The following is a 57,671-nucleotide window of genomic DNA, read 5'->3' on the forward strand; positions in this document are numbered from 1 at the left end:
AACATCAAAAAATATAGATTTAAAAAAAGTTTCTGCTTTTTTATTACAAAAAACCTGTAAAGTCAATGGGAAGTTTAATACTATAAAAAACGAACCAAATTCTAATCTTATTTTTATGATTCAAAATATTCATCTTTCAAGTTGTAAAACTAACAATAATAACTTTACTGATATTTTAAATAAACATAAAGCATTGATTTACGAAAGAATGCAACAATGGAAAATAATTTCACCTGAAAAAACGATCGCATTTATAACAGGTGATACATCACTTATGAATAAAGATGAATTAGATAGAATAAAAGAAATTGGCATAGCGCATCTTCTGGCTATTAGCGGGACACATATTGCTATTATTATTACAATTATATGCTATATACTTAACAGATTAAAATGCCCATTGTTTTTAATTAAAATAATATTAATCATATTATTACCTATCTATTGCATGTATACAAACATGTCGGCAAGTGCCGTCAGAGCAATATTAATGAGTTTGATAATAATCATTTTTCCAAAATACATTATAAAGCATTCAATGAACGTTTTAGCTTTTTTATTTATTTGCTTAACAATTTTAACCCCCTCGTTAATTTATCATATCGGATTTCAACTTTCGTTTTTAATTACTTTTTCAATCCTTTTTGCCAGCCCATTACTAAAGAATTTAGGTATCTTTAAATCTTTATGCGCTATTACATGGATAGCACAATTAAGTTCATTTATTTTAAGTTGTATCCATTTTCACCAAATTCAATGGATTGGCTTGATATCTAATATCTTTTTTGTTCCATTTTATTCTTTCATACTATTTCCTTTTGTTATTTTTCTTACTTTTATAATACATTTACCATTCAAACCTATTATTATAACCAATTTATATAACTTATTAATTATTTTTCATGATAAAATGGTTGAACTTTTTGATAAACTCAACTTTTTTAAATGGTATATTCCTACATTAAATAATCTTCAAATAGCTATAATAACTATCGTTGCATTTTTGACCTTAGTTCTATTCGTTCATAAATGCTATAAACTAATGTCAATTACTTTAATTACTTTGTATGTTGTCTCTACAATGCTACCTCAAGTGCATGCATATCAACTTACTATGTTGGATGTAGGGCAAGGGGACTCACTTTTATTTGAAACTCAATACCACGAATCACTATTAATCGACACGGGTGGTAACTTTAATTCGAAACAAAAAGTTGCGAATCATAATATTTCTAGATATCATATCTTACCAACTTTAAAACGACATAATGTAAAAGAACTTGATTACGTTATAATTACTCATCCTCATCTAGATCATATGGGTGAACTAAGTTATTTAATTAAACAACTCAAAATTAAAAGTATCATTATCAATGCTAATAGTTTTAAAATGAAAGAATTAAATCTTTTAAAAGTGAAATGTATAAAAAAAGGCATAAAGTTAATAGATTTTAAAAATAAATCACAATTTTTTATGAATAAAGCGAAACTTAATCTGTTAGATGCTACTATTCCTAACTCTAATAATTTAAATGAACAATCAATTATAATATTGATACAGTACAATAGTTATAAAATATTACTGATGGGTGATGCTACAAATCATAACGAAGAGAAATTGATACATAAATATCATTTATCCAATGTTAATATTTTAAAAATTGGTCATCATGGTAGTCGTACGAGTACAAGTAACAGTTTATTGCAATCAATTAGACCAAAAATAGCTCTAATTTCGGTAGGAGAAAAAAATAAATATGGTCTTCCTAATCGTCAAATTATTGATAGATTAAGATATAATAATATTAAAGTTTTTCAAACAAATGTAAATGGAGAAGTGAACATTTTATTTAAAGATCAAATAGAAATAAAATCTCAATACCATTGAAATTTTTTAGTTAGTGAGAAACTATTAGGCGTGTTATAATTACAAAATGTGTAATAGAATTGAAAGGGTGCCGAGAATGAGTAGCAATATAATAACGATATATGGTGAAGTACCTGAATTAATTGAAAAAAAAGCTTCTGAAGTTATTGAACAATATTTAGATGCACCAAAAGATGAATTCAACTTCGTTAAATATAACTTATATGAAAATGATTTAGCTCCAATTATTGAAGAAACGCTTACCATGCCATTTTTCTCTAATAAAAAAGCTGTTCTAGTACAAAATGCATATGTTTTTACTGGTGAGAAACCGCCTAAAGAATTAAATCATAACATTGATCAACTGATAGAATTTATAGAAAAATATGATGGTGACACTTTAATATTGTTTGAAGTTAATCATTCTAAATTAGATGAGAGAAAAAAAGTTGTTAAATCATTGAAAAAACATGCGCAAATTAAAAAGATAGAACAAATGTCAGAAGAAGAAATAAAACATTGGATAAAAAGTCAACTGCATGAGAATTATAAAGATATTAAGCAAGATGCGCTTGATTTAGTTATTGAATTAACAGGAGTTAATTTTAATGTTGTTAAGCAAGAGATAGAAAAACTCATTTTATTTTTGGGTGATAGAACGACTATTAATAAAGATGATGTTCATCAAATTGTAAATAGAAGTCTAGAACAAAATGTTTTTTTGCTCACTGAATATATACAAAAAAATAAAAAATCAAAAGCCATTCAACTAGTTAAAGACTTAATAGCAATGAAAGAGGAGCCTATAAAATTATTAGCACTGATTACAAGTAATTATCGACTTTTTTATCAAAGTAAAATATTGGGACAAAAAGGCTATAGTGGCCAACAAATTGCTAAAACAATCAACGTTCATCCCTATAGGGTGAAGTTAGCTTTAAACCAAGCAAGGCATTATGAATTAGAAAGTTTATTAAATATTATTGATAATTGCGCAGAAACAGATTATAAATTAAAGTCATCTTATATGGATAAACACCTTATCCTCGAATTGTTTATTTTGTCCTTATAAATGTGAAGCTTTTTGTTTTCGTCTAGTCATTTCACTGGATAGATTTCTGTAGATGAATTATAAAGCATGTTGATAGTTATGATGCTAAAACTAATAAATATTAAAGTTGTAAAAAAGCCCAGAAATGATTTCTCTTATTATAAATCATTTCTGGGCTAATCTTATGTAGCAGGTCGCATGAAATATTGAAATAAAAAAAGTTCAAGCGTAGGCTTGAACTTTAGTTTATTTAGCAGCTGTCATTAAAGAAGATTTAATTCTAGCAGCTTTGTTAGAATGTATTAAGTTGCGTTGCGCAGCTTTATCTACTTTTTTCAATGCAAAGCTAATTAATTCAGCTTTGTTGTCAGCGTTAGTGTCAATTGCTGTATGAGCTCTTTTCACAGCTGTACGCATTGCATTTTTTTGTGAAATATTACGTTCCTCAGTTACACGAGTAGTATTAACACGTTTAATTGCAGATTTAATGTTTGGCATGTCTGTCACCTCCTAAAAGTGTGATCTTCGCTATCAAAAATTAATTTGATTACAACAAGAAATATTTTATCAAAACAACCAAGTTTCTGCAATCATTTATTTATAATAAGGCGCGTAAACTCGCGATAAATGATACAATAATAATTATAACAAGAAAAGATATTAGTAAAAATAGTAACATAAGCGACGAAAGATAAACATAAATTCAAATTTTACTATTAATTTTATCAAGTTTGCAATTAGTAGATAAAAACGTTATTATATCAAAGAATGTCATACATATTACGGGCTAGAATTATGAAAGTGAGACTGATAATACATGGATAAAGAAAATCGTTTAAACAAGCGTGAAAATATAAGAAACTTTTCTATTATTGCACATATTGATCATGGAAAATCTACATTAGCAGATAGAATTTTGGAAAATACTAAATCTGTTGAATCACGTGAAATGCAATCACAGTTATTGGATTCCATGGATTTAGAGAGAGAACGTGGTATAACAATAAAATTAAATGCGGTACGTTTAAAATATGATGCAAAAGATGGTGAGACTTATACGTTTCATTTAATTGATACACCTGGACACGTAGATTTTACATATGAAGTTTCAAGATCATTAGCTGCATGTGAAGGCGCTATATTAGTAGTAGATGCTGCACAAGGCATAGAGGCCCAAACATTAGCCAATGTTTATTTGGCATTAGACAACGATTTAGAGTTATTACCAGTTGTGAATAAAATAGATTTACCAGCAGCGGAACCTGAACGTGTAAAGCAAGAAGTAGAAGATGTCATAGGACTAGATAAAGATGATGTTGTATTAGCTAGTGCAAAATCAAATATTGGTATTGATGATATATTAGAAAAAATTGTAGAAGTCGTGCCACCACCACAAGGAGATCCAGACGAACCATTAAAAGCATTGATTTTCGATTCAGAATATGATCCCTACAGAGGGGTTATTTCATCAATTAGAATTGTTGAAGGTACTTTGAAAACGGGTGATGAAATAAAAATGATGGCTACAGGAAAATCTTTTGAAGTTACAGAAGTAGGCATCAATACACCAAAACAATTACCAGTTAGCGAGCTAACTGTTGGAGATGTTGGTTATGTCATTGCTAGTATCAAAAATGTAGATGATTCACGTGTCGGGGATACAATTACCCATCTACACCGTCCAGCAGCTGAGCCGTTAAAAGGATATAAGAAAATGAACCCAATGGTTTTCTGCGGTTTATTCCCTATAGACAATAAAGACTATAACGATTTACGTGAAGCATTAGAGAAGTTACAGTTGAATGATGCTTCATTAGAATTTGAACCTGAGTCTTCTCAAGCATTAGGTTTTGGATACAGAACAGGTTTTTTAGGCATGTTGCACATGGAAATTATCCAAGAACGTATTGAACGTGAATTTGGAATAGAATTAATCGCTACAGCCCCATCTGTAATTTATGAATGTATTCTTAAAAATGGTGATGAAATCTCAGTCGATAATCCAGCGCATATGCCTGAAAGAGATCAAATTGATACGATTTATGAACCTTTTGTAAGAGCGACAATGATGGTACCAAACGATTATGTGGGGGCAGTTATGGAATTGTGTCAACGTAAGCGTGGCCAATTTATTAATATGGAGTATTTAGATGATATACGCGTCAATATTATCTATGAACTGCCTTTATCTGAAGTAGTGTTTGATTTCTTTGATCAGCTAAAATCAAATACAAAAGGTTATGCTTCTTTTGACTATGAATTTATTGATAATAAAGAAAGCGACTTAGTTAAAATGGATATATTACTAAATGGAGAGAAAGTAGATGCACTTAGCTTTATAGTTCATAAAGACTTCGCATATGAAAGAGGGAAAGCGTTAGTTGAAAAGCTTAAAACGCTAATACCTAGACAACAGTTCGAAGTACCGGTACAAGCAGCAGTTGGACAAAAAATAGTTGCTCGTACAAATATAAAATCAATGGGTAAAAACGTTTTATCTAAGTGTTATGGTGGCGATATTAGTCGTAAAAGAAAATTATTAGAAAAGCAAAAAGCTGGTAAGGCAAAAATGAAAGCAGTGGGTAATGTTGAAATACCACAAGATGCTTTCCTTGCAGTGCTTAAGATGGACGAAGATTAATATGATTTTTTAAACATTGGGGCCTTAAATCCATTCGATTTATGGCCCAGTTTTTGTTATATGAATCTATTTTATTTAACGAAAGAAGGTCATTTCAAAAATGGAAGTGAAAAGTGCTTATATCCATATCCCTTTCTGTGTCAAAATTTGTACTTATTGCGATTTCAATAAATACTTTATACAAAATCAACCAGTGGATCAATATTTAGATTGCTTAATTAACGAAATGAAACAGAGCGAAGTTAGATCTTTAGAAACCGTTTTTGTGGGTGGTGGGACACCTACCGCTTTATCATATGAGCAACTGAAAAAACTATTAACTGCAATTACAGATATTTTTGAAATTAAAGGTGAATTTAGTTTTGAAGCCAATCCGGACGAACTAACTTTAGCCAAAGTACAACTTTTAAAAGATTATGGTGTAAATAGATTATCGATGGGCGTTCAAACATTCAAACCCGAATTACTAGCGATATTAGGACGTTCTCATAAGACAGAGGACATTTATAGAGCAGTGAACAATGCAAGGAAAGTTGGTATACCTTCTATAAGTTTAGATTTAATGTATCATCTACCCCAGCAAAGCCTAGAAGATTTTCAAGAAAGTTTAGAAAAAGCGTTAGCGATGGATATTGATCATATTTCAAGTTATGGATTGATTTTAGAGCCAAAAACTCAATTCTATAATATGTACCGTAAAGGTCAATTGAAAATTCCAAACGAAGATGTTGGTGAAGAAATGTACGAATATTTATTAAAGCGAATGCACGAGACTGAATTACACCAATATGAGATTTCAAATTTTGGTAAAAAAGGACATGAATCAGAGCATAATAAAGTATATTGGAAAAACGAAGGCTATTATGGATTTGGCGCAGGGGCAAGTGGTTATGTAAATGGCGAGCGATATAATAATGTAAACCCTGTGAATCATTATATAAATAAGATACAAAATAAGGAAAGGCCCGTTCTTGACTCAGTTTATCCAACAGAAAGTGAACAAATGGAAGAGGAAATGTTTCTAGGTTTAAGAATGAATCAAGGCGTTAGTAGAAAACGGTTCGAACAAAAATTTAATAAAACAATTGATGATGTTTATAACGACACAATCAAAGATTTAAAGCAACGAGAATTAATTAATGATACTGGCGGATATATTTCTTTAACAGAGAGAGGTAAAGTAATTGGAAATCTAGTATTTGAGTCGTTTTTACTAAATGTTTAATTTTTTTCAAAAACTAGGGCTTTAACATTGACTTACTTTGACCAATTTGATAAATTATAATTAGCACTTGAAACAAAAGAGTGCTAATGAGGTGAAAACATGATTAGTGATAGACAATTGAGCATTTTAAATGCAATTGTTGAAGATTATGTTGATTTAGGTCAACCGATTGGTTCCAAAACACTGATTGAAAGACATAATTTAAATGTTAGTCCTGCTACTATTAGAAATGAAATGAAACAACTAGAAGAACTACAGTTAATAGAGAAGACACATACTTCATCAGGACGTTCGCCGTCAGAGTCAGGCATCAGATATTATGTGAATCAATTATTGCAACAAACATCTCATCAACAACACAAAAAAATACAACGTTTAAGAGACTTACTGGTTGAAAATCATTATGATATCTCCTCAGCTTTGAGTGAGTTCGCAAATGAACTTTCAATCGCTTCTCAGTATACAACGTTGGTAATGCGTCCAAATCACAAAAAAGATATTATTAATAACATTCACTTGATTCGAGCGAATGCATATTTAGTAATCATGGTTGTTGTTTTTACTTCTGGCCATGTTGAGCATTTACATTTAGTATCCAAAGCACGTTTATCGAGTGATGAATTGACTAAAATAGCTAACTTTGTGACTGCAAGATACAATGCATTAAATCAACAACGCTTAGAAAATGAACTTAATGCTTTTGCGAAGTCGGATTTTGAAAAAGACTTTATAAAAGAAATGTTAGATACGATAGATGTTCATTTTGATAATCAAAGTAATGGCATTTACATGGGTGGAAAGGTTAAACTAATTGATGCACTTAATGAATCAAATGTTTCTTCTATTCAACCTATCTTGCAGTATATTGAATCAAACAAAATTACTCAGCTACTTGATGAAATGTCAAATTCATCAATTAATGTTAAGATTGGACAGGAAATCGAATCAAGCTTGAGCGATATTTCTATCGTCACTACAGAATATCATATTGATGATAGACTTAAAGGTCAAATTGCGGTTATCGGACCAACGGCAATGAACTATCAGAATGTAATACAATTACTAAATACGATTTGGTAATTAAGAATTGTATTGGAGGGCAGAAAATGACAGAAAAAAATGAATCAGTATTCGATGAAAACGAAAAAACTGAAGATATTAATCAAGAATCACAGAACGACCAAACTACTTCAGTTGAAGATGCTGATGAAATGAATAATGAATCACAAGATAATCTGCAAGAAGAAAATTCTGAAGATACTGAGGCAGATATCGATCCTAAAGATGAAGAAATTCAACAATTAAAAAATAATGTTCAAGAAGAAGAAGAAAAATATTTAAGATTATACGCAGAATTTGAAAATTATAAGCGTAGAATCCAAAAAGAAAATCAAACGATGAAAGCATATAAAGCTCAGGATGTTTTAAATGACATTTTACCGACTATAGACAATATAGAACGAGCTTTACAAATCGAAGGCGAAGATGAGCAATTTAAATCATTACAAAAAGGTGTGGAAATGGTTTATGAAAGCTTATTGAACGCATTGAAAAATAACGGTTTAGAAAAAATTGAGGCTGAAGGTCAACAGTTTGATCCAAATATACATCAAGCTGTAGTACAAGACGACAATCCTGATTATGAATCAGGTCAGGTCACTCAAGAACTACAAACTGGTTATAAATTGAAGGAACGTGTTTTAAGACCTTCAATGGTTAAAGTAAATCAATAGTTATATTGATGAAAATACCAAATTTTCAAAACAAACAGGAGGAATTTAGTTATGAGTAAAGTAATAGGTATTGACTTAGGTACAACAAATTCATGTGTAGCAATTTTAGAAGGTGACGAACCAAAAGTTGTTCAAAATCCAGAAGGTGCTAGAACAACACCATCTGTTGTTGCATTTAAAAATGGTGAAACTCAAGTAGGTGAAGTTGCTAAGCGTCAAGCAATTACTAACCCTAATACGATTCAATCTATCAAACGTCATATGGGTACTGAACATAAAGTAGATGTAGAAGGTAAATCATATACACCACAAGAAATATCTGCGATGGTATTACAAAACCTTAAAAGTACAGCAGAAGATTATTTAGGTGAAAAAGTAGAAAAAGCAGTTATCACTGTTCCTGCATACTTTAATGACAGTGAACGTCAAGCTACAAAAGATGCTGGTAAAATAGCTGGCTTAGAAGTTGAACGTATCATTAACGAACCAACAGCAGCAGCATTAGCTTATGGTTTAGATAAAACTGAACAAGACCAAAAAGTCCTAGTATTTGACTTAGGTGGCGGTACATTCGACGTATCTATTCTTGAATTAGGTGACGGTGTATTTGAAGTACTTTCTACTGCAGGTGATAATAAACTAGGTGGAGATGACTTTGACCAAGTTATTATCGATTATTTAGTAGCAGAATTTAAAAAAGAAAATGGCGTAGATTTATCACAAGACAAAATGGCATTACAACGTCTAAAAGATGCAGCTGAAAAAGCTAAAAAAGATTTATCAGGTGTTTCTCAAACACAAATCTCATTACCATTTATTTCTGCAGGTGAAAATGGTCCATTGCACTTAGAATTAAGTTTAACACGTTCAAAATTTGAAGAATTAGCTGATTCATTAATCAGAAGAACAATGGAACCAACGCGTCAAGCTATGAAAGATGCTGGTATTAGTAGTTCTGATATCGATGAAGTTATTTTAGTTGGTGGTTCAACAAGAATCCCTGCTGTTCAAGAAGCTGTGAAAAAAGAAGTGGGTAAAGATCCTCACAAAGGTGTTAACCCAGACGAAGTAGTAGCAATGGGTGCTGCTATCCAAGGTGGCGTTATCACTGGTGACGTTAAGGATGTAGTATTATTAGACGTAACACCTCTATCATTAGGTATTGAGATTATGGGTGGACGTATGAATACATTGATTGAAAGAAATACTACTATTCCGACATCTAAATCACAAGTGTATTCAACAGCAGCAGATAATCAACCAGCAGTTGATATTCACGTATTACAAGGTGAACGCCCAATGGCTTCTGACAACAAAACACTTGGCAGATTCCAATTGACTGATATTCCACCAGCTCCACGTGGCGTACCACAAATCGAAGTAACTTTTGATATCGATAAAAATGGTATCGTTAATGTTACTGCAAAAGATTTAGGTACTAATAAAGAGCAAAATATCACTATTCAATCAAGCTCTTCACTTTCTGACGAAGAAATCGATCGTATGGTTAAAGATGCTGAGGAAAATGCTGAAGCAGATAAACAACGTCGTGAAGAAAGTGATTTAAGAAACGAAGCAGATAGCTTAGTATTCCAAGTTGAAAAAACAATTACTGATTTAGGTGAAAACATCAGTGAAGATGATAAAAATAATGCAGAAGAGAAAAAAGAAGCTTTAAAATCTGCGCTTGAAGGCGAAGATATTGATGATATTAAAGCTAAAAAAGAAGAATTAGAAAAAGTAGTTCAAGACTTATCTGCTAAAGTTTACGAACAAGCTGCTCAAGCACAACAACAAGCACAAGGTGAACAAACAAATGGTTCAGATGATAGCAATGTTGAAGATGCTGATTTCACAGAAGTGAACGAAGACGATAACAAAGACGATAATAAATAAGTTTAGTTATTAATTGCTATTAAAAGCAAAATATGACACAATTGCTTAGCCAAATTAAGTCAAAGTCAATTGAACATTGGCTTTGACTTTTTCCTTTTTAATAAGTAATTTAATCCATCGTAAAAGGAGAGATAAAAGTGGCCAAAAGAGATTATTATGATATCTTAGGTGTCAGTAAAGACGCTTCTAAAGATGAAATAAAAAAGGCTTACCGTAAATTATCAAAAAAATATCATCCTGACATCAATAAAGAAGAAGGCGCAGACGAAAAATTTAAAGAAATCTCAGAAGCATATGAAACATTGAGTGATGAAAACAAACGTGCAAATTATGATCAATTTGGTCATGATGGACCACAAGGTGGTTTTGGCGGCCAAGGATTTGGTGGTCAAGACTTTAGCGGTTTCGGTGGTGGCTTCGAAGATATATTCAGTTCATTCTTTGGTGGTGGACGTCAAAGAGACCCAAATGCACCTAGAAAAGGTGATGACCTACAATATACAATGACTGTTACCTTTGAAGAAGCCGTATTCGGTACAAACAAAGAAATTTCAATTCGCAAAGATGTAACTTGTCATACCTGTGATGGCGAAGGTGCTAAACCGGGTACTAAGAAAAAAACGTGTCATTACTGTAATGGTTCAGGACATGTTGCAGTAGAACAAAATACGATTTTAGGTAGAGTTAGAACTGAAAAAGTTTGTCCAGTATGTAGTGGTTCTGGTCAAGAATTTGAAGAACCTTGTCCAACATGTCATGGTAAAGGTACTGAAAATAAAACAGTTAAAATTAATGTGACAGTACCTGAAGGTGTAGATAATGAACAACAAATAAGATTAGCAGGTGAAGGTGCACCAGGAGAAAACGGTGGACCACAAGGTGATTTATACGTTGTATTTAGAGTTAAACCATCTGAAACTTTTGAAAGAGACGGCGACGATATTTACTTTTCACAAGATATTAGTATTGCGCAAGCAACGCTTGGTGATGAAGTCAAGGTTCCAACCTTAAAAGGTCATGTAATGTTAACAATTCCTGGCGGAACACAATCAGGTAAACAATTCCGTCTTAAAGAAAAAGGCGTCAAAAATGTTCATGGATATGGTTATGGTGACTTGTTTATCAATGTAAAAGTTGTTACACCTACTAAGATAAATGAACGTCAAAAAGAATTGTTAAGAGAATTTGCTGATATTGATGGTGAATCATTAACTGAACAACCATCAAATTTTAAGGACAAAGCAAAAAGATTCTTTAAAGGAGAATAAAAAAATGAACTGGACTGAAATATCAATCACTGCAAATCATGATACGATACCTATTATTTCTAATATTTTAGAAGAATTCGGGTCAAACGGGGTTGTTATCGAAGATTCATTAGATCTTCAAAATGGTTTTGCTGATAAGTTTGGTGAAATTTATGAGTTAAACCCTGATGATTACCCAGTTAACGGCGTAAGGGTTAAAGCTTATTTTAATGAAATGAAGTATACTCAAGACTTTAAAAAAGATCTGATTCATGAAATTAAAAGCATTGAATCTTTGGATACAAACATATTTGAATATCAACAACAAACGATTCAAGAACATGACTGGGAAAATGAATGGAAAAATTATTTTCATCCTTTTAGAGCTTCTGAAAAATTTACGATTGTTCCAAGTTGGGAAACCTATCAAAAAGAAGACGAAGCAGAAATGTGTATTGAATTGGATCCGGGAATGGCTTTTGGTACAGGAGACCACCCAACCACTAGCATGTGTTTGAAAGCGATTGAACACTTTGTAAAGCCAGATGATTCAGTGATTGATGTTGGTACAGGTTCAGGTATACTTAGCATTGCATCATATTTATTAGGAGTAGAACGCATAAAAGCGATTGATGTAGATGAAATGGCTATTAAAGTTGCGAAGGAAAACTTCGAAAAAAATAATTGTGTTAAAGCAATTGAAGCTGTGCCAGGTAATTTACTAACAGAAGAAACTGAAAAATTTGATGTCGTTATTGCGAATATTTTAGCTCATATTATTGAAGAAATGATTGAAGATGCTTATAATACTTTAAATAAAGATGGTTATTTTATAACTTCTGGTATTATAACAGAAAAGCATGAAACAATTTTAGCACAGATGAAGCGTGTTGGGTTTAAAATCATTTCTATTAATCATGAAAACGGTTGGGTATGTATCGTTGGACAGAAAGTGAGAGATTAAGCAATGCAGAGATATTTTATTGACCAAAACGCTGATGTAAATCAGCGTTTTTTTATTACTGATCAAAGTGATATACATCACATTACAAATGTAATGCGATATCAATATGACGATCAAATTATTATTACTTTTTCAGATCAAAAAGTTTATAAATGTAAAATTGAAAATATAACTATGGATCAAATCGAAATTGTATTAATAGAAAAAATGGATATCAATACAGAGTTACCACAACATGTAACAATTTGCAGTGGTTTAATTAAAGCAGATAAGTATGAATGGATGATACAAAAATCAACAGAGTTAGGCGCAAGCCAATTTATTGCTGTTGGTATGCAAAGGTCAGTTGTAAAACTTAATGAAAATAAAGTAACTAAAAAATTAGAACGTTGGCAAAAGATTATAAAAGAAGCTGCTGAACAAAGTTATAGGCTAATTATTCCAGAGATAGAGTATAAGTCGAATTTAAAGGAAATCTATGATATTATTGATGAATATGATTATGTATTGATTGCTTATGAAGAATCTGCTAAGTGTGGGGAAAAAAGTACTTTTAAAGCAGTTGTTCAAAAATTTGAACCTGGTGATCGTGTGTTAATCATTTTTGGACCAGAAGGTGGTTTGTCTGAATCAGAAATTAAGTTATTTGGAAGTTCAGCATATCAAATCGGTCTAGGTCCTAGGATATTAAGAGCTGAAACTGCACCTTTATACACATTAAGTGCTGTAAGCTTTCAAAAAGATTTATTGGGGTGATATTTATGTCAACGGTTGCATTTCATACATTAGGATGTAAAGTGAATCATTATGAAACCGAAGCAATTTGGCAATTATTTAAAGAAGCAGAATACGAGCGTGTTGACTTTGAAACAAATGCTGATGTATTTGTTATCAATACATGTACGGTTACGAATACAGGTGATAAAAAAAGTAGACAAGTTATCAGACGTGCTATAAGACAAAATCCAGACGCAGTTGTATGTGTTACAGGTTGTTATGCACAAACATCTCCTGCTGAAATTATGGAAATACCTGGTGTAGATATAGTGGTCGGCACACAAGATCGAACGAAGTTAATCGGTTATATCAATGAGTTTAAAAAAGAAAGACAACCAATCAATGGTGTAGGAAACATCATGAAAAATCGTACATATGAAGAATTAGAGGTTCCATACTTTACAGACAGAACAAGAGCTTCATTGAAGATACAAGAAGGATGTAATAATTTTTGTACTTTCTGTATTATTCCTTGGGCACGTGGATTAATGCGTTCCAGAGATCCTGAAAAAGTGATAGAACAAGCAACAACACTTGTGAATTCAGGATATAAAGAAATTGTTTTAACTGGTATCCATACAGGTGGATATGGCCAGGATTTAAAGAATTATAATTTAGCACAATTACTACGTGATTTAGAAACGATAGATGGATTAGAACGTATCAGAATTTCATCAATTGAAGCCAGTCAATTAACGGATGAAGTCATTAGTGTAATTGAACAGTCAAACAAAGTTGTGCGTCATCTGCATATTCCTTTACAATCTGGATCTGATTCAGTATTGAAGAGAATGAGAAGAAAATATACTATGGCTCATTTTTCAGAGCGATTGACGCGTTTACATGAAGCGCTACCTGGATTGGCAGTTACAAGTGATGTCATTGTTGGCTTCCCAGGTGAAACAGAAGAAGAATTCCAAGAAACATATGATTTTATTGTTGAACATCAATTTTCAGAACTACATGTATTTCCGTATTCTTCTAGAATTGGTACACCAGCTGCAAGAATGGATGACCAAGTGGACGAAAATATTAAAAATGAACGTGTACATCGTTTAATTCATTTAAGTGATCAACTGGCTAAATCATATGCATCTAAATTTGACCAAGAGGTACTTGAAGTCATTCCAGAAGAAGTTGGCAGTGAGCAAGGGACTTTAATAGGTTTTGCGGATAATTATATGAAAGTTCAATTTGAAGGTGATGAATCACTGATTGGCGAGCTTGTAAATATTAAAATTACTCAACCTGATTACCCAATCAATCATGGGGAGTTACTAAGAGTAGTGGATCATGCTACCAATACAACTGAACATTCAATTACTGTTTAAATTTTAATGAACAATGATTTAACTGCAAACATCTTTTGATGGTGTAAAATGAATCATGAAATTAAAATTTTACTAATTGACCACATTAATCAGATATATTATACTAATTAATACATGGTAATTACCGTGTAATGATTATAAAGTTTCGTTGATATTTGGAGGGAGGGAAATACACATGTCTAAAACAGTAGTCAAAAAGAACGAATCACTTGAAGATGCGTTACGTCGTTTCAAACGTACAGTTTCTAAAAGCGGTACAATTCAAGAAGTACGTAAACGTGAATTTTACGAAAAACCTAGCGTTAAACGTAAAAAGAAATCAGAAGCTGCACGTAAACGTAAATTCAAATAATTAATTGTTTCGTTGACTCCCTCAACACCAACATTAATTATAAACCATAATAGCCTTAGTTGTTTATTCAGCTAAGGCTATTATTTTTATATGTTAAGAAAGTGACTATCTATAATCCTTCTCCTTATACAATGATGTCATAAACATTGAAATAACATGATACATATTTAAGAAAACAACCACGTTTACATTATGAACAAATATTAATGTTTACTTCTTTTACAGTAGATTGAAAAAGACTATATTTATATTTCTAGCATTTAATTAAAAATGAATAACATTATGAATTTTATTGTGTAAACGGTATAATCATATATTTATTTCATGTATAATTAAATTGAGAGTGAGGTGATATAGTGATTCCTTCGATAAGCAATATACATACAATCTTTTCAACTAGACTTGTTGAAAACGGAAACTGGATAGACAACGTTTCTAACTTTATTGTTAGTCCAATAGGTGCTTTGATATTAACTTGTATTATCTTCTTAGGCTTTTTGTATCAGTTATATTCAAATAGGATAAATATTATCGGAATTATATCAACATTAGCGTTATTCATCTTCTTTTTAGGATTTTTTATAAAAGGCGATGTTAACTTTTATTCAGTTGTCTTATTTGCTATTGGTGTGATATTCGTCATTATTGAATTATTTGTAGTAGGTGCAATTATAGGCATTATAGGTATGGCATTAATCGTTTTTAGTATTGTTACTTTAGGTGACAATTTAGTGTACATGATTGCTAATGTTGTCGTTGCCTTAATATTATCAATCATAGAGTGGGTGATACTTGTGAAATTTTTCAAACGTAAAATACCGTTTTTAGATAAAGTTGTATTGAAGGATTCTACAAATGCAGAAGCAGGTTATACATCACATGAAGATCGCTCTCATTTAGTTGGAGAAGTTGCAGTTACATCTACAGATTTAAGACCAGCAGGAATTATTATTTATAACGATGAACGTATCGATGCAGTTTCAGACGGTTCTTTTATATTACGCAATAAAAAAGTAACTATTCTTGAAGTTGAAGGTACCCGAGTTGTTGTGAGAGAAATAGAAACATAAAGGAGAATGAGTATGATTGGAATTTTAATTATAGCAGTTATAGTCGTAATTGCATTATTGTTATTATTTTCATTTGTACCTGTTGGATTGTGGATTTCAGCAATCGCAGCGGGTGTAAAAGTAGGCATTGGTACCCTAGTAGGAATGAGATTACGTAGAGTTTCTCCACGTAAAGTAATATCACCTTTAATTAAAGCGCATAAAGCAGGATTAAACTTGACAACAAATCAACTTGAATCACATTATTTAGCAGGTGGTAATGTTGATCGTGTTGTTGATGCAAATATCGCTGCACAAAGAGCAGATATTAATTTACCATTTGAGCGTGGTGCAGCTATAGACTTAGCTGGCCGTGATGTGTTAGAAGCTGTTCAAATGTCTGTAAACCCTAAAGTAATTGAGACACCATTTATCGCTGGTGTAGCTATGAATGGTATCGAAGTTAAAGCAAAAGCAAGAATTACAGTACGCGCAAATATTGCAAGATTGGTCGGTGGTGCTGGAGAAGAAACAATTATTGCACGTGTTGGTGAAGGTATTGTATCTACAATTGGTTCTAGTGAACATCACACACAAGTGCTTGAAAACCCTGATAATATTTCTAAAACAGTTTTAAGTAAAGGTTTAGATTCAGGCACAGCTTTCGAAATCCTATCGATTGATATTGCAGACGTAGACATTAGCAAAAACATCGGTGCAGACTTACAAACTGAGCAAGCGCTTGCTGATAAAAATATCGCACAAGCAAAAGCCGAAGAACGTCGTGCAATGGCAGTAGCACAAGAACAAGAAATGAAAGCAAAAGTACAAGAAATGCGCTCTAAAGTTGTTGAAGCGGAAGCAGAAGTTCCACTAGCTATGGCCGAAGCATTGCGTTCAGGAAATCTTGGTGTGAAAGATTATTATAATCTGAAAAATGTTGAAGCAGATACTGGTATGAGAAATTCTATTAACCAACGTACAAAAAAAGAAGATGATGAATCACCGGAATAATAAATAGGGGTGATTAAATGAATATAGGTATTATTATCTTTGTAGTATCTGTCATTTTTACAATAATTGGAGCTATTAACGATGATAGTCATAAAAAACGAAAAAAACAACAACCGCCATCTAACAAACAGCCAAATCAATCTGAAGCACCACCACAAAAACGTGGTTTCCTTGAAGAAATCGGTAAAACATTTTCTGAGTTAGAAAAACAATTTAATGATGGTCCTTTTTCTCAAGAAGAACATACACCAAAGCAGAATAAACCTGCTGAGACACGAGCTGAAAAGATGGAAACTGAGACACCTCAACAAGAATCATCATCAGCTCCTAAACATAATGAAACAGAAGCTGAAAAAGTAAAACGTGAGCAAAAGCAACAAGATGATAAACTTCAAAAAGAGCTTGAAGCTGATTTAATGGGTCAAATAGAAGACGTGCGTAATGAGATTGATCGTGAAACTGAGAAAAAAATACAAAGAACTGAGAAAAAAGCACGAGATATTATTTCTGATAAATATTTATCAGAGAGAACTAAGCGTTATCGTTTAAAACAGTTAATGAATGCGCATTCTGTTCAAAGCTCTGGCACAAATGCTCAATATAGATTTGCAGATGATGAAGTTGTTAATGGCATTATTTGGTCTGAAGTTTTAGAACGACCAAAACAATTATAAATTTATTTAAACTCAACTTATAAAGTTAGAATCTTGACTTTGTGAGTTGAGTTATTTTTAATTTCAAAGTATTTAATGCTTGATAAATTTCACGCAGTCTATCACAATGCTTTGCTTTACATAAAAATAACAATTAATGTCAATTTTTAATTCACTTTGAAATAATATGAGATTATTTCATGATATAATAATATTGAAGTTGCAGTATGATTTATTCAAATTATTATTTTTATAATAATGCTTATTTCATATCATGCATCATAATTATTTTTTGTAACTTAAAATCTAATAGGATAAAATAATAGAAACGAATATATTTGTAAAGGAGCAACTATATGCCTGGAATTATTCAAATAGATGACATCAATGAAGCACAAGCACTCATTGGTAACAATGATGAAAATCTAAAATCAATAGAAGAGGGATTTGATGTCATAATACATGCTCGAGGACAAGAAATAGCCGTTAAAGGTGAAAAAGTTGAGCATGTAGAACAAGCAGAATCAGTACTAATTAATTTATTGAAAGTCATACAGCAAGGCGTTACAATATCGCTCAAAGATGTAGAAGCTGCTGTTAAAATGGCAAAAAATGGTACGATTCATTACTTATTAGATTTATATGAGGACGAAATTACTAAAGATGCGTTTGGTAAAACAATAAGGGCTAAAACTATGGGGCAAAGACTTTACGTCAATGCTATGTATCATAATGACTTGGTATTTGGTGTTGGACCAGCAGGTACTGGGAAAACATTTTTAGCTGTTGTTTATGCTGCCAAGCAATTACGAAAGGGTAATGTTAAACGTATCGTCTTGACTAGACCTGCAGTAGAAGCTGGGGAATCATTAGGATTCTTACCTGGTGATTTGAAGGAGAAAGTTGATCCTTATTTACGTCCATTATATGATGGTTTAAATACCGTTTTAGGAAGAGAACAAACTGCTAGATTTATCGAGCGTGGTGTTATAGAAATAGCACCGTTAGCATATATGCGAGGGAGAACGCTTGATGATGCATTTGTTATTTTAGATGAAGCACAAAACACTACACATGCTCAAATGAAAATGTTCTTAACAAGGTTAGGTTTTGGATCGAAAATGGTTGTTACCGGTGATAAGACACAGATTGATTTACCTAAAGGTGTTAAAAGTGGTCTTAAAGAAGCAATAGCAAAGTTACACAATGTAAAAGGTCTAAGTATCCATCATTTAGACCAAAACGATGTTGTGCGTCATCCACTTGTAAGTAAAATAATTGATCGCTATGAGGGAGAAGAATAAATGTTCACAATAGATTTTAATGATCATACTGAATTAGTCGATAAAAAATGGTTTAAGCAAATAGACGACCTTCTTTCTTTTGCAAAAGAACAAGAAGGCATAGAAAATGATGCCGAATTATCTGTGACATTTGTAGATAAAGTGGAAATTCAACAAATTAATAAAATGTATCGAGATAAAGATAAGGCGACAGATGTAATATCCTTTGCATTAGAGGAAGATGAACCTGAAATCAGTGGGTTAGATATACCAAGAGTACTCGGAGATATTATCATATGCACTGAAGTTGCTCAATCACAAGCAGATGCATATGGGCACTCTTTTGAAAGAGAACTTGGTTTTCTCGCGCTTCATGGCTTTTTACATTTATTGGGTTATGATCATATAAATGAAGCTGATGAAAAGCTAATGTTTGGTCGACAAGATGAAATTTTAAATGCTTATGGATTGCCAAGAGATTAGAGATAGTTATGAAACGTTTTAAGTACGCTTTTCAAGGTTTACTGGTCCTCTTTAACAAAGATAAAAAGTTTTTAATCCACATTATTTTTGCATGTTTTGCAATTTTACTGAGTTTTTATTTTAAAATAAATATAGTTGAATGTTTTTTAATCATCATCGCTATAGGATTTGTGTTAACTTTTGAAGCCATGAATACAGCACTAGAATATGTAGTGGATTTGATTACAGATGAATATCATGAACTTGCAAAGAAAGCTAAAGACACTGCAGCTGCTAGTGTTATGCTTGCTTCGATAATTGCGTTGGTAATAGGACTTATTGTTTTTTTACCATATTTTATAAAATAGAAAATACGATTTTTAATCTATCTATATATTAAGCAACATTTAGTTTGGAAAAATACTATAATAATTAAAAATTGAATAGGAGTGTTAAATTATGGCTTACCAACCCGATTATTTCAAGGAAGTAAGAACAGCACAAAGCAAAGCTTATGCGCCATACAGTAATTTTAAAGTAGGTGCGTACTTAATTACGAAAGATGGTAAAACTTATCACGGCGCAAATGTAGAAAATGCCGCTTATCCATTAGGTATATGTGCAGAAAGATCAAGTCTGGTTGCAGCTATTGCTGATGGATATCGACCTGGCGATTTTGAATCAATCACTGTAACCGTTGATGCAGAAACACCTTCTTCGCCATGTGGTTCTTGTAGACAGGTTTTAAAAGAACTTTGTGATGACGAAATGCCTGTATATATGACTAATCACAAAGGTGACATGATTCAATCTACAGTTAGTGATTTATTACCTCTAGGATTTTCTGGAAAGGATTTAAAATAATGACAGCACATAAATCAGGATTTGTAACAATAATTGGTAGACCTAATGTAGGTAAATCTACCTTTGTTAATCGCGTCATCGGACATAAAATTGCTATTATGTCTGATAAAGCACAAACGACAAGAAATAAAATTCAAGGTGTCATGACTCAAGAAGATGCACAAATTATTTTTTTAGATACACCGGGTATACACAAACCTAAACATAAATTAGGCGACTATATGATGCGTGTTGCAACAAACACACTATCTGAAATTGATGCCATTATGTTTATGGTTAATGTTAATGAAGATATTGGTCGAGGCGATGAATACATAATGGAAATGTTGAAATCAGTCAAGACACCAGTGTTTTTAGTGTTAAATAAGATTGACCTCGTCCATCCGGATGAGCTCATGCCAAGAATAGAAAAATATAAAAAATATATGAATTTCACCGAAATTGTCCCTATATCTGCTTTAGAAGGATTAAATGTTGAGCATTTTATCAATGTTATTAAATCATATTTACCTGAAGGGCCAAAATACTATCCGGATAATCAAATTTCTGATCACCCAGAACAGTTTGTAGTGAGCGAACTCATTCGTGAAAAAATATTACACCTAACGAATGAAGAAATTCCACATGCGATAGGCGTCAATGTTGATCGTATGATTAAAGAAGATGAAGAACGTGTGAGGATTGAAGCAACGATTTTTGTAGAACGTGATTCACAAAAAGGAATAGTGATTGGTAAAGGTGGTAAAAAACTTAAAGAAGTAGGGAAAAGAGCACGTCAAGATATTGAAGGCTTGTTGGGGTCTAAAGTGTACTTAGAACTATGGGTAAAAGTTCAAAAAGATTGGCGAAATAAAGTAAACTTTATTCGTCAAATGGGCTATTTAGAAGATCAAGATTAAGTTGAGAGTCGGTGAGCTAAAATGTTAATCAAACAAAAAGGTATCATTATTAAAACGGTTGATTATGGCGAATCCGATAAAATTATTACAATTTTAAATGAATACGGTGCAAAAATTCCACTTATGGTTCGCCGTGCCAAAAAGAGCAAGAGTGGTTTGCAAGCTAATACGCAATTATTTGTTTATGGCTTGTTTATTTATTCTAAATGGAAAGGCATGGGAACTTTAAGTTCAGTAGATGTCATCGATCAAAATTATCATCTTCGATTAGATATTTATGAGAGTAGTTATGCTAGTTTATGTACTGAAACGATAGATCGATCTATTGATAATGATGAACTGTCACAGTTTAGCTACGAATTATTACATTTTGTATTAGATAAAATTAAAAGTGGTGTATCCGCACAGTTGATGTCGGTAATTGTATTAATTAAATCAATGTCAAAGTTTGGGTTTAGCGCAATTTTCAATCATTGTGTAGTCACTGGTGATGATGACCAAGCTAAACTCATTGGCTATAGTTTTAAATTTGATGGTGCAATTTCAAATCATGCAAAATCTCAAGATCCAAATGCTTTACTACTATCCAATAAAACACTTTACTTATTAGATGTGCTACAAAATTTACCTATAAGTAAAATGAACGCCTTGAGTATACATCAAGATATTATTAATGAAATGTCGCAATTAATGATAATGTTATATAGTGAATATGCAGGTATGTATTTCAAAAGTCAAAAGCTTATTAATCAATTACAAAGATTAGATCATTCAAATTAATATAGTAAAAATTAATGAGAAATAAAATTTTATAAGTAAAAAACGTCAATTTCTATAAATTATATAGAAATTGACGTTTTCATTTTGTACTATTATTTTCAAAGTATAACTGAAAAAGTAAAATTAAAATTTCACTTTTTCAGTTAAGAAACTTTCTAATTCAGCAATCGGCATACGTACTTGTTCCATCGTATCTCTGTCACGTACAGTTACTTGTTGATCTTCTAGTGAATCAAAGTCAAATGTTATACAGTATGGTGTACCGATTTCATCTTGACGGCGGTAACGTTTACCAATTGATTGTGATTCATCAAAATCAATTGCAAAGTTAGCACTTAATTGTTCAAATATTTTAATTGCATCACCAGATAATTTTTTACTTAATGGTAAAACAGCAGCTTTATAAGGTGCTAATGCAGGGTGGAAGTGTAATACAGTTCTTGAATCCTTACTACCTTCAACACCTTCTTCAGCATACGCATCACAAAGGAATGCTAATGTAACACGGTCTGCACCAAGTGATGGTTCAATACAATATGGAAGGTATTTTTCACCAGTTTCTTGATCATGATATTGGAAATCTTCACCAGAATGTTCGCTGTGTTGTTTTAAATCATAATCTGTTCTACTTGCAATACCCCATAATTCTCCCCAACCGAATGGGAAACGATATTCTATATCAGTTGTTGCATTTGAGTAGTGGGATAATTCATCTGCATCATGGTCACGTAAACGTGTTGCCGATTCACTTAAATTTAAATCTTTTAACCATTGGCTAGCAAAAGTTTTCCAATAATTTTGCCATTCTATTTCTTCACCAGGTTTACAGAAAAATTCTAATTCCATCTGTTCAAATTCACGTGTTCTAAAGATGAAGTTACCAGGTGTAATTTCATTACGGAATGATTTACCGATTTGACCAATCCCGAATGGCAATTTTTTACGCATTGTACGTTGAACATTTTTGTAATTGACAAAAATACCTTGCGCAGTTTCAGGACGTAGGAAAATTTCATTTGTAGAATCTTCCGTCACACCTTGGAATGTTTTGAACATTAAGTTAAATTGACGAATATCTGTCCAATTAGCAGTTCCACTTACAGGACAAACAATACCTTCTTCATCAATAATACGTTTCATTTCATCGAAACTTAAACCATCGGCTACGAAATTTTCGTCTCCTTTTTCATTCGCCATGTAGTCTTCTATTATTTTATCTGCACGATAACGAATTTTACTATCTTTATTGTCTATCATTGGATCGTTAAAGTTTCCTAAATGACCAGATGCTTCCCAAGTTTTTGGATTCATTAAAATAGCTGCATCAATCCCTACATTATATGGAGATTGCGTGATAAATTTTTGCCACCATGCTTTTTTAATATTATTTTTTAATTCTACACCTAATGGGCCATAGTCCCATGTATTTGATAAACCACCATAAATATCACTGCCAGGGAATACAAATCCTCTGTGTTTTGCTAACTGAACAATTGTTTCCATATCTTTTGCCAAAAAAAACACTCCTTTTAACATAAAAACGCCCCAAGACAAAGAAAAAGAAAAAAACTTAATCATTGCCTTGGGACGAGTTAATTATTTTTAATCACATATAATTATGTGTTTTTAATAAAATATTATTAACCCGCGGTTCCACCCAATTTAGTGAGTACACTCGCCTTTGAAACTTCTTTTTAAATTTTTAGCCAATTGTTATGTTAAGCTTTCACCACCCTTAACTCGCTTTAAATATAATTTTAATGTATTGGTTGATTATTAGCAAGTAAATATATGTATTTGTAGCAATTTATAATTCAATGTATAATTAAATGTAATGAGTAAAGGGGTGAAGTCTTATAGAACTGAATAAAAGACAACAACAAATTGTTGATATTGTCAAAAATAATGGACCTATTACTGGTGAACATATAGCAGAACATCTTAGTCTTACAAGAGCGACCTTGAGACCAGATTTAGCAATACTTACAATGTCTGGTATTTTAGAAGCACGCCCACGCGTAGGCTACTACTATTCTGGAAAACCCAAAAATAAATTAATTGCTGATCAATTAAAACAATATATTGTTAAAGATTATGCGTCACACCCTGTAGTAGTGAAAAGTGAAATGTCAGTTTACGATGCGATTTGTACTATATTTCTAGAGGATGTTAGTACGTTATTTGTTATAAATAATGAAGGAGATTTTATAGGCGTTTGTTCTCGGAAGGATTTATTACGTGCTTCGATGATAGGTAAGGATATACATACTATGCCTGTTAATATTATAATGACTCGTATGCCTAATTTAAGCTTTGTATTGGAAGACGAACGTGTCATATTTGCTGCAAACCTAATGATTGAAAAGGAAATTGATTCTTTACCAATTGTGAATAAAAAAGAAAATGGAAAATATGAAGTGAAGGGCCGTATTTCTAAAACAACAATTACTAAAATTTTTGTCTCTTTACTAAATGAATAGGTGGTATGTATTAAATGGAAAATATTAAAATTATTGTTGCTTCTGACTCAGTAGGTGAAACTGCTGAACTTGTAGCAAGAGCATGTATTTCACAATTTAACCCAAATCAATGTGAAAGTGAAATTAGTAGGTATCCGTATATAGAAGCTTTAGAAAACGTAGATGAGGTAATCTCAGTTGCTAAAGATACTGAAGCGATAGTTGTTTATACATTAGTTAAACCAGAAATAAGAAAGTATATGGAAGCAAAAATTAAAGAATTTCAAATTAAATCTGTAGATATTATGGGCCCATTGATGAATATATTATTAGATAAAATAGATGAGCAACCATATTTTGAACCCGGACTCGTGCACCAATTAGATGAAGCATATTTTAAAAAAATTGACGCTATAGAATTTGCAGTAAAATACGATGACGGTAAAGATCCAAAAGGTTTAGATAAAGCTGATATCGTTCTATTGGGCATATCTAGAACTTCAAAAACGCCTCTTTCACAGTATCTTGCACATAAAAGTTATAAGGTGATGAATATTCCTATTGTGCCAGAAGTCACACCCCCAGATAATTTATTTAATGTTGATACTTCAAAATGCATTGCCTTAAAGATAAGTGAGGATAAATTAAATCGCATCAGAAAAGAAAGATTAAAGCAATTAGGCTTAGGTGATAGTGCAAGATATGCTACGGAGCAACGTATTGAAGAAGAATTAAATTATTTCAATGAATTAGTTGAAAAAATTGGATGTCCTGTTATAGACGTAACTGATAAAGCGATTGAAGAAACTGCAAATGACATCATTAGTATTATTGAGCAAAACAGTTTCTTAAAATAAGAATTTCTATTATAATATTATAACTACTGTCTAATAGGTGATAATTTTGCGAATTGAACAAGCAACCATTAATGAAATAAAAGAGAAAACAGATATTCTCGATTTAGTAAGTGAATACGTTAAATTAGAAAAAAGAGGGCGCAATTATATTGGGTTGTGTCCTTTTCATGATGAAAAAACACCGTCATTTACTGTTTCTGAAGATAAACAAATTTGCCATTGCTTTGGTTGTAAAAAAGGAGGAAACGTCTTTCAATTCACTCAAGAAATTAAAGACGTTTCTTTTACTGAAGCTGTAAAGTTATTAGGTGAACGTGTAAATATTGAAGTGGAAACACCTCAAGCAACGTCAGAACAGCATACTAATCATCAAATTGCTTCTGAAGATTTGCAAATGATTGAGATGCATGAATTAATGCAAGATTACTATCATTATGCATTAAAAAAAACCGTTGAAGGAGAAGCAGCGTTAAACTATTTAAAAGAACGTGGGTTTACAGATGAACTCATAGATCGTCGGAAAATAGGTTATTCACCTAAAAATGCACATTTTTGCCATGACTTTTTACAGAAAAAAGGTTATGATATTCAATTAGCATATGAAGCGGGTTTATTGTCTAGGAATGAAGAGAATTTCAGCTATTATGATCGTTTCAGGGATCGAATTATGTTTCCATTATCAAATGCACAAGGTCGAACAGTTGGTTATTCAGGAAGAACATATACAAATCAAGAGCCTAAATATCTCAATAGTCCTGAAACACCGATATTTCAAAAAAGAAGATTGTTATACAACGTTGATCAAGCTAGAAAAGCAATTCGTAAAAATGATGAAATTATACTACTTGAAGGTTTTATGGATGTGATAAAAGCTGATTACGCAGGTTTGCATCAAGTTGTGGCAAGTATGGGAACTCAGATTTCACAAGAACATATCGCATTTATGAAAAAACTCACTTCAAATGTGACATTAATGTTTGATGGTGATTTTGCGGGTAGTGAGGCCACTTTAAAATCTGGGCAAATATTATTGCAACAAGGATTTAATGTTTTTGTAGTTCAACTACCAAAAAACATGGACCCGGATGAGTATATTGGAAAACACGGTGCAGAAGCGTTTAATTATTTTGTGGAACATGAAAAAAAAGCATTTATTCTTTATAAAGTCCATATGCATCAAGAAGAAATAGAAAATAATGATTTAGCATATGAAAGGTATTTAAAAGAAATCACAAATGATATTTCATTAATGAAGTCATCGATTTTACGCAAAAAGATATTGCAAGACGTGTCAGAATTGTTTAAAGTAAGCATGGATAGTTTAAATAATGAAGTAGGACTACGTGAAGATTATTATCAACCACAGTCATATCAAATGCCTAGTGTGCCACAATTCACTCATTTAAATAAGCAAGAAAAAGCAGAACGTGCTTTATTAAAACATTTTATGAATGATAAGGATATTTTTTTAAATTATCATAAATTACTTCAAACAGAAGACTTTACAAATCAGTATTTTAAGCGTATATTTAATGTTTTACATGAGTTTTATTCTGAGAATGATACGTTTAATATTAGTGATGTTTTACAATATATCGATACAAATGACATTAAAGAAGCATTTATATCACTGGATAACTATTTGATAAATGAAGAACCATATGAACATGAAATCGATGATTATTTAGACACACTTTTAACAAATAGAAATGAAGAAACGATTGAATCGCTTAATCAAAAGTTACGGGAGGCTTCTAGATTAGGTGATTTAGAGTTGCAGAAATATTACCTAGAAAAAATTGTAAACTTCAATAAAAATAGAATGAATTAAATTAAAAATGAATATATCTGTAGATTATTGGGTTTAACAACTTGAATAAACCGTATGATTTATGGGTAGATAGTATTAAGATTATCTATCAAATGATATCATGGTTTCAAGTTGATATTATATTCGGGAGGCCTTTTCATGTCTGGAAATAAAGTTACACTTAAAAAGCAAACAATAGACCCATCTCTAACTTTAGAAGATGTAAAAAAACACTTAATTGAAAAAGGTAAAAAAGAAGGGCATCTTAGCCATGAAGAAATTGCAGAGAAATTGCAAAACTTCGAGATGGATTCTGATCAAATGGACGAACTATTTGATCAATTAACAGATAACGATATCAGTTTGGTAAACGAAAAAGATAGTTCTGACAAAGATGCAAAATTAAATCCTAATGATTTAAGTGCTCCTCCAGGTGTTAAAATTAATGACCCTGTTCGTATGTATCTTAAAGAAATCGGACGTGTCGATTTATTAAATGCGCAAGAAGAAATAGAATTGGCGAAAAGAATTGAACAAGGTGACGAAGTTGCTAAGTCAAGATTAGCTGAAGCAAACTTGCGTTTAGTAGTCAGTATAGCCAAAAGATATGTTGGTCGTGGCATGCTTTTCTTAGATTTAATTCAAGAAGGTAATATGGGCTTAATAAAAGCAGTTGAAAAGTTCGATTTTAATAAAGGATTTAAATTTTCAACATATGCGACATGGTGGATACGTCAAGCAATAACACGTGCTATTGCAGACCAAGCTCGTACAATACGTATTCCAGTGCATATGGTAGAAACAATTAATAAATTAATCCGTGTACAAAGACAATTATTACAAGATTTAGGTCGTGATCCAGCACCAGAAGAAATTGGTGAGGAAATGGATTTACCACCAGAAAAAGTAAGAGAAATATTAAAAATAGCTCAAGAGCCAGTTTCATTAGAAACACCAATTGGTGAAGAAGATGACAGTCACTTAGGTGATTTTATTGAAGACCAAGAAGCCCAAAGTCCATCTGATCATGCAGCTTATGAATTATTAAAAGAACAACTGGAAGATGTCTTAGATACATTAACAGATAGAGAAGAAAATGTACTGCGCTTACGTTTTGGACTTGATGATGGAAGAACACGTACACTAGAAGAAGTAGGCAAAGTCTTCGGCGTTACGAGAGAACGTATTCGTCAAATTGAAGCTAAAGCATTGAGAAAATTAAGACATCCGAGTAGAAGTAAACGTCTTAAAGACTTTATGGACTAATTTTTCAGCTCTTTTGTACCTAGTCGTACAAAAGAGCTTTTTACATTTACATAGAGGAGCGCTTTTATGGTTATATTAAATCAAAGATTAAAAAAAGTAAGTACATATATAATAGGTGATTGTTTAGCGGATATTGGTTCAGACCATGCATACCTTCCGATTTATGCGATTGAAAACAATTTAGTCAAAAATGCAATTGCTGGAGAAGTTATCCAAGGACCGTTTGAAGCTTCGAAAAAAAATGTTGTGGAACATGAGTTAAGTAATCATGTCGATGTTAGACTAGGTGATGGATTGTCGATATTACAGTCAAATGATCAAGTTAATTCCATCACTATATGTGGTATGGGTGGACCGTTAATAGCTAAAATCCTTCAAGAAGGTAAAGAAAAATTAACTGCCCATCCGAGGCTTATTTTACAAAGTAATATACAATCTAGTGCGATTAGAAATTTGTTAGATTCCATGCATTACAAGATTATTGAAGAAGTTATTTTAGAAGAAAAAGGGCATATATATGAAATAATAGTGGCAGATTATTTTGAACAACAAACACAAACACTTACTAAATCAGAAATAAAGTTTGGACCGATTTTATTAAAAAAGAAACATGAATTATTTTTTAAAAAATGGGAAAGAGAACGACAGGCATTGCAAAAAATCAAAGATCAATTGAACACTGAAAAACATCGTGAACGGCTAAATGAAATTAACAACGAAATCAATTTAATTAATGAGGTGTTGTAAATGAAAATTAAAACGTTACTCCAAGTAATAAATCAGCATGTACCATTTGAAACTGCAGAGTCATGGGATAATGTCGGCTTGTTAATCGGAGACGAATCTGCTGAAATTTCAGGTGTTTTAACTGCGCTAGATTGTACCAATGAAATTGTTGATGAAGCAATAAACCAAGGTTTCAATACAATTATTTGTCATCATCCACTCATATTTAAAGGTGTTAATAATATCATTCAACAAGAAGGCTATGGTGCTATCTTACGAAAATTAATTAAAAATGAAATTAATTTAATTGCTTTACATACAAATTTGGATGTTTATCCAAAAGGTGTTAATGCAATGTTAGCAGAAAAGCTTCAATTGAAGAACCAACATATTTTAAATCCAGAAACTTTAAAATACTATAAGGTACAAGTGTTTATACCTGAAGAGAATCTTAAAACATTTAAAGATGCATTGAGTGATGCAGGTTTAGCTGAAGAAGGAAATTATAAATATTGTTTCTTTGAAAGTTCAGGGAATGGACAATTCAAGCCTACTGGTAGTGCCAACCCACATATTGGCTCAATAGATAAAATTGAAGAAGTAAAAGAATTTAAATTAGAATTTATGATTGAAGCATATCAAAAAGAATTAGCAGAACAATTAATTAAAAATAATCATCCATACGAAACACCAGTTTTTGATTTTATAAAAATGGAAAAAGAAGCGAATTATGGTTTAGGTATGATTGGTGATTTAGAATCCGAGATGGATATATCTACATTTGTGAAGCATGTCAAAGCGAATTTGGCAATGCCAAGTGTAAGATATGTTGGTAATTTAGATCAAATTATTAAGAAGGTTGCGATTATTGGTGGTTCCGGTATTGGATTTGAGACTCAAGCCGCTCAACAAGGTGCAGATATCTTTATCACTGGTGATATTAAACATCATGATGCATTAGATGCAAAAACTGCTGGTATTAACTTATTAGATATTAATCATTATAGTGAATATGTAATGAAAGATGGTTTGTGTAATTTATTAATAGATTGGTTTAACCCAGATGATATTACTTTTGAAATTAAGTCATCTAACCTCAACACAGATCCATTTAATTATTTATAATTGCCATGCATGTTGCTATCAAGAAATAAAATTTATTTTAGTCAATGACTAGTAATCTTTTTCTAGGCTGTGCATCCTTATGTTCCAGCTACACTTACATTTAAATTATATTTGATAACTGCCAATTTAGTATAAAATAATTAGTTCAAAATCGTTTGCGAATGCTTTATAATAGAAAAGATGAAGATTTAAGGAGGCCAAATCATGGCAAATCACCCATTCGATAAGTTTAATTTAGACCCAAGTTTAATTGACGCGGTACGAAATTTGAACTTTAATCAACCTACAGAAGTACAAAATAGAGTTATTCCAAAAATATTAAAACAAGTAAACTTAATTGGACAATCTCAGACAGGCACTGGAAAATCCCATGCCTTTTTATTACCACTGATACATTTAATAAATGTCGATATTAAAGAACCACAGGCAATCATCGTTGCTCCAACAAGGGAATTAGCGCAACAGCTATTTGATGTCGCTAGTCATTTAGCTGATTACAAAGGTGATTTATCTGTTAAACTTTTTATTGGTGGCACAGATATAGAAAAAGATAGACAACGCGCTAAGAATCAACCGCAACTTATTATAGGAACACCAACTCGGATAAACGATTTAGCTAAACATGGAGATTTGCATGTGCATTTGGCTTCTTATTTAGTTGTGGACGAAGCTGATTTAATGATTGATTTAGGATTAATAGAAGAGGTAGACCACATTGCTACACGTTTAGATGAATACTCCCATATAGCTGTGTTTAGCGCTACTATTCCTAAATCATTACATCCATTTTTAAATAAATATTTAGAAAATCCTGAATACGTCGAAATTGAAAATGTTCAAAAAAATAAAAAAAATATTGAATTCTATTTAATTCCGACAAAGGGTGAAGCAAAGATAGAAAAAACAATAAAACTCATTGATATTTTAAATCCATATCTATGTATTATATTTTGTAATAGTCGTGATAATGCAAACGAACTTGCAGACCAGTTAAATACTGCCGGTTTAAAATTAGGTATGATACATGGTGGTTTAACGCCAAGAGAGCGTAAACAACAAATGAAGCGTATTCGTAACTTAGAATTTCAATATGTTATTGCAAGTGACTTAGCATCGCGTGGAATAGATATTGAAGGCGTAAGCCATGTGATTAACTTTGATGTACCAAATGATATCGATTTCTTCACGCATCGTGTTGGCCGTACAGGTAGAGGGCAATACAAGGGCGTGGCGATTACCTTATATAGCCCTGAAGAAGAAGAAAACATAGCGTTAATAGAACAACGAGGTTATCAATTTGAAAATGTTGATATAAAAAATAATGAGTTATCGCCAATTAAAGCACACAATACACGTCAATCACGTAAGAATAAAGATGATCATTTAACAAATGAATTAAAAAATAAAGTGAAGAGAAATAAGAAAAAAGTAAAACCTGGCTATAAGAAAAAATTCCAACGTGATCTTGAACATTTAAAACGTCAAGAGCGTAAAAAATACAGTAAGAAACAAAATCGTCAAGCCAGAAAAAATAAATAAAGGATTGGTGACTACTATGTTATTAGGATCTCATGTATCTATGAATGGTAAAAAAATGTTGGCAGGTTCAGCTGAAGAAGCACATAAATTCGGTGAATCTACTTTTATGATTTATACAGGTGCACCACAAAATACAAGAAGAAAGCCAATAGAAGAGCTAAATATTGATCAAGGACAAGAATTAATGCAAACGTACGGTCTTTCAAATATTGTAGTACATGCACCTTATATAATAAATATTGCAAACACTGTCAAACCACATGTGTTTAATCTAGGCGTAGAATTTCTACAAAGTGAAATTGAAAGAACGCAAGCCATTGGTGCTAAAGACATAGTATTGCACCCTGGCTCACATGTGGGAGAAGGTGCGGACGTTGGTATTAATAAAATCATAGAAGGTCTAAATGAAGTGCTGACGAATGACAATAATGTACGCATTGCACTTGAAACAATGGCTGGCAAAGGTTCAGAAATTGGGAGGAATTTTGAAGAAATCGCTCGAATTATAGATGGTGTCAATCATAATGAACGTTTATCTGTGTGTTTCGATACATGTCATACTCATGATGCAGGCTATAATGTAAAAGAAGATTTTGATGGTGTGTTGAATGAATTTGATAAGATTATAGGCATAGATAGAATACAAGTTGTTCATGTAAATGATAGTAAAAATGATATTGGTGCTCATAAAGATAGACACGAAAATATAGGTTTTGGTTATATCGGATTTGATGCCTTAAATTATATCGTTCATCATGATACGTTTAAAAACATTCCCAAAATACTTGAAACACCCTATGTTGGTGAAGATAAAAAGAATAAAAAACCACCTTATAAATTTGAAATTGAAATGCTTAAAGAACAACAATTTGATCCAAGTTTAAAGGATAAAATTTTAATGCAATAATACTAAAAAAATGAATTATAATCAAAAATGTGAAAAAATAGATAAATGTATTTAAAGGATGACATAGTGAACTCAATTCAAAATGAGTTTCTAGATCATCCTTTTTTGTTAATTCGTAAACATTACTATTTACATAATTGTTTGCAAGTTGTATAGTATAGAACGAGGTGAAAAGATGACTACTCCAGTGTTCGAATTAAAAAACATCGATTATTATTTTGAAAACAAAAAAGTATTAGAAAATATTAATATTAAAATTAATAAAGGACAATTTTTGGCTATAGTTGGACCTAATGGTGCCGGTAAATCAACTTTGCTAAAAATTATTTTAGGATTGTTACCGTTGCAAAAAGGTGAAATACTTGTAGATGGTAATGTATATAATGGAAAACAATCTTTATACAAGATTAGTTATGTTTCACAAAAAGCTCAAGCTTTTAAAGCAGGTTTTCCTGCAAGTGTTAAAGAAGTCGTGATGAGTGGGCTGACGAAACGTAAAAAGTTATTTCAGTGGTTTAATAAAAAGGATGAAAATAAAGTGGAAGCCGTATTAAATCGATTGAATATAGGCCATTTAATTAATAAAAATATTGCCGAATTATCTGGTGGGCAACAACAACGTGTATTAATTGCACGAGCGTTGATCAGTAACCCTTCAGTCCTTATATTAGATGAACCAACTAACGGTATAGATGCAAAACACGTTAGTGAATTCTATGAAACACTAGAAACTTTAAAAAATGAAGGCGTAACTATCATTTTGGTTACGCATGATATAGGTGTCGTGGCTGATACTGCTACAGAAGTAGCATGTTTAAACAAGCATCTGCATTTTCATGGCACGACAGAGGATTTTAAATCGTTAGATGAGGTAGAAATATCTAAAATATACGGTCATCCTATACAATTTGTAGATCACCAACATAATAGGGAGTGTTGTTCATCATGATTGAGGCATTATTAAATTTTGATTTTATGAGATACTCTCTATTAAGTGGTATTTTGATTGGTTTTATTGCCCCATTAATTGGTGCATTTATTGTTGTACGAAGGCTATCATTAATTGCAGATGCTTTAAGTCACGTTACACTTGGTGGTATCTCATTCGGGATGTTTTTCGTGACTATTGCACCCGCACTAACTTTTATTAATCCAATGTGGTTTGGGATATTGTTCGCAGTCATTGGTGCGTTATTGATTGAAAAACTTAGAACATCGTATAGTAATTATCAAGAAATTGCGATCCCTATTATAATGAGTGCAGGCATAGCATTAAGTGCCATTTTTATTTCACTTGCAGATGGTTTTAATCAAGAAATTGTTGGATTATTATTTGGATCAATCAGTGCTGTAACTATCAGTGATTTATCAACTATTATCGCAATCGTTATTATTGTATTAGCATTTATATTGTTATTTTATAAGGAATTATTCATTCTTTCATTCGATGAAGAATATAGTAAAGTGATAGGTATTCCGAAATGGATACAATTTTTATTTATTATTATCGTCGCGATGGTCATATCTGCTTCTATGAGAGTCGTAGGTATTTTATTGGTAAGTGCATTAATTACATTACCGATAGCTATAGCAATGCGTATGACAAAAGGATTCAAACAACTTATTATATTAAGCGTGTTAATTGGTGAATTTTCAGTTATAGCAGGGCTAGTATTAGCATTTTATATGAATATTTCCCCTGGAGGCGTAATTGTCGTATTACTTGTACTTTTATTAGCAATGATGATGTCATATCAAAAGTTTAAATTTAAAACTGTGAAAGGGGCTATTAATAATGAAAACAGATGAAGCAATTAATATTCTAAAAGCAGAAGGACACAAGTATACAAATAAAAGAAGAGATATGATAAATGTTTTTATAGAAGAAGATAAATACATTAACGCAAAACATATACAGCAAAAGTTAGACAAAGATTATCCAGGTATCTCATTTGATACAATATATCGAAATTTACATTTATTTAAAGATTTAGGCATCGTTGAGGGTACCGAACTCGACGGTGAAATGAAGTTTAGAATAGCATGTACAGATCACCACCATCATCACTTTATTTGTGAATCATGTGGTGATACAAAAATTATTGATTTCTGTCCAATTGAACAGATAAAGGCTTTTTTACCAAAAGTCGATATTCACACACACAAATTAGAAGTATATGGCATATGTGAAGCTTGTCAGCATACTTAAAATTTTTAGCGTGTATCTAATGTAAAATAGCACATATCGACGCTTATTACTAAAAAGTTCCCTTCTAAATATAGGTCATTAGTCTGAATTTTATTGAATTTTTAAAATACTTTGTCCTTTATGTTTAAAATCCACTATTTTGAGATATAATAGTAAAGGAACTAAAGATAACAAATATAATTTTATGACTTTTGAATAAGTTTGTAAGCATATTCATTGTTGTAATCATTTTTAGTTGTTATGCTTTATTTACAGATTAATTAGGAGGATGATTATTTATGGCTTTTGAATTACCAAATTTACCTTATGGTTCTGACGCATTAGAACCACATATTGATCAACAAACAATGGAAATCCACCATGACAAACATCATAACACTTATGTTACTAAATTAAATGCAGCAATTGAAGGTACTGATTTAGAATCTAAATCAATTGAAGAAATTGTTGCAAATTTAGACAGTGTACCAGAAAATATTCAAACAGCTGTTAGAAATAATGGTGGTGGACACTTAAACCATTCATTATTCTGGGAATTATTAACTCCAAACTCTGAAGAAAAAGGAACTGTAGTTGATAAAATTAAAGAACAATGGGGTTCTTTAGATGCATTTAAAGAAGAATTTGCAGATAAAGCTGCAGCTCGTTTTGGTTCAGGTTGGGCTTGGCTAGTTGTTAATAATGGCAATTTAGAAATTGTTACAACTCCAAACCAAGATAACCCATTAACTGAAGGTAAAACACCTATCTTAGGCTTAGACGTTTGGGAACATGCTTATTATCTTAAATACCAAAACAAACGTCCAGAATATATTAGTGCTTTCTGGAACGTTGTAAATTGGGAAAAAGTTGATGAATTATATAACGCTGCTAAATAATTAAGCTTCTATTTTTGACGGCCTTACACAGGTCGTCATTTTTTTATTTAAAATTATAGAAATCTGTATCAATTTCATATATCATTTAAAGTGATCACTTTTGAATAGAGGTATGTTGTTTTGCTAAAAAGATTAAAGGAAAAATCAAACGATGAGAAAATAAGAAATACGATGAATAAAAGAATAAGCTTTGTGTTTGGTCTAATTGTATTTATTTTTGCAATAATTGTCTTACGATTAGGTTATTTGCAAATTGCACAAGGCTCTCATTATAAACAATTAATTAAAAATAGTGAGAATTTAACTGTTAATGAAGCTGTTCCGAGAGGAAGAATTCTCGATAGAAATGGTAAAGTTCTAGTAGATAATGCATCAAAAAAAGCTATCACTTTTTCTCGGGGAAGAAAAACTTCTCAATCAGAGGTTTTAAAAATAGCTACTGATTTATCGAAACTTATAAAAATGGATACCGATAAAATCACAGATCGAGATAAACAAGATTTTTGGATTTTAAAACACCCTAATCAAGCTGACAAATTAATGAAAAAAGAACAAGCGTTGTTAGATGATGGGAGTATTTCACAAGAACAATATGATGAAACGTTACATAAAAAAATTGGAAAGCAACAATTTGATTCATTTTCAGACAAAGATTTACAAGTATTAGCGATATTTAGAGAGATGATGTCAGGTTCTGCATTAGATCCTCAAATGATTAAAAATGAAGATGTTACTGATGAAGAATATGCTGCAGTGTCACAAAAACTTTCTGATTTACCAGGGGTTAATACAACAATGGACTGGGATCGAAAGTATCCATATGATGATACATTACGTGGTATTTTTGGTGATGTCTCTACGACACAAGAAGGTATTCCAAAAGAATTAACAGAACAATATTTGTCAAAAGGTTATTCAAGAAATGATCGTGTAGGAAAATCTTATTTGGAATATCAGTATGATGATATTCTCAAAGGTAAAAAGAAAGAAATGAAATATACAACAGATAAATCAGGAGAAGTTATTGACTCACAAGTGATTCATAAGGGGTCACGCGGAGATGATCTTGTTTTAAGTATTGATATTGATTTGCAAAAGAAAACTGAAGAATATTTAGAAAAACAAATAAGCAAATTACGTAGTGAAGGTGCTAAAGATATGGACAATGCTTTAGTGGTTGTTCAAAATCCGAATAATGGCGATATTTTAGCAATGGCTGGTAAACAAATTGATAAAAATGGTGATTTAACCGATTATGATATCGGAACTTTCACATCACAATACGCTGTTGGATCGTCTGTTAAAGGCGGAACATTACTTGCTGGTTATCAAAACAATGCAATTAATGTGGGCGAAAAAATGGTTGATGAACCATTGAAATTTTCTGGTGGTCTTTCTAAACGTTCATACTTTAACCAAGACGGTAAAGTAACTATAGATGATAAAGAAGCTTTAATGCATTCATCAAACGTATATATGTTTAAAACAGCATTAAAAATTGCAGGTTCACCATACGCTCCAAACATGTCACTACCTACTGATATCTCAGAAGCAGGTCAAAAATTACGAAAAGGACTAAATCAAGTTGGTTTAGGTGTTAAAACAGGTATCGATTTACCAAATGAGACTGGCGGACAAATAGAACCGCTAACAGATAATCCAGGTAATTATTTAGATTTGGCAATTGGACAATATGACACTTATTCACCGTTACAGTTATCACAATATGCTTCCACGATTGCGAACAGTGGTTATAGAATTCAACCACATATTGGTTTAGAAATCAGAAAAGCAACAAATAAAGATTCATTAGGACCCGTGAAACAAAAAGTAAAAGGCGACGTATTAAATAAAGTTAACAATACATCAGATCAAGTTAAGCAAGTGCAAGAAGGTTTCAAAATGGCATATAATGAAAAAGAAGGTACAGGTTATCAAAGTTTCAATGATACTGTTGTGCCTTCAGCTGGTAAAACTGGTACAGCAGAAGTATTCCAGGACGGCAAACCAAAAGTAAATTCAACTTACGTAGGTTATGCACCAAGTGATAATCCGAAATTAGCATTTTCAATTGTATATACAAATCAACCTGTACCAGAACCTTGGCTTAATGGTGGTGACTTAGGTAGAGATATCATTAACTATTATTTTAAGGAAAAAGATAAAAAATAAAATTCATATAACTCATTTTTAAGTTAAAAACCTATGGGTATGGTATATATGAAAAATAATACTTTTCAATTTTATAACTAAATGGTATGATAAATAAGTCGTATTTTGAAAAGGTAAGGAGGAATTAGCATGCGCGTAAACGTAACACTAGCTTGCACAGAATGTGGGGAAAGAAACTACATCACAACAAAAAATAAACGTACTAATCCTGAACGTATCGAAATGAAAAAACACTGTGCTCGTGATAACAAACATACATTGCACCGTGAAACAAAATAATTAAATTTTTAACCAGATTCTAATTTTAGAATCTGGTTATTTTTTTATTAAAAATATTGAAATGACAGTTTGATGACATAATATATTATTATCGTTATAATAAAAGAGGATATAAAATGGGAAGGTGTCATATATGAGTAAACATAAGTTAAGAAAAGAAACCATAAATAAAATTAAACAATTTTCGGATCAAGATCAAAAATTATCTGCTGATCAATACTTAACACAACAATTAATGAATACACCTGAATATAAATCGGCATATCGTATTGGAGTTGTCCTCTCAATGCAACATGAAGTAGATACATATCCCATCATTTCGAAAATATTAAATGATGATAAAAAAGTATTTGTACCAGAAACTAATTATAAAAATAAAACAATGTCATTTAAGGAGTTAGATAATTTATCAAATATTGCACCTGATGATAAAGGAATTAATTATGTTACAAGTGACACAGAAATAACAAATGATTTAGACCTATTGATCGTGCCTGGTGTAGTATTTAATAATAAAGGTTATAGAATCGGCTATGGTGGCGGCTATTTTGATAAATTTTTATCACAACATCAGCAGCCAACAATAAGTTTAATTTATGACTTTCAAATAAATGATTTTGAAATAGAAGCACATGATCAACCAGTGCAAAAACTAATTATAGCGACTACAAATTAATGGAGGGAAAAATGATTACAGAAAAGCATTTTTGGAAGTCAATTTATACTTGGATAAAATATTTAAATTATCAAGTTGTGCATCGTAATCAAGATGATACTGAAGTTTGGCTTGCAAATAAAAGAAAGCAATCCGTTGCAATATTTAAATTTGGTGCTAATTCTACACAAGAAGTAAGATTTGATAAAAGTAGAATCCAAGACCATGAAGAAGATATAATTACATTTTTAGGTTTCAAACCCCATAATTATAATTTATATATTTATACCGATAAAACATTTACAAATGAAAATTTAGATGAGCTAAAATCAGTTAAATTCAAAGTGAAAATTTTACGTCAAAAAGAGCATATAGATCAAATAATGCCCAACTTTTTTGTGAAGTTTGTGTTTAATCGCGATGCGAACCATACAAAAGGTTTTTATAAACAAAGAGCATTAAATAATAATCCTATTGAAAAACATATGCTAAAATTTGCACCAGTTACATATTTATTAATAATAATTAATATTATTATCTGGCTTTCGATGGTATTATTGTTAAATCGATTTTCTGATTTAAAACTTTTAGATGTTGGGGGTCTTGTACATTTTAATGTTGTCCACGGAGAATGGTACAGACTCATTACATCCATATTTTTACATTATAACTTTGAACATATATTAATGAATATGCTAAGTTTATTTATTTTTGGAAAAATAGTAGAATCTATCGTTGGGCATTGGAGATTTTTAATTATTTATTTTGTTTCTGGTTTGTTTGGTAATTTTGCTTCATTATCTTTTAATACAGACACCGTCTCCGTTGGTGCAAGCGGTGCTATATTTGGTCTGATAGGTGCCATTTTCGCTTTTATGTATATTGGTAAACAATTTAACCAAAAGTTGATTGGTCAATTGCTAATTGTTCTTTTCGTCCTAATTGGCGTTTCATTACTAATGCAAAATGTAAATATTGTAGCACATGTTGGTGGATTTATTGGTGGTTTATTGATAACACTTATAGGATATTATTTTAGAATTAATCAAAATAAATTCTGGTTTTTTCTAATTGTAATGATTATTTTATTTATTGCAGCACAAATTAGGATTTTTACGATTCAAGAAGATAATATTTATAATACAATCATTGAAAAAGAAATGAAAAATGGCAATTATAAAAGTGCTGAAGATATGGTACAACATACGGTGAATAAAAGTTATGCTGATGATGAAACATACTACCTAAAAGGACTAATTAATGCGACAACTGATTCAAAATCAGAGGGTATGGCAACATGGGAAAGAGGTTTAAGAAACTTCCCAGATTCTGCATTATTAAATTACCAACTAGCGGTTGCAAATAGATCCATCGATAACAAAGATAAAGCAAGAAAATACATTAAGTCCGCTTTGAAATTAGATCCAACAAATAATGATTATATAAATTTAAATAAAGAATTGAGCGATGACAGTGATTCATGAGATTAATACTTTTTATGATGTTCAACAACTTTTAAAAAAATTTGGTTTTATTATATATTTTAAGGATAAAAATGATGTTTATGAAATGATGGAACAAGAGCTTCATTCACTATATTCCTATAATTTAATTTCTAAAGATGATTATATTAAGTCCAAATTAGTGATTAGTCAAAGAAAAAATGAACACTGATTTTACGAAAGTTTTATGAAAATGTAGTTACTGACATTATAGATATCTACCAAAATAAAGTGATAAAATATTGAAACTAAATAACAGCAATCATGCAAGTGCTGATATAATGTATCTTTATATTCATTATCATTGCATTTATGAAATGAAAAATATTAATATAGATATATATGTTTTATACAGAGAAAAATATATTTTAAGGAAAAAGACTACTATGTTGACACGTTAATCGTTAAAATCGTCTATTGACGAAACAAGGATTCAATTTAGCATTCCTTAAAAATAAGAGAAGGATGAATAAAATACATGAAAAAAATTATCTTAGCAGCAGATATTGGTGGTACAACTTGTAAGCTAGGTATATTCGACGAACAATTAGAACGAATTGAAAAATGGTCTATAAAAACTGATACGTCAGATGTTACAGGTTATGCACTTTTGAAAAATGTTTATGAATCTTTCGTTGAACATGTTGATAATTCAGAATTTGTTTTTTCAGATGTTTTAGGTATTGGTATAGGTATACCAGGACCAGTGAATTTTGAAACAGGTGAAGTGAATGGTGCCGTTAACTTATATTGGAAAGAAACAGTTAATGTCAGAGAAATTTTCCAACAATTTGTAGACTGTCCAGTTTATGTTGATAACGATGCCAATGTTGCAGCATTAGGTGAAAAGCATAAAGGGGCAGGACATGGCGCAGACGATGTGGTTGCAATTACATTAGGCACTGGCCTTGGAGGCGGTATTATTTCTAATGGAGAGATTGTACATGGTCATAATGGCTCTGGTGCTGAAATTGGTCATTTTAGAGTTGACCATGACAAACGCTTTAAATGTAATTGCGGGAAATCAGGTTGTATTGAAACCGTTGCTTCTGCGACCGGCGTTGTCAATTTAGTGAATTTTTATTACCCTAAATTAACGTTTAAATCTTCGATACTTCAATTAATAAAAGATAATGAAGTTACCGCGAAAGCAGTATTTGATGCTGCAAAAGCTGGAGATCAATTCTGTATCTTTATTACAGAACGCGTGGCTAATTATATTGCATATTTGTGCAGTATTATCAGCGTAACAAGTAATCCTAAATATATTGTTTTAGGCGGAGGAATGTCAACTGCTGGTTTAATATTAATAGAAAATATAAAAACAGAGTACCATAATCTAACTTTTACACCAGCACAACAAGGTACAGAAATCGTTCAAGCTAAACTAGGCAATGATGCGGGCATTACTGGTGCTGCTGGTTTAATTTATACTTATATAATTGAAAAGGAAGGTGTGAAATAATGGCTATAGTAGATGTAGTAGTTATACCTGTGGGTACGGAAGGACCAAGTGTTAGTAAGTATATTGCTGAGATACAAACAAAATTAAAAGAATTTAAAGCACAAGGTAAAATTGATTATCAATTGACACCAATGAATACTTTGATTGAGGGAGATTTAAAAGATTTATTTGAAGTCGTTCAAGCAATCCATGAATTACCATTTGATAAAGGTATTGATAGAGTTTGTACTAATATAAGAATTGACGATCGAAGAGACAAATCTCGAAAAATGAATGACAAACTAAAATCTGTTGAAAATCATTTAGATAGTGGAGGTCACTAACAATGCAAATATCTAGTTTAGCATTGGGCTTAGTTAAAACGAATACTTATTTTATTGAAAATGATAAGAATGTGATTTTAGTAGATCCAGCGGCTGATTATGAATTAATTATAAAAAAATTAAATCAAATTAATAAACCTGTCATTGCAGTATTATTAACACATGCACATTTTGACCATATCGGGGCTTTAGATCAAATCGTTGATAAATTTAATGTGCCTGTTTATATGCATCCTAGTGAGTTCGATTTTTTAACTAATACAGAAAAAAATGGTTCACAAAAGTTTAAACAATATGGATTAACACCTGTCATTAGTCATGTATCACCACAAAAAATTGATGAAGGCTCTATGGAAATTGAGGGCTTTAAATTTAAAGTACTTCATACACCTGGACATTCCCCTGGTAGTTTATCTTTTATATTTGATGATTTTGCTGTAGTTGGAGATACTTTGTTTTATCAAGGTATAGGAAGAACTGACTTATATAAAGGCGATTATGAAACTTTGGTTGACTCTATATTAGATAAATTGTTCAAATTAGAGGATGACTTACCATTATTTCCAGGACATGGGCCATATACAACGATAGAAGACGAACAACTTAATCCATATTTGCATGGTTAGTTTTATTTCATAAAGTAATATTAACACCTCCTACGTGTATTATTGTAGGAGGTGTTTTTTTGAAGTTACTCTTTAAAAATATCATTGATAAAGCGATTAAGGAAAATGTATCAGATGTACACTTTATTCCAAACCACAAAAAGGTATACATTAAATTTAGAAAAAAAGAATATTTAAACACTATAGAAACGATAGAAGTCAATATTTATAGGAAGTTGCTCACATATATGAAATATCAAGCAGGTTTAGATGTATCAACACACAGCACCGCACAAAGTGGAAGATACGCTTACAAACTTAAACAATTATACTATTTAAGAGTTTCAACTTTACCTTTATCTCTTGGATTTGAAAGTTGCGTAGTGAGAATTATACCTCAATATTTTCAAAGTTCAGCAAAAGCACTTAGTATAAATCAATTATTTAAACTAGTCCATAAAAAACAAGGTTTAATACTGTTTAGTGGACCTACTGAGTCTGGCAAAAGTACGCTAATGTATCAACTGATAGTGCACGCAAAGGAAAAATTAAATGTTAATATAATTACTGTAGAAGACCCTGTAGAACGTTTGGTTGAAGGTATAACACAAGTTTCTATTAATGAAAAAGCAGGGATTAATTATGCTAATTCATTCAAGGCGATTTTAAGATGTGATCCAGATATTATACTTATTGGTGAAATCAGAGATGCTATGATTGCTAAACAAGTTATTCATGCAAGTTTAAGTGGTCACTTAGTACTTTCAACGATACATTCAAATAATTGTAAGGGCGCATTGAGTAGATTATTAGAAATGGGTATAAGTATTCAAGAACTACGACAGACGGTATTAAGTATTATCAATCAGAGATTAGTAAACACCTCAAAAGATGAACGTTCTTTAATTTATGAACAATTAACTCGAGAAGATATAGCATTTTATTTTGAAAATCAACTTACACTTCCAAACACATTCAAAAATTTGTCGTATAAATTGCATGAAATGGCAAAAGAAGGGGAAATTTGTGAAGAAACACTTAATAGATATCTTTAGTTCACCACGATTTATGATTATCAGTGAAAAAAACCAAATTGAATTACTTCAAAGATTACATGATTTACTTCAGCATGGATTCACATTATCAGCATCATTTAAATTTTTACTACAACACTTAACAATAAAAGCACCAAAAATAGTGACTCAGATTAATACTCGTCTAGATCAAGGCGCACAATGTTACGAAATATTATTGTTACTAAAATATCCCAAAATTATTATCATGCTAATATATTTTTCAGAGTTATTCAGTGAACTCACATCAACATTACCACATGCCCAAGACTATTTAATTCGAAATAACAAAGCAAAGCTACAACTACTAAAAACACTTCAATACCCTTTGCTATTAATTACAATTTTTATAGGTATGTTAATCATTTTAAATCATACTATTATACCTGAATTTCAATCTCTCTATAATAGCTTTGATGTTGAAATTTCAAAAACACAATTAATTTTATCATCTTTATTAATATATTTACCTAGAACACTTTTTATTATTTTATTTATCTGCTTAATTTTTTCTTACTTATTTTATATATCTACAAAAAAACTACCCATTAACTTAAAGTACAAAATTATATTAAAAATCCCGATTTTACGTACTTTTTTCAAATTTTATAAAACTTATAGACTTTCTACTGAATTTGCATTGTTTTATAAGAATGGTGTGAACTTACAATCAATCGTTGATATTTATTCTAAACAAAAAAATGACTCATATTTAATTTATCTTGCTAGAAAATTGGCAACAGGTACACAAAATGGCTATAAGTTAAGTGAAATATTAAAAAAGATTTCCTGTTTTGAAGAAGGCTTGATTAACTTTATTGAGGAAGGCGAAAAGATAGGAAAGCTAGACATAGAATTAAAATTATATAGTGAAATTATATTTACAAAAATTGAACGTTATCTGCAACGATTAATTAATTTTATACAACCAGCTATATTTTTAATGCTAGGCATCTTAATCATTGCGCTATATTTAGTGATTATGTTACCTATGTTTGATCTAATGCAAACGATCAAATAATAAGATTTGGAGGCTTTTAATGAATAAAATAAAACAATTTTTTAATAAACGTGCTTTTACTTTAATTGAGATGCTCCTCGTACTTTTAATTATCAGTTTATTACTGATATTGATTATACCCAATATTGCAAAACAATCTTCACATATTCAAAGTACAGGTTGTGATGCCCAAATAAAAATGATTGAAAGTCAAGTTGAAGCATATACTTTAAAACATAATAAAAAACCACAATCTATAGATGAATTGATTGCGGATGGCTATATTAAAGAAAACCAAAAAAATTGTAAATCAGGTGCTACTATCACAATTAACAATGGTGAAGTAATTGCAAACTAGTAAAGCATTTACATATATCGAGATGTTAATGGTTATGGTTATTATTAGTATCTTATTAATTGTTCAAGTCAATCATATACCTATTAATGATAAAAAAAATAATGCGAACAATAATTTTATGAATAATTTAATCACTCAACTCAATTATTTAAAATCTAAAGCAATAAAAGATGATAAGTCTATAACACTTATATTTAACGACTATTCAAATAAAATTATAGTTAGAGAACAGTCAATTGAAAACAAAGATATACTATTTCCACCAAATACATTTGTACATCCTAAAAGTAATATAAAATATTTAACATTTAACAATAAAGGTAATATAAATAAATTTGGTAGTGTCTCACTTTCAGTTGATAATGAAATTTTCAAACTAATATTTCATATTGAAAAAGGAAGATTAAGATATGAAAAAATTAAACATTAACGGTAGTATACTTATGGATGCATATATCGCTTTTACTTGCATGCTTATAATGTGTAGTGTATTTTTGCCTATGCTTTTACAATTAAATCATACTTTTAATGATAAAATTGAAAACATAAGTATGAAAAGAATCATATTATTAGCTTTGAAATATAATGATAGTGAGCGTTTAATAAACGGCGTAAATATTGACGGTTATAAAATAAAATTAACTAATTCTAATTTATGCATAAAAACAAAGGATAATAATAATGAAAAATGTTTTCACAAGTAAATATTCCAGCTTTACTTACATCGAAGTATTATTTACATTATTTATAACTATATTAATATTTACTATGCTACCTCTATTATATAAATCAATCGTTCCAACAAAGAATCAATCTAATTTAGAATCATCAATTGATATAGAATTTTTTTCAAGAGACATAACTGAAGCAATGTTACAAAACAATTCAAAAGCACTTGAAATTGATAAAAGCGGCCGTATTTTAAAAATTAACATAAGGAAAAATATTATAAGGTACGAGTTTAAAAATAATAAGATTATTAAAACTGTAAATAACACAGGAAACATTACCTTATTAAACAATGTAAAAAATGCGCAATTTATATTACTAAAAAATAAGCATTTAAAATTAAAATTGAAAATGTATTATACAGGGGGTTCCTTTGAAAAGGCAGTTCAATTCTAATATGAAAGGGTATATATACCCTTTTGTGATGGTTATTTATATGCTATATTTATCACTAATAGCAATATATACTTCTCGATTTAATCTTCAACTAAAAACGCTTGATAACATTGAATCATATTATGATAAACAAATTAAATTACAATTACAAAAGGAAGATATTTTTGAATAATAAAATTAACACACCACTTATTTTAATAGGTTTTATGGGGACAGGAAAAACAACATTAGGAAAATATATTGCACAAAACAATCAATTAAGTTTTGTAGATTTAGATGAATTTATAGTGCAACAAGAAGGAAAAACAATACCAGAAATTTTTGAACAATTAGGTGAAAAAGGATTTCGCAATTTAGAGTTTAAGTATTTAAAAAAATGTGCGAACCAATTTGACGTCATTGCTACAGGCGGGGGTATCATCGAAGGCAATGATGCATTTAACTTATTAAAAGAACAAAAACATGTTATATGGTTAGATTGCGACATAGAAATTCTATACGATAGAATTAAAAATGATAGTAATAGACCCAATGCGAATAATAAACCGTTTTTTAAATTAAAAAGCTTGTATTCAACTAGAGTTTCAAGATATAATGAAATCGCATTCATCAAAGTGAATAGTAATAAGTCGCTTCCAGTTACATATAAAAAAATATTGGAAACGATGAAAGCGAATGACCAGTATTAGAGAGAATGGTTAATCATTTATATAACCATCGCCGAAGGTGCAAGTTTAACGAAACTCTCAGGCAAAAGGATAATACTGAGACGCATTCCTGGATTTATTGACAGGGTAGGCTTAGTCTACTCTGTCTTTTTTAATATATTAATAGGGGGTTTAGCAATGGTAAATGAATTAAAACGCACACCACTTTATCAAAACTTTGTGGATCTCGGTGCAAAAATTGTTGAATTTGGTGGTTGGGCTATGCCAGTTCAATTTTCAAGTATTAAAGAAGAACATAATGCTGTAAGAACTAATATGGGCTTATTTGATGTAAGTCACATGGGTGAAATTTTAATAAAAGGTTCTGAAGCAGATCAATTAGTACAATACTTGCTTTCAAATGACACTGACAATTTAGACACAACAAAGGCGCAATATACAGCATTGTGTAACGAGCAAGGCGGTATCATCGATGATTTAATCACCTATAAACTCAGTGAAAAAGCATATTTATTAGTCGTAAATGCTGGAAACACAGATAAAGACTTTGAATGGATGAAAAAACAATCTGAAAATTTTGATGCTGAAGTCTTAAATGTATCAACAGATTATGGTCAATTAGCTATACAAGGTCCAAATGCACGTGATTTTGTTCAAAAGCATGTGAAACAGAATATATCAGAAATGTCTCCTTTTGAATTCTTACAAGATGTTGAATTCTTTGGTAAAAACGTAATATTATCCCAATCTGGTTACACAGGTGAAGATGGATTTGAAATTTATTGTAAATCAGATGATACACCATTTTTATGGGATTCAATATTAGAATTTGACGTAGAACCTTGTGGTCTTGGTGCAAGAGATACATTAAGATTAGAAGCTGGTTTACCACTTCATGGACAAGACTTAAGTGAATCAATTACACCATATGAAGGGGGAATTGCATTTGCTGCTAAACCATTAATTGATGCCGATTTTATAGGTAAAAAAGTGTTGAAAGATCAAAAAGAAAACGGTTCTAAAAGAAGAACAGTTGGCATAGAAATGATTGATAAAGGAATTCCAAGAACAGGTTACACTGTTTATGATATCGATGGAAATGAAATTGGAGAAGTTACTTCAGGCACACAATCTCCATTAACTGGTAAATCAATTGGTTTAGCTATAATTGATAGAGATGCATTTGAAATGGGCAAAGAGATTATTATTCAAATTAGAAAAAGACAAGCAAAAGCAAAAATTGTGAAGAAAAATCAAATCAGTAAATAATTTAAAGGGGTGTTACCGTGAGTCATCGTTATATTCCATTAACAGATAAAGATAAAAATGAAATGCTAGAGACAATTGGTGCTGAATCGATCAGCGAATTATTTGGAGATGTTCCAAAAGATATTTTATTAAACAGAGAGTTAGCTATTCCCGATGCTGAATCTGAAACCACATTAACAAAAAGACTTAATAAAATTGCTAGTAAAAACATTACTAAAGAAACACATACTTCGTTTTTAGGTGCAGGCGTTTATGATCATTATGCCCCAGCAGTAGTAGATGCAATGATTTCGCGTTCTGAATTTTATACTGCATATACACCTTATCAACCTGAAATTTCACAAGGTGAATTACAAGCTATCTTTGAATTTCAAACTTTAATTTGTGAATTAACAGATATGGATATTGCAAACTCATCTATGTACGATGGTATGACAAGTTTTGCAGAGGCTTGCATTTTAGCATTTAATCAAACGCGTAAAAATAAAATTGTCGTTTCAAAAGGCATGCATTATCAAGCATTACAAGTCTTACACACATATGTAAAAACACGTGAAGAATTTGAAGTTGTTGAAGTTGATTTAGATGGCACAATTACAGATTTAGAAAAACTTGAAAATGCTATTGATGATGATACTGCTGCAGTTGCAGTCCAATATCCAAACTTTTATGGTTCAATTGAAGATTTAGAGAAAATACAGTCATATATCGAAGATAAAAAAGCATTATTTATTGTTTATACAAACCCAATCGCACTAGGCTTATTGACACCACCAGGTAGTTTTGGTGCAGATATTGTAGTTGGAGATACACAACCATTTGGTATTCCAACACAGTTTGGCGGTCCACATTGTGGCTTCTTTGCTACTACTAAAAAACTCATGAGAAAAACACCTGGTAGACTTGTTGGACAAACCGAAGACCAAGATGGAAACCGTGGTTTTGTGTTGACACTTCAAGCACGTGAACAACATATTAGACGTGATAAAGCAACATCAAATATATGTTCAAACCAAGCATTAAATGCATTGGCTTCATCAATTTGTATGTCTGCTTTAGGAAAACAAGGTATTTACGACATTGCAGTTCAAAATTTTGAGAATGCAAACTATGCTAAAGAACAATTTAAGCAACAAGGATTTGAAGTTAGCAATGGCACATCATTTAATGAATTTGTAGTAAAATTCGATAAACCAGTTAAAGATGTAAACGATGCTTTAATTCAAGAAGACATAATAGGCGGATTTGATTTAAGTGAAATAGGAGAAAACTTCGACAATCATATGTTGATTGCAGTTACAGAATTACGAACTAAAGATGAAATTGATACATTTGTTAAGAAAGCAGGTGAAATAAATGGCAGTAAGTAAATCTAGTCCATTAATTTTTGAACGTTCTAAAGAAGGTCGTTACGCGTATTCTTTACCTAAAAAAGAAATTGATAATGGAGCAGTTAACAAGCTATTAGATGACAAATTTATTAGAAAAAACAAAGCTGAATTTCCCGAAGTGGCAGAACTAGATTTAGTGCGTCATTATACAGAATTATCAAATAAAAACTTTGGTGTTGATTCAGGATTTTATCCATTAGGTTCATGTACCATGAAATATAATCCAAAAGTAAATGAAAAAATAGCTAGAATACCTGGTTTTGCTGAATCACATCCACTACAAGATGAATCTCAAGTACAAGGTTCGCTAGAAATTATTCATAGCTTACAAGAAGAACTCAAAGAGATAACTGGTATGGATGAAGTCACTTTACAACCAGCAGCTGGTGCACATGGAGAATGGACAGCACTGATGATTTTTAAAGCTTATCATGAAAAAAATGGTGAAGGACATCGTAACGAAGTCATCGTTCCTGATTCTGCACATGGTACAAACCCTGCTTCAGCGGCATTTGCTGGATTTAAAGCTGTTACAGTGAAGTCAAATGAACGTGGAGAAGTTGATATAGAAGATTTAAAACGCCTTGTCAACGAAAACACAGCTGCAATTATGCTTACGAATCCAAATACGCTAGGTATTTTTGAACAAAACATCATGGATATTCGCAATATTGTACACGAAGTTGGTGGATTATTGTATTATGATGGTGCCAACTTAAATGCAATCATGGACAAAGTTAGACCTGGAGACATGGGCTTTGATGCTGTTCATTTAAATTTACACAAGACATTTACTGGACCGCATGGTGGTGGCGGACCTGGTTCAGGACCAGTTGGTGTTAAAAAAGAACTTGCAAGTTTCTTACCAAAACCAATGGTAATTAAAGAAAATGATGTGTATAAATACGATAATAATATCGAGCATTCAATCGGACGTGTCAAACCATTTTATGGTAACTTCGGTATTTATTTAAGAGCATACACATATATTAGAACTATGGGTAATAAAGGACTTGAAGAAGTTTCAGAAGCAGCAGTACTAAATGCAAACTATATTAAAGCAAGATTAAAAGAACATTTTGAAATTCCTTATGAACAATATTGTAAACATGAATTTGTTTTAAGTGGCTCAAAACAAAAAGAATATGGTGTACGAACACTAGATATGGCTAAACGTTTACTTGACTTTGGTGTACACCCACCTACTATCTATTTCCCATTAAATGTAGAAGAGGGCATGATGATTGAACCTACTGAAACAGAATCTAAAGAAACTTTAGATTATTTCTGTGACACAATGATCGAAATTGCGAATGAAGCAAAAGAAAATCCCGATAAAGTTTTAGAAGCACCTCATACAACGATTATTGATCGATTAGACGAAACAAAAGCTGCTCGTCAACCAGTATTAAAATTTGAGCATTTAAGATCAGAAAAATAACTTTTAAAATGACATGTTAAAGGATTTTTTGAATTGATAATCAAATTATGTATGAAGCATTCAATTCAATTAAAAATTAATAACTTGATATAAACCTCATATAGAGAACAAAGGGCTAATCCGTATTAAAATGGATTGGCCCTTTATTCTCTATAAATCTTATGAAGTTAATTGTGTGAATTTACTTGGAAATATTATAAAATCACTGCCTTTCACCATGTATTTAAATTCATTCAAAACAGTTTATTTATAATATTTAGCAAATCATAAATTTAAATTTTTTAATTATATAAAAAATTGAGCTACTAGTTATTTAACTAACAGCCCAATTTTAAAATGTTAACTTATTCATTTATTTTTTTGATTTGATTTTACCAGTCCATTTTTTATATCCGCCTTTAAGCATGAATATATCTTTATAACCATTCTTTTTTAAGATTCTAGCGGCACGATAACTGGCAATACCATTCGCATCACAAAGATAGATAGGTTGATCTGTTCTCAAGCCTTGATATCTTTGCTTAAACATTGTGATTGGGATGTTACGGGCACCATTAATATGACCATAATCATAATCTACTTTTTCTCTTACATCAATCACTTGAGCTTTTCGCAAACCATTATGGAATTCATTTTGGTTTAATTCTGTTACCGCTTTTTTGTTCAAATATCTATTGAACAACATATATGCGATGATTATTATTAAAATTGCTAAAGCTATAAACCAAAAATTACTCATCTTGCATCCTCCCTAATTAACCGATATTATATATTATAAGACTGTTAGCACAAATTATCAAAATATTTTTATCATGATAATTACGTAAACTGACATTTTTGTACAATTATTGAAAACGATAACACAAATTAGATGTTATCACAATTTAATTTTAATGAATGGAGTTTTGATTGTGACTGAAACATGGCATTTTATCAATACAGGTAGTAATGATCCATTTTATAATATGGCAATGGATGAAGCGTTATTAAATTTTGTATCTAGAGGTGAAATTGATCCAGTAATTAGATTTTATACATGGGATCCAGCTACACTTTCAGTTGGTTACTTTCAAAGATTAACGAAAGAAATTGATATAGACAAGGTGAAAGATAAAGGTTATGGCCTTGTTAGAAGACAAACAGGTGGCAGAGGTGTCTTGCATGACAAAGAATTAACTTATAGTGTTATTGTACCGGAATCACATCCAAACATGCCCAAAACAGTTACAGAAGCATATAGGGTCATTTCTGAAGGGCTACTTGAAGGATTCAAAACATTAGGTTTTAATGCTTCATTTGCTATCCCACGAACTAAAGAAGAACGGTCTAAATTAAAACAACCAAGAAGTGCGGTTTGTTTTGATGCTTCCAGTTGGTATGAATTAGTCGTAGAAGGACGCAAAATTGCAGGTAGTGCCCAAATGAGACAAAAGGGTGTGATTCTGCAGCATGGTTCATTGTTACAAGATATAGATATTGATGATTTATTTGATATGTTTATATTTAAAAATGACCGTTTGAAAGAGAAAATGAAGCAAGCTTTTGTCGATAAAGCAGTAGCAATTAATGATATATCTGATCGCTACATCACTTTAGATGAAATGGAACAAGCATTCGAAAGTGGATTCAAAAAAGGATTAAATATCAATTTAAAACCTTTAGAATTGACTGCTCAGCAAAACGCAGAAGTTGACGCATTAATTAATAAGTACCAATCATCAGAATGGACTTATAGAAAATAATTAAATTCGCTATAAAAAAAGCATTTACCCAACAATTTTTGAATTTAATTGTTGGGTAAATGCTTTAATTTATTCAATAATGTTAAATATTCAGAACCTAATTTTTATTATTTTTTATGCCTTTTTCTATATTTTCTTTGGGCACGTTTATACTTTCTTTGATCTTCTGTTAAAAAGAAAAAATAATAAATTAAATAAATGATACCTGCAAAAATTGCTAAACTGATAGCCATTCTTACAAAACTAAATAAGAACGCATCTAAGTTAAGTATTAAACCAACTAATGCAATTGCGATTACGATATAAAATATTGCTTGTTTCAAAATACACACTCCTATTTATATGTCACATTACTCATTGCTTATGCTCACTTTTGATAAAGTAGTTTGCCCTTTATTAAGTTTTTTCTTATCTTTCTCGTTATAACCATCCCTTATATCACTCATGGCAGAATCTAATGACTTGTTTAATTTAGTAATATTTTTATGTTTCTTCTTATCTTCGTCATTCATTTTATCTTTATCAATTTTACTTTTATATGTAGTAAATGCACTATCAATTTTATTAGTAATATCGGTTAATTTATTTTGAACTTTTTCGCTCTGCTTATTTTTTGAGACTTCGTCTTCAATATCATTATAATCACCAATTGCTTTTGCGACATCTTGATAATATTCAGAAGACGCCTTAATATGATTTAATTTCTTTTTATTACTTTTCGCATTCTTGATATTATTTTTATCTTTTTCTAATGCAGTAATATTTGTTTTTTCTTCTTTTATTTCAAGTTTTAAGTCTTGTATATCACTTTTTAATTTATGATTTTCGTCACGTAATTTTGTTGTTTTCTCTTCTAATGGGCCTAAATTTTGGCTTCCACATCCGGCGAGTAAACACGAAGCGCATAAAATAGCGAATAATTTTTTCTTCATAACTCTCTCCTAATTCAAAAACTATAAATTTGTACACTAATTATGCTATCATTTTAATGTATATATTGGAAATGTACAAATTTATTGAATAGGGTGATTACTGTTGAATAGAATTGAAAAGTTAAAATCTGCTCTAAAGACAAAACATTTGGAAGCAATTATCGTTTTATCTGATTATAATAGAAGATACTTATCTGGATTTACTGGAACCAGTGGTGCATTGATTATTACAAATAGCGAAAAACTATTGCTTACTGATTTTAGATACATAGAGCAAGCAACTGATCAAGCTGCTGGTTTTAAAGTGATTAAGCAACAGGGACAACTGATAGAATCTATAAAATCCACACTAGAAGACTTAAATGTGCAAAATGTTGGCTTTGAAGGTAATTTAGTAAGCTATGATACTTATTTACAATTAAGTAAATCATATATCAGTTTAATAAGTATTTCTGGTTTAATTGAGAGAATAAGAGAAGTCAAGGATGAACAAGAAATAGCAAATATTCAAAAAGCTGCTCAAATTGTTGATGATGCTTATGAGTATATTTTAACAGTTGCTAAAGCTGGAATGACAGAACTTGAGTTAAAAGCAAAATTAGAAAGTAAAATGCTCGAATTAGGTTCAGAAGGACCATCTTTTAATACTATTGTTGCTTCTGGAGTGAGAGGAGCACTTCCACATGGTGTAGCAAGTGATAAAGTCATCAATCAAGGAGAATTAATTACCTTGGATTATGGAGCTTATTACAATGGATATGCCTCAGATATTACCCGTACTTTTGCTATTGGCGAACCAGATGCCCAATTAAAAGAAATATATAACATTGTATTACAAGCAAATTTAAAAGGAATTGAAGCAGCTAAACAAGGAATGACTGGTAGAGAACTTGATGCAGTAGCAAGAGATTATATTACCGAAAAAGGATACGGTGAGGCTTTTGGCCATTCATTAGGGCATGGTATAGGATTAGACGTACATGAAGGTCCAAATTTATCTAAAAAATCTGAATCTCCATTAGAATTAAATAATTGTGTTACAATTGAACCCGGTATATATTTAGATGGAATTGGTGGCGTACGTATTGAAGATGATATATTAATTACCGAAAATGGTTGCGAACGCTTTACTAAATCGTCTAAAGACCTTATTATTTTATAGAAGACCTTATATTAAGGAGGAAACTGAATGATTTCGGTTAATGATTTTAAAACAGGTTTAACAATTTCTGTAGATAATGGTATTTGGAAAGTTTTAGATTTCCAACACGTAAAACCAGGAAAAGGTGCTGCATTTGTACGTTCAAAATTACGTAACTTAAGAACAGGTGCGATCCAAGAGAAGACATTTAGAGGCGGAGAAAAAGTTGAAACTGCTATGATTGAAAATCGTCGCATGCAATATTTATACGCCGATGGTGATACACACGTTTTCATGGATAACCAAACATTTGATCAAATTGAATTACCTGCTGATTACTTAGAACATGAATTAAATTTCTTAAAAGCAAATATGGAAGTTCAAATTCAAAGTTATGAAAATGAAACTTTAGGTATTGAATTGCCAAAAAACGTTGAGCTTACAGTAACAGAAACAGAACCAGGTATTAAAGGTGATACTGCTACTGGTGCAACAAAATCTGCGACTGTTGAAACAGGTTATACACTAAATGTACCATTATTTGTTAATGAAGGAGATACTTTAGTAATTAACACAAGCGATGGAAGTTACGTGTCAAGAGCTTAATTCATCAGTGACACTCACCACTTGATGACAGCATTTGCAAATTATTTTAGAAGCCTTTCCACTTACTTTAAATGGAAGGGCTTTTATTATTTGCGTAAAGACGGAAAACCGTTTTGACACAAAACTATAGTTAATTATTGATTAACTATAAAAGTTAATGAGTTATAATAGAAAATATGTATATGCTTGAATTGAACATTTCACTAAAGTAAAATAAACTAGGTAAATGAAAACAATCTGAAGGAGTCAGTATTTATGAATTTTAAAGAAATTAAAGAATTAATTGAAATTCTTGATCAATCTAGCTTGACTGAAATAAATATAGAAGATAAAGGGAATATAGTTAACTTAAAAAAAGAAAAAGAAACTGAGATTATCACACCTCAAGTTTCACAACAACCGATGCAACAGATTGCACCACAACAACCAGCTGTTTCAAATCAACTTGATACACAAAGTTCTGATGATACAAGTGCTTCCCAAGAAAATGACAATTTAAAAACAATCAATGCACCAATGGTTGGCACATTTTATAAATCACCTTCACCAGAGGAAAGTCCATATGTTCAAATAGGAGATTCTGTTTCAAACGAATCAACAGTATGTATTTTGGAAGCTATGAAATTATTTAATGAAATACAAGCAGAAGTCACAGGGGAAATTACTGAAATACTAGTAGAAGACGGTCAAATGGTAGAGTATGGCCAACCGTTATTTAAGGTGAAATAATGAATAAAATTTTAATTGCAAATAGAGGGGAAATTGCTGTAAGAATTATTCGAGCCTGTCACGATTTAGGTTTACAAACTGTGGCAATATATTCTGAAGGAGACAAAGACGCATTACATACTCAAATTGCTGATGAAGCATATTGTGTCGGTCCCACTCAATCTAAAGATTCTTACCTAAATATCCCTAATATTTTATCTATCGCGACTTCAACAGGATGTGATGGGGTTCACCCTGGATATGGTTTTCTAGCAGAAAACGGTGATTTTGCTGAACTTTGTGAAGCATGTCAACTTAAATTTATTGGCCCAAGTTATGAGTCCATACAAAAAATGGGTATCAAAGATGTCGCTAAAGAAGAAATGAAACGCGCTGAGGTTCCTGTAGTTCCTGGAAGTGAAGGGTTAGTTAAAGATATTAAAGAAGCGAAGAAAATTGCAAAAGATATAGGATATCCAGTCATTATCAAAGCTACTGCAGGCGGTGGTGGCAAAGGTATACGTGTTGCACGTGATGAAAAAGAATTGGAAACTGGCTTCAAAATGACTCAACAAGAAGCAGAAACTGCTTTTGGTAACAATGGATTATATCTTGAAAAATTTATTGAAAACTTTAGACATATCGAAATACAAGTAATTGGAGACAGTTATGGTAATGTCATCCATCTAGGTGAGCGTGATTGTACCATACAAAGACGTATGCAAAAACTTGTAGAAGAAGCACCGTCACCAATCTTAAACGATGCTAAACGGCAAGAAATGGGTAATGCAGCAGTAAGAGCAGCAAAAGCTGTAAATTATGAAAACGCTGGAACAATTGAATTTATTTATGATTTGAACACGCATGAATTTTATTTTATGGAAATGAATACACGTATTCAGGTAGAACATCCAGTTACAGAAATGGTAACTGGTATTGATTTAGTAAAACTACAACTTAAAGTAGCGATGGGTGAAAAGTTACCATTCACACAAAAAGATATTGAAATCAAAGGACATGCAATTGAATTTAGAATTAACGCTGAAAATCCTTATAAAAACTTTATGCCTTCACCAGGTAAAATCACACAATATCTAGCACCGGGTGGTTTTGGCGTAAGAATTGAATCAGCATGTTATACTAATTATACAATCCCTCCATACTATGATTCTATGGTAGCAAAATTAATTGTTCATGAACCATCAAGAGATGAAGCAATTATGACAGGATTGAGAGCGTTAGGTGAATATTTAGTATTAGGCATTGACACTACAATTCCATTTCATATTCGCCTACTAAATAACGATATATTTAGAAGTGGTGAATTTAATACTAATTTCTTAGAAACTTAT

The 57,671-nt window shown here is 31.2% G+C and carries 61 protein-coding genes and 1 riboswitch (2 of these 62 cut by a window edge); of the genes, 56 read left to right on the forward strand and 5 right to left on the reverse strand.

Annotation, left to right across the window (positions count from 1 at the left end; translation table 11 throughout):
• A protein-coding gene (locus tag KA814_RS04750) for a DNA internalization-related competence protein ComEC/Rec2 (protein ID WP_226857755.1) crosses the window boundary here: on the forward strand, positions 1 to 1,888 show its 3' portion. 236 nt of this gene lie to the left of the window's left edge; 1,888 of the gene's 2,124 nt are visible here — the last part of the coding sequence; its start codon lies off the left edge, out of view; the stop codon is at positions 1,886 to 1,888.
• Positions 1,889 to 1,964: 76 nt separating this feature from the next.
• The gene (holA, locus tag KA814_RS04755) at positions 1,965 to 2,939 is read left to right on the forward strand and encodes a DNA polymerase III subunit delta (protein ID WP_046208131.1); all 975 of its coding nucleotides are present in this window, start codon (positions 1,965 to 1,967) and stop codon (positions 2,937 to 2,939) included.
• Positions 2,940 to 3,164: 225 nt separating this feature from the next.
• Here holA and rpsT read toward each other — a convergent pair whose 3' ends face one another.
• Positions 3,165 to 3,416, reverse strand: coding sequence for a 30S ribosomal protein S20 (rpsT, locus tag KA814_RS04760; RefSeq protein WP_046208132.1), 252 nt, complete (start codon positions 3,414 to 3,416; stop codon positions 3,165 to 3,167).
• A gap of 319 nt (positions 3,417 to 3,735) precedes the next feature.
• Here rpsT and lepA point away from each other — a divergent pair, with 319 nt between their 5' ends.
• The 19 genes from lepA (at position 3,736) to recO (ending at position 22,088) form a co-directional block, all read left to right on the forward strand.
• Positions 3,736 to 5,559: a translation elongation factor 4 gene (gene lepA / locus KA814_RS04765; protein WP_046208133.1), complete on the forward strand. Its 1,824-nt coding sequence runs from the start codon at positions 3,736 to 3,738 to the stop codon at positions 5,557 to 5,559.
• 100 nt (positions 5,560 to 5,659) lie between these two features.
• Positions 5,660 to 6,784, forward strand: coding sequence for a radical SAM family heme chaperone HemW (gene hemW / locus KA814_RS04770; RefSeq protein WP_064208888.1), 1,125 nt, complete (start codon positions 5,660 to 5,662; stop codon positions 6,782 to 6,784).
• Positions 6,785 to 6,883: 99 nt separating this feature from the next.
• Positions 6,884 to 7,864, forward strand: a complete 981-nt coding sequence (hrcA, locus tag KA814_RS04775; protein ID WP_046208135.1) for a heat-inducible transcriptional repressor HrcA — start codon at positions 6,884 to 6,886, stop codon at positions 7,862 to 7,864.
• Between the two features lie 26 nt (positions 7,865 to 7,890).
• Positions 7,891 to 8,517, forward strand: a complete 627-nt coding sequence (gene grpE / locus KA814_RS04780) for a nucleotide exchange factor GrpE (protein WP_064208889.1) — start codon at positions 7,891 to 7,893, stop codon at positions 8,515 to 8,517.
• A 51-nt stretch (positions 8,518 to 8,568) separates the two neighbouring features.
• The gene (dnaK, locus tag KA814_RS04785) at positions 8,569 to 10,413 is read left to right on the forward strand and encodes a molecular chaperone DnaK (RefSeq protein WP_064208890.1); all 1,845 of its coding nucleotides are present in this window, start codon (positions 8,569 to 8,571) and stop codon (positions 10,411 to 10,413) included.
• 137 nt (positions 10,414 to 10,550) lie between these two features.
• The gene (gene dnaJ, locus KA814_RS04790) at positions 10,551 to 11,681 is read left to right on the forward strand and encodes a molecular chaperone DnaJ (RefSeq protein ID WP_046208138.1); all 1,131 of its coding nucleotides are present in this window, start codon (positions 10,551 to 10,553) and stop codon (positions 11,679 to 11,681) included.
• Between the two features lie 4 nt (positions 11,682 to 11,685).
• A complete protein-coding gene (gene prmA / locus KA814_RS04795; protein WP_064208891.1) occupies positions 11,686 to 12,624 on the forward strand; it encodes a 50S ribosomal protein L11 methyltransferase in 939 nt (312 codons plus the stop codon).
• A 3-nt stretch (positions 12,625 to 12,627) separates the two neighbouring features.
• Complete coding sequence (locus KA814_RS04800) at positions 12,628 to 13,380, forward strand: 16S rRNA (uracil(1498)-N(3))-methyltransferase (protein ID WP_064208892.1); 753 nt, start codon at positions 12,628 to 12,630, stop codon at positions 13,378 to 13,380.
• A gap of 5 nt (positions 13,381 to 13,385) precedes the next feature.
• Complete coding sequence (gene mtaB / locus KA814_RS04805; RefSeq protein ID WP_210122681.1) at positions 13,386 to 14,732, forward strand: tRNA (N(6)-L-threonylcarbamoyladenosine(37)-C(2))-methylthiotransferase MtaB; 1,347 nt, start codon at positions 13,386 to 13,388, stop codon at positions 14,730 to 14,732.
• Positions 14,733 to 14,907: 175 nt separating this feature from the next.
• Positions 14,908 to 15,084: a 30S ribosomal protein S21 gene (gene rpsU / locus KA814_RS04810; protein WP_002483157.1), complete on the forward strand. Its 177-nt coding sequence runs from the start codon at positions 14,908 to 14,910 to the stop codon at positions 15,082 to 15,084.
• Between the two features lie 377 nt (positions 15,085 to 15,461).
• Positions 15,462 to 16,154, forward strand: a complete 693-nt coding sequence (locus KA814_RS04815; protein WP_371090943.1) for an NfeD family protein — start codon at positions 15,462 to 15,464, stop codon at positions 16,152 to 16,154.
• Between the two features lie 6 nt (positions 16,155 to 16,160).
• Positions 16,161 to 17,147: a flotillin-like protein FloA gene (gene floA / locus KA814_RS04820; RefSeq protein WP_026034799.1), complete on the forward strand. Its 987-nt coding sequence runs from the start codon at positions 16,161 to 16,163 to the stop codon at positions 17,145 to 17,147.
• A gap of 17 nt (positions 17,148 to 17,164) precedes the next feature.
• Positions 17,165 to 17,821 (forward strand): hypothetical protein, encoded by a 657-nt coding sequence (locus KA814_RS04825; RefSeq protein ID WP_064208894.1) that lies wholly within the window; start codon positions 17,165 to 17,167, stop codon positions 17,819 to 17,821.
• Positions 17,822 to 18,156: 335 nt separating this feature from the next.
• On the forward strand, positions 18,157 to 19,104 hold the full coding sequence (locus KA814_RS04830) for a PhoH family protein (RefSeq protein ID WP_046208145.1): 948 nt from the start codon (positions 18,157 to 18,159) through the stop codon (positions 19,102 to 19,104).
• Positions 19,105 to 19,566 carry an rRNA maturation RNase YbeY gene (gene ybeY, locus KA814_RS04835; RefSeq protein ID WP_064208895.1) on the forward strand — a complete coding sequence of 154 codons (462 nt, stop codon included), beginning with the start codon at positions 19,105 to 19,107 and terminating at the stop codon, positions 19,564 to 19,566. It abuts the gene before it with no gap.
• An 8-nt stretch (positions 19,567 to 19,574) separates the two neighbouring features.
• Positions 19,575 to 19,913 carry a diacylglycerol kinase family protein gene (locus tag KA814_RS04840; RefSeq protein WP_064208896.1) on the forward strand — a complete coding sequence of 113 codons (339 nt, stop codon included), beginning with the start codon at positions 19,575 to 19,577 and terminating at the stop codon, positions 19,911 to 19,913.
• Positions 19,914 to 20,004: 91 nt separating this feature from the next.
• The gene (cdd, locus tag KA814_RS04845) at positions 20,005 to 20,409 is read left to right on the forward strand and encodes a cytidine deaminase (protein WP_046208148.1); all 405 of its coding nucleotides are present in this window, start codon (positions 20,005 to 20,007) and stop codon (positions 20,407 to 20,409) included.
• Positions 20,409 to 21,308, forward strand: a complete 900-nt coding sequence (gene era, locus KA814_RS04850; RefSeq protein WP_046208149.1) for a GTPase Era — start codon at positions 20,409 to 20,411, stop codon at positions 21,306 to 21,308. The genes cdd and era overlap by 1 nt, the downstream gene beginning before the upstream one ends.
• Positions 21,309 to 21,329: 21 nt before the next feature.
• Positions 21,330 to 22,088: a DNA repair protein RecO gene (gene recO / locus KA814_RS04855; protein ID WP_046208150.1), complete on the forward strand. Its 759-nt coding sequence runs from the start codon at positions 21,330 to 21,332 to the stop codon at positions 22,086 to 22,088.
• 123 nt (positions 22,089 to 22,211) lie between these two features.
• Here recO and KA814_RS04860 read toward each other — a convergent pair whose 3' ends face one another.
• The gene (locus KA814_RS04860) at positions 22,212 to 23,603 is read right to left on the reverse strand and encodes a glycine--tRNA ligase (protein ID WP_040030033.1); all 1,392 of its coding nucleotides are present in this window, start codon (positions 23,601 to 23,603) and stop codon (positions 22,212 to 22,214) included.
• 341 nt (positions 23,604 to 23,944) lie between these two features.
• On the opposite strand from KA814_RS04860, the gene ccpN reads away from it, so the two are divergent.
• The 30 genes from ccpN to gcvPB all read left to right on the forward strand — a co-directional run bounded on the left by ccpN (position 23,945) and on the right by gcvPB (position 51,190).
• A complete protein-coding gene (ccpN, locus tag KA814_RS04865) occupies positions 23,945 to 24,568 on the forward strand; it encodes a transcriptional regulator CcpN (protein ID WP_075100076.1) in 624 nt (207 codons plus the stop codon).
• A 14-nt stretch (positions 24,569 to 24,582) separates the two neighbouring features.
• Positions 24,583 to 25,404, forward strand: a complete 822-nt coding sequence (locus tag KA814_RS04870; RefSeq protein ID WP_046208151.1) for a pyruvate, water dikinase regulatory protein — start codon at positions 24,583 to 24,585, stop codon at positions 25,402 to 25,404.
• A gap of 46 nt (positions 25,405 to 25,450) precedes the next feature.
• Complete coding sequence (dnaG, locus tag KA814_RS04875) at positions 25,451 to 27,235, forward strand: DNA primase (RefSeq protein WP_064208897.1); 1,785 nt, start codon at positions 25,451 to 25,453, stop codon at positions 27,233 to 27,235.
• A 138-nt stretch (positions 27,236 to 27,373) separates the two neighbouring features.
• Positions 27,374 to 28,480: an RNA polymerase sigma factor RpoD gene (gene rpoD / locus KA814_RS04880; protein ID WP_046208153.1), complete on the forward strand. Its 1,107-nt coding sequence runs from the start codon at positions 27,374 to 27,376 to the stop codon at positions 28,478 to 28,480.
• Positions 28,481 to 28,546: 66 nt separating this feature from the next.
• Complete coding sequence (locus KA814_RS04885) at positions 28,547 to 29,227, forward strand: tRNA (adenine(22)-N(1))-methyltransferase (protein WP_064208898.1); 681 nt, start codon at positions 28,547 to 28,549, stop codon at positions 29,225 to 29,227.
• The gene (locus KA814_RS04890) at positions 29,228 to 30,331 is read left to right on the forward strand and encodes a Nif3-like dinuclear metal center hexameric protein (RefSeq protein ID WP_064208899.1); all 1,104 of its coding nucleotides are present in this window, start codon (positions 29,228 to 29,230) and stop codon (positions 30,329 to 30,331) included. It abuts the gene before it with no gap.
• A 204-nt stretch (positions 30,332 to 30,535) separates the two neighbouring features.
• A complete protein-coding gene (locus KA814_RS04895) occupies positions 30,536 to 31,870 on the forward strand; it encodes a DEAD/DEAH box helicase (protein ID WP_107521876.1) in 1,335 nt (444 codons plus the stop codon).
• A gap of 16 nt (positions 31,871 to 31,886) precedes the next feature.
• Positions 31,887 to 32,777 (forward strand): deoxyribonuclease IV, encoded by an 891-nt coding sequence (locus KA814_RS04900; protein ID WP_064208901.1) that lies wholly within the window; start codon positions 31,887 to 31,889, stop codon positions 32,775 to 32,777.
• Between the two features lie 175 nt (positions 32,778 to 32,952).
• Complete coding sequence (locus KA814_RS04905) at positions 32,953 to 33,726, forward strand: metal ABC transporter ATP-binding protein (RefSeq protein WP_064208902.1); 774 nt, start codon at positions 32,953 to 32,955, stop codon at positions 33,724 to 33,726.
• The gene (locus tag KA814_RS04910; protein WP_046208159.1) at positions 33,723 to 34,586 is read left to right on the forward strand and encodes a metal ABC transporter permease; all 864 of its coding nucleotides are present in this window, start codon (positions 33,723 to 33,725) and stop codon (positions 34,584 to 34,586) included. The genes KA814_RS04905 and KA814_RS04910 overlap by 4 nt, the downstream gene beginning before the upstream one ends.
• Positions 34,573 to 34,986 (forward strand): Fur family transcriptional regulator, encoded by a 414-nt coding sequence (locus tag KA814_RS04915; protein ID WP_064208903.1) that lies wholly within the window; start codon positions 34,573 to 34,575, stop codon positions 34,984 to 34,986. Before KA814_RS04910 ends, KA814_RS04915 begins: the two co-directional genes overlap by 14 nt.
• A gap of 278 nt (positions 34,987 to 35,264) precedes the next feature.
• Positions 35,265 to 35,864 carry a superoxide dismutase gene (locus tag KA814_RS04920; protein WP_046208161.1) on the forward strand — a complete coding sequence of 200 codons (600 nt, stop codon included), beginning with the start codon at positions 35,265 to 35,267 and terminating at the stop codon, positions 35,862 to 35,864.
• 120 nt (positions 35,865 to 35,984) lie between these two features.
• Positions 35,985 to 38,036, forward strand: coding sequence for a peptidoglycan D,D-transpeptidase FtsI family protein (locus KA814_RS04925; protein WP_064208904.1), 2,052 nt, complete (start codon positions 35,985 to 35,987; stop codon positions 38,034 to 38,036).
• A gap of 129 nt (positions 38,037 to 38,165) precedes the next feature.
• Entirely contained in the window at positions 38,166 to 38,315 is a 150-nt protein-coding gene (rpmG, locus tag KA814_RS04930; RefSeq protein WP_019469354.1) for a 50S ribosomal protein L33, read from the forward strand.
• A 133-nt stretch (positions 38,316 to 38,448) separates the two neighbouring features.
• Positions 38,449 to 38,991, forward strand: a complete 543-nt coding sequence (locus KA814_RS04935; protein WP_210122682.1) for a 5-formyltetrahydrofolate cyclo-ligase — start codon at positions 38,449 to 38,451, stop codon at positions 38,989 to 38,991.
• An 11-nt stretch (positions 38,992 to 39,002) separates the two neighbouring features.
• A complete protein-coding gene (locus tag KA814_RS04940) occupies positions 39,003 to 40,454 on the forward strand; it encodes a rhomboid family intramembrane serine protease (protein WP_064208906.1) in 1,452 nt (483 codons plus the stop codon).
• On the forward strand, positions 40,438 to 40,644 hold the full coding sequence (locus KA814_RS04945; RefSeq protein ID WP_064208907.1) for a YqgQ family protein: 207 nt from the start codon (positions 40,438 to 40,440) through the stop codon (positions 40,642 to 40,644). Before KA814_RS04940 ends, KA814_RS04945 begins: the two co-directional genes overlap by 17 nt.
• Positions 40,645 to 40,950: 306 nt before the next feature.
• Positions 40,951 to 41,937, forward strand: coding sequence for a glucokinase (locus tag KA814_RS04950; protein ID WP_210122683.1), 987 nt, complete (start codon positions 40,951 to 40,953; stop codon positions 41,935 to 41,937).
• Complete coding sequence (locus KA814_RS04955) at positions 41,937 to 42,260, forward strand: MTH1187 family thiamine-binding protein (RefSeq protein WP_064208909.1); 324 nt, start codon at positions 41,937 to 41,939, stop codon at positions 42,258 to 42,260. Before KA814_RS04950 ends, KA814_RS04955 begins: the two co-directional genes overlap by 1 nt.
• A 2-nt stretch (positions 42,261 to 42,262) precedes the next feature.
• A complete protein-coding gene (locus tag KA814_RS04960; RefSeq protein ID WP_046208168.1) occupies positions 42,263 to 42,886 on the forward strand; it encodes an MBL fold metallo-hydrolase in 624 nt (207 codons plus the stop codon).
• A gap of 59 nt (positions 42,887 to 42,945) precedes the next feature.
• On the forward strand, positions 42,946 to 43,920 hold the full coding sequence (gene comGA, locus KA814_RS04965) for a competence type IV pilus ATPase ComGA (protein WP_210122684.1): 975 nt from the start codon (positions 42,946 to 42,948) through the stop codon (positions 43,918 to 43,920).
• Complete coding sequence (gene comGB / locus KA814_RS04970; RefSeq protein WP_064208911.1) at positions 43,892 to 44,959, forward strand: competence type IV pilus assembly protein ComGB; 1,068 nt, start codon at positions 43,892 to 43,894, stop codon at positions 44,957 to 44,959. Before comGA ends, comGB begins: the two co-directional genes overlap by 29 nt.
• A gap of 19 nt (positions 44,960 to 44,978) precedes the next feature.
• The gene (gene comGC, locus KA814_RS04975; protein ID WP_046208171.1) at positions 44,979 to 45,296 is read left to right on the forward strand and encodes a competence type IV pilus major pilin ComGC; all 318 of its coding nucleotides are present in this window, start codon (positions 44,979 to 44,981) and stop codon (positions 45,294 to 45,296) included.
• Positions 45,286 to 45,726, forward strand: a complete 441-nt coding sequence (gene comGD / locus KA814_RS04980; protein ID WP_081254260.1) for a competence type IV pilus minor pilin ComGD — start codon at positions 45,286 to 45,288, stop codon at positions 45,724 to 45,726. Before comGC ends, comGD begins: the two co-directional genes overlap by 11 nt.
• The gene (locus tag KA814_RS04985; RefSeq protein WP_064208912.1) at positions 45,707 to 46,000 is read left to right on the forward strand and encodes a hypothetical protein; all 294 of its coding nucleotides are present in this window, start codon (positions 45,707 to 45,709) and stop codon (positions 45,998 to 46,000) included. The genes comGD and KA814_RS04985 overlap by 20 nt, the downstream gene beginning before the upstream one ends.
• Positions 45,978 to 46,421: a ComGF family competence protein gene (locus KA814_RS04990; protein ID WP_064208913.1), complete on the forward strand. Its 444-nt coding sequence runs from the start codon at positions 45,978 to 45,980 to the stop codon at positions 46,419 to 46,421. The genes KA814_RS04985 and KA814_RS04990 overlap by 23 nt, the downstream gene beginning before the upstream one ends.
• A 122-nt stretch (positions 46,422 to 46,543) precedes the next feature.
• The gene (locus KA814_RS04995; protein WP_264291762.1) at positions 46,544 to 47,110 is read left to right on the forward strand and encodes a shikimate kinase; all 567 of its coding nucleotides are present in this window, start codon (positions 46,544 to 46,546) and stop codon (positions 47,108 to 47,110) included.
• Positions 47,097 to 47,193: riboswitch (glycine riboswitch) on the forward strand. It overlaps the preceding gene by 14 nt.
• A 73-nt stretch (positions 47,194 to 47,266) precedes the next feature.
• Entirely contained in the window at positions 47,267 to 48,358 is a 1,092-nt protein-coding gene (gcvT, locus tag KA814_RS05000) for a glycine cleavage system aminomethyltransferase GcvT (RefSeq protein WP_064208915.1), read from the forward strand.
• Positions 48,359 to 48,375: 17 nt separating this feature from the next.
• Positions 48,376 to 49,728, forward strand: a complete 1,353-nt coding sequence (gene gcvPA / locus KA814_RS05005) for an aminomethyl-transferring glycine dehydrogenase subunit GcvPA (protein ID WP_064208916.1) — start codon at positions 48,376 to 48,378, stop codon at positions 49,726 to 49,728.
• Entirely contained in the window at positions 49,715 to 51,190 is a 1,476-nt protein-coding gene (gcvPB, locus tag KA814_RS05010; RefSeq protein ID WP_064208917.1) for an aminomethyl-transferring glycine dehydrogenase subunit GcvPB, read from the forward strand. Before gcvPA ends, gcvPB begins: the two co-directional genes overlap by 14 nt.
• A gap of 352 nt (positions 51,191 to 51,542) precedes the next feature.
• On the opposite strand, the gene KA814_RS05015 is transcribed toward gcvPB, so the two are convergent.
• Positions 51,543 to 51,929, reverse strand: coding sequence for a rhodanese-like domain-containing protein (locus KA814_RS05015; RefSeq protein ID WP_046208179.1), 387 nt, complete (start codon positions 51,927 to 51,929; stop codon positions 51,543 to 51,545).
• Positions 51,930 to 52,101: 172 nt separating this feature from the next.
• On the opposite strand from KA814_RS05015, the gene KA814_RS05020 reads away from it, so the two are divergent.
• Entirely contained in the window at positions 52,102 to 52,932 is an 831-nt protein-coding gene (locus KA814_RS05020; protein ID WP_046208180.1) for a lipoate--protein ligase family protein, read from the forward strand.
• Positions 52,933 to 53,039: 107 nt separating this feature from the next.
• On the opposite strand, the gene KA814_RS05025 is transcribed toward KA814_RS05020, so the two are convergent.
• Together KA814_RS05025 and KA814_RS05030 are read right to left on the reverse strand one after the other, a co-directional pair.
• The gene (locus tag KA814_RS05025) at positions 53,040 to 53,255 is read right to left on the reverse strand and encodes an SA1362 family protein (protein ID WP_046208181.1); all 216 of its coding nucleotides are present in this window, start codon (positions 53,253 to 53,255) and stop codon (positions 53,040 to 53,042) included.
• A 27-nt stretch (positions 53,256 to 53,282) separates the two neighbouring features.
• Positions 53,283 to 53,864, reverse strand: coding sequence for a hypothetical protein (locus KA814_RS05030; protein ID WP_046208182.1), 582 nt, complete (start codon positions 53,862 to 53,864; stop codon positions 53,283 to 53,285).
• A gap of 103 nt (positions 53,865 to 53,967) precedes the next feature.
• Here KA814_RS05030 and KA814_RS05035 point away from each other — a divergent pair, with 103 nt between their 5' ends.
• The 4 genes from KA814_RS05035 to accC form a co-directional block, all read left to right on the forward strand.
• The gene (locus KA814_RS05035; RefSeq protein WP_046208183.1) at positions 53,968 to 55,026 is read left to right on the forward strand and encodes a M24 family metallopeptidase; all 1,059 of its coding nucleotides are present in this window, start codon (positions 53,968 to 53,970) and stop codon (positions 55,024 to 55,026) included.
• 27 nt (positions 55,027 to 55,053) lie between these two features.
• Entirely contained in the window at positions 55,054 to 55,611 is a 558-nt protein-coding gene (gene efp / locus KA814_RS05040; RefSeq protein WP_046208184.1) for an elongation factor P, read from the forward strand.
• A 255-nt stretch (positions 55,612 to 55,866) separates the two neighbouring features.
• Positions 55,867 to 56,340 carry an acetyl-CoA carboxylase biotin carboxyl carrier protein gene (gene accB, locus KA814_RS05045; protein WP_046208185.1) on the forward strand — a complete coding sequence of 158 codons (474 nt, stop codon included), beginning with the start codon at positions 55,867 to 55,869 and terminating at the stop codon, positions 56,338 to 56,340.
• On the forward strand, positions 56,340 to 57,671 hold the 5' portion of the coding sequence (gene accC / locus KA814_RS05050; RefSeq protein ID WP_046208186.1) for an acetyl-CoA carboxylase biotin carboxylase subunit. Its footprint extends 18 nt past the window's final position; 1,332 of the gene's 1,350 nt are visible here — the first part of the coding sequence; it begins with the start codon at positions 56,340 to 56,342; its stop codon lies beyond the right edge, outside the window. Before accB ends, accC begins: the two co-directional genes overlap by 1 nt.

The sequence above is a fragment of the Staphylococcus sp. GDY8P196P genome (genome assembly GCF_017891705.1).
Classification (GTDB): Bacteria; Bacillota; Bacilli; order Staphylococcales; family Staphylococcaceae; genus Staphylococcus; species Staphylococcus ureilyticus.

Bases quoted from the DNA above. Each gene is read 5' to 3' on its own strand.
- holA (WP_046208131.1), top strand. From the start codon at position 1,965: ATGAGTAGCAATATAATAACGATATATGGTGAAGTACCTGAATTAATT.
- rpsT (WP_046208132.1), bottom strand. From the start codon at position 3,416: ATGCCAAACATTAAATCTGCAATTAAACGTGTTAATACTACTCGTGTA.
- lepA (WP_046208133.1), top strand. From the start codon at position 3,736: ATGGATAAAGAAAATCGTTTAAACAAGCGTGAAAATATAAGAAACTTT.
- hemW (WP_064208888.1), top strand. From the start codon at position 5,660: ATGGAAGTGAAAAGTGCTTATATCCATATCCCTTTCTGTGTCAAAATT.
- hrcA (WP_046208135.1), top strand. From the start codon at position 6,884: ATGATTAGTGATAGACAATTGAGCATTTTAAATGCAATTGTTGAAGAT.
- grpE (WP_064208889.1), top strand. From the start codon at position 7,891: ATGACAGAAAAAAATGAATCAGTATTCGATGAAAACGAAAAAACTGAA.
- dnaK (WP_064208890.1), top strand. From the start codon at position 8,569: ATGAGTAAAGTAATAGGTATTGACTTAGGTACAACAAATTCATGTGTA.
- prmA (WP_064208891.1), top strand. From the start codon at position 11,686: ATGAACTGGACTGAAATATCAATCACTGCAAATCATGATACGATACCT.
- KA814_RS04800 (WP_064208892.1), top strand. From the start codon at position 12,628: ATGCAGAGATATTTTATTGACCAAAACGCTGATGTAAATCAGCGTTTT.
- mtaB (WP_210122681.1), top strand. From the start codon at position 13,386: ATGTCAACGGTTGCATTTCATACATTAGGATGTAAAGTGAATCATTAT.
- rpsU (WP_002483157.1), top strand. From the start codon at position 14,908: ATGTCTAAAACAGTAGTCAAAAAGAACGAATCACTTGAAGATGCGTTA.
- floA (WP_026034799.1), top strand. From the start codon at position 16,161: ATGAGTATGATTGGAATTTTAATTATAGCAGTTATAGTCGTAATTGCA.
- KA814_RS04825 (WP_064208894.1), top strand. From the start codon at position 17,165: ATGAATATAGGTATTATTATCTTTGTAGTATCTGTCATTTTTACAATA.
- KA814_RS04830 (WP_046208145.1), top strand. From the start codon at position 18,157: ATGCCTGGAATTATTCAAATAGATGACATCAATGAAGCACAAGCACTC.
- ybeY (WP_064208895.1), top strand. From the start codon at position 19,105: ATGTTCACAATAGATTTTAATGATCATACTGAATTAGTCGATAAAAAA.
- KA814_RS04840 (WP_064208896.1), top strand. From the start codon at position 19,575: ATGAAACGTTTTAAGTACGCTTTTCAAGGTTTACTGGTCCTCTTTAAC.
- cdd (WP_046208148.1), top strand. From the start codon at position 20,005: ATGGCTTACCAACCCGATTATTTCAAGGAAGTAAGAACAGCACAAAGC.
- era (WP_046208149.1), top strand. From the start codon at position 20,409: ATGACAGCACATAAATCAGGATTTGTAACAATAATTGGTAGACCTAAT.
- recO (WP_046208150.1), top strand. From the start codon at position 21,330: ATGTTAATCAAACAAAAAGGTATCATTATTAAAACGGTTGATTATGGC.
- KA814_RS04870 (WP_046208151.1), top strand. From the start codon at position 24,583: ATGGAAAATATTAAAATTATTGTTGCTTCTGACTCAGTAGGTGAAACT.
- rpoD (WP_046208153.1), top strand. From the start codon at position 27,374: ATGTCTGGAAATAAAGTTACACTTAAAAAGCAAACAATAGACCCATCT.
- KA814_RS04885 (WP_064208898.1), top strand. From the start codon at position 28,547: ATGGTTATATTAAATCAAAGATTAAAAAAAGTAAGTACATATATAATA.
- KA814_RS04890 (WP_064208899.1), top strand. From the start codon at position 29,228: ATGAAAATTAAAACGTTACTCCAAGTAATAAATCAGCATGTACCATTT.
- KA814_RS04895 (WP_107521876.1), top strand. From the start codon at position 30,536: ATGGCAAATCACCCATTCGATAAGTTTAATTTAGACCCAAGTTTAATT.
- KA814_RS04900 (WP_064208901.1), top strand. From the start codon at position 31,887: ATGTTATTAGGATCTCATGTATCTATGAATGGTAAAAAAATGTTGGCA.
- KA814_RS04905 (WP_064208902.1), top strand. From the start codon at position 32,953: ATGACTACTCCAGTGTTCGAATTAAAAAACATCGATTATTATTTTGAA.
- KA814_RS04910 (WP_046208159.1), top strand. From the start codon at position 33,723: ATGATTGAGGCATTATTAAATTTTGATTTTATGAGATACTCTCTATTA.
- KA814_RS04915 (WP_064208903.1), top strand. From the start codon at position 34,573: ATGAAAACAGATGAAGCAATTAATATTCTAAAAGCAGAAGGACACAAG.
- KA814_RS04920 (WP_046208161.1), top strand. From the start codon at position 35,265: ATGGCTTTTGAATTACCAAATTTACCTTATGGTTCTGACGCATTAGAA.
- rpmG (WP_019469354.1), top strand. From the start codon at position 38,166: ATGCGCGTAAACGTAACACTAGCTTGCACAGAATGTGGGGAAAGAAAC.
- KA814_RS04935 (WP_210122682.1), top strand. From the start codon at position 38,449: ATGAGTAAACATAAGTTAAGAAAAGAAACCATAAATAAAATTAAACAA.
- KA814_RS04940 (WP_064208906.1), top strand. From the start codon at position 39,003: ATGATTACAGAAAAGCATTTTTGGAAGTCAATTTATACTTGGATAAAA.
- KA814_RS04945 (WP_064208907.1), top strand. From the start codon at position 40,438: ATGACAGTGATTCATGAGATTAATACTTTTTATGATGTTCAACAACTT.
- KA814_RS04950 (WP_210122683.1), top strand. From the start codon at position 40,951: ATGAAAAAAATTATCTTAGCAGCAGATATTGGTGGTACAACTTGTAAG.
- KA814_RS04955 (WP_064208909.1), top strand. From the start codon at position 41,937: ATGGCTATAGTAGATGTAGTAGTTATACCTGTGGGTACGGAAGGACCA.
- KA814_RS04960 (WP_046208168.1), top strand. From the start codon at position 42,263: ATGCAAATATCTAGTTTAGCATTGGGCTTAGTTAAAACGAATACTTAT.
- comGC (WP_046208171.1), top strand. From the start codon at position 44,979: ATGAATAAAATAAAACAATTTTTTAATAAACGTGCTTTTACTTTAATT.
- KA814_RS04985 (WP_064208912.1), top strand. From the start codon at position 45,707: ATGAAAAAATTAAACATTAACGGTAGTATACTTATGGATGCATATATC.
- KA814_RS04990 (WP_064208913.1), top strand. From the start codon at position 45,978: ATGAAAAATGTTTTCACAAGTAAATATTCCAGCTTTACTTACATCGAA.
- KA814_RS04995 (WP_264291762.1), top strand. From the start codon at position 46,544: ATGATAAACAAATTAAATTACAATTACAAAAGGAAGATATTTTTGAAT.
- gcvT (WP_064208915.1), top strand. From the start codon at position 47,267: ATGGTAAATGAATTAAAACGCACACCACTTTATCAAAACTTTGTGGAT.
- gcvPB (WP_064208917.1), top strand. From the start codon at position 49,715: ATGGCAGTAAGTAAATCTAGTCCATTAATTTTTGAACGTTCTAAAGAA.
- KA814_RS05015 (WP_046208179.1), bottom strand. From the start codon at position 51,929: ATGAGTAATTTTTGGTTTATAGCTTTAGCAATTTTAATAATAATCATC.
- KA814_RS05030 (WP_046208182.1), bottom strand. From the start codon at position 53,864: ATGAAGAAAAAATTATTCGCTATTTTATGCGCTTCGTGTTTACTCGCC.
- efp (WP_046208184.1), top strand. From the start codon at position 55,054: ATGATTTCGGTTAATGATTTTAAAACAGGTTTAACAATTTCTGTAGAT.
- accB (WP_046208185.1), top strand. From the start codon at position 55,867: ATGAATTTTAAAGAAATTAAAGAATTAATTGAAATTCTTGATCAATCT.